The organism is Pseudomonas sp. B6002 (assembly GCF_013385985.1).
Lineage (GTDB): Bacteria > Pseudomonadota > Gammaproteobacteria > Pseudomonadales > Pseudomonadaceae > Aquipseudomonas.
The window spans coordinates 57,672-112,924 of sequence record NZ_JACAOY010000025.1 but is presented as its reverse complement, the minus strand read 5'-3'; the positions used below and the strand labels follow the sequence as shown (position 1 = coordinate 112,924).

General features: G+C 61.9%; 59 protein-coding genes (1 of these 59 only partly in view). 28 read left to right on the top strand and 31 right to left on the bottom strand.

Going from position 1 to position 55,253, the window contains the following annotated elements:
* The first annotated feature begins 282 nt into the window (after positions 1-282).
* Positions 283-726 carry a DUF6678 family protein gene (locus tag HX792_RS25590; RefSeq protein ID WP_176998698.1) on the top strand — a complete coding sequence of 148 codons (444 nt, stop codon included), beginning with the start codon at positions 283-285 and terminating at the stop codon, positions 724-726.
* A gap of 178 nt (positions 727-904) precedes the next feature.
* Here the strand turns inward: HX792_RS25590 and HX792_RS25585 are convergent, their stop codons facing one another.
* The 5 genes from HX792_RS25585 to HX792_RS25565 all read right to left on the bottom strand — a co-directional run bounded on the left by HX792_RS25585 (position 905) and on the right by HX792_RS25565 (position 4,837).
* Positions 905-1,843: an alpha/beta hydrolase fold domain-containing protein gene (locus HX792_RS25585; RefSeq protein ID WP_176998697.1), complete on the bottom strand. Its 939-nt coding sequence runs from the start codon at positions 1,841-1,843 to the stop codon at positions 905-907.
* Positions 1,843-2,283 (bottom strand): TspO/MBR family protein, encoded by a 441-nt coding sequence (locus HX792_RS25580; protein WP_176998696.1) that lies wholly within the window; start codon positions 2,281-2,283, stop codon positions 1,843-1,845. Before HX792_RS25580 ends, HX792_RS25585 begins: the two co-directional genes overlap by 1 nt.
* Positions 2,284-2,367: 84 nt before the next feature.
* Complete coding sequence (locus HX792_RS25575) at positions 2,368-2,937, bottom strand: nucleotidyltransferase family protein (RefSeq protein WP_176998695.1); 570 nt, start codon at positions 2,935-2,937, stop codon at positions 2,368-2,370.
* 85 nt (positions 2,938-3,022) lie between these two features.
* Positions 3,023-3,256 (bottom strand): hypothetical protein, encoded by a 234-nt coding sequence (locus tag HX792_RS25570; protein ID WP_176998694.1) that lies wholly within the window; start codon positions 3,254-3,256, stop codon positions 3,023-3,025.
* Between the two features lie 90 nt (positions 3,257-3,346).
* Positions 3,347-4,837 (bottom strand): PLP-dependent aminotransferase family protein, encoded by a 1,491-nt coding sequence (locus tag HX792_RS25565; protein ID WP_176998693.1) that lies wholly within the window; start codon positions 4,835-4,837, stop codon positions 3,347-3,349.
* A gap of 77 nt (positions 4,838-4,914) precedes the next feature.
* Between HX792_RS25565 and HX792_RS25560 the strand changes: the two genes are divergently transcribed.
* Both HX792_RS25560 and HX792_RS25555 read left to right on the top strand, forming a co-directional pair.
* Positions 4,915-6,615, top strand: a complete 1,701-nt coding sequence (locus HX792_RS25560; protein ID WP_176998692.1) for a M24 family metallopeptidase — start codon at positions 4,915-4,917, stop codon at positions 6,613-6,615.
* A gap of 116 nt (positions 6,616-6,731) precedes the next feature.
* Complete coding sequence (locus HX792_RS25555) at positions 6,732-7,991, top strand: serine hydrolase (protein WP_176998691.1); 1,260 nt, start codon at positions 6,732-6,734, stop codon at positions 7,989-7,991.
* A 45-nt stretch (positions 7,992-8,036) separates the two neighbouring features.
* Here the strand turns inward: HX792_RS25555 and HX792_RS25550 are convergent, their stop codons facing one another.
* The gene (locus HX792_RS25550) at positions 8,037-8,921 is read right to left on the bottom strand and encodes a LysR family transcriptional regulator (RefSeq protein ID WP_176998690.1); all 885 of its coding nucleotides are present in this window, start codon (positions 8,919-8,921) and stop codon (positions 8,037-8,039) included.
* Positions 8,922-9,024: 103 nt separating this feature from the next.
* On the opposite strand from HX792_RS25550, the gene HX792_RS25545 reads away from it, so the two are divergent.
* The 3 genes from HX792_RS25545 to HX792_RS25540 all read left to right on the top strand — a co-directional run bounded on the left by HX792_RS25545 (position 9,025) and on the right by HX792_RS25540 (position 12,273).
* Positions 9,025-10,014, top strand: coding sequence for a zinc-dependent alcohol dehydrogenase family protein (locus tag HX792_RS25545; RefSeq protein WP_176998689.1), 990 nt, complete (start codon positions 9,025-9,027; stop codon positions 10,012-10,014).
* Positions 10,015-10,354: 340 nt separating this feature from the next.
* The gene (locus tag HX792_RS30440; RefSeq protein WP_256349904.1) at positions 10,355-10,594 is read left to right on the top strand and encodes a DUF6124 family protein; all 240 of its coding nucleotides are present in this window, start codon (positions 10,355-10,357) and stop codon (positions 10,592-10,594) included.
* A 296-nt stretch (positions 10,595-10,890) separates the two neighbouring features.
* On the top strand, positions 10,891-12,273 hold the full coding sequence (locus HX792_RS25540; protein ID WP_176998688.1) for a hypothetical protein: 1,383 nt from the start codon (positions 10,891-10,893) through the stop codon (positions 12,271-12,273).
* Positions 12,274-12,366: 93 nt separating this feature from the next.
* Here HX792_RS25540 and HX792_RS25535 read toward each other — a convergent pair whose 3' ends face one another.
* On the bottom strand, positions 12,367-14,205 hold the full coding sequence (locus HX792_RS25535) for an ATP-binding protein (RefSeq protein WP_176998687.1): 1,839 nt from the start codon (positions 14,203-14,205) through the stop codon (positions 12,367-12,369).
* Positions 14,206-14,369: 164 nt separating this feature from the next.
* Here HX792_RS25535 and HX792_RS25530 point away from each other — a divergent pair, with 164 nt between their 5' ends.
* The 5 genes from HX792_RS25530 (at position 14,370) to HX792_RS25510 (ending at position 18,006) form a co-directional block, all read left to right on the top strand.
* A complete protein-coding gene (locus HX792_RS25530) occupies positions 14,370-14,612 on the top strand; it encodes a hypothetical protein (protein WP_176998686.1) in 243 nt (80 codons plus the stop codon).
* 37 nt (positions 14,613-14,649) lie between these two features.
* Positions 14,650-15,186, top strand: a complete 537-nt coding sequence (locus HX792_RS25525; protein WP_371319382.1) for a hypothetical protein — start codon at positions 14,650-14,652, stop codon at positions 15,184-15,186.
* A gap of 16 nt (positions 15,187-15,202) precedes the next feature.
* Entirely contained in the window at positions 15,203-15,898 is a 696-nt protein-coding gene (locus tag HX792_RS25520; protein ID WP_176998685.1) for a DUF1963 domain-containing protein, read from the top strand.
* A gap of 420 nt (positions 15,899-16,318) precedes the next feature.
* A complete protein-coding gene (locus HX792_RS25515) occupies positions 16,319-16,681 on the top strand; it encodes a hypothetical protein (protein ID WP_176998684.1) in 363 nt (120 codons plus the stop codon).
* Between the two features lie 68 nt (positions 16,682-16,749).
* Positions 16,750-18,006: a hypothetical protein gene (locus HX792_RS25510; RefSeq protein WP_176998683.1), complete on the top strand. Its 1,257-nt coding sequence runs from the start codon at positions 16,750-16,752 to the stop codon at positions 18,004-18,006.
* On the opposite strand, the gene HX792_RS25505 is transcribed toward HX792_RS25510, so the two are convergent.
* Positions 18,007-18,594, bottom strand: coding sequence for a TetR/AcrR family transcriptional regulator (locus HX792_RS25505; RefSeq protein WP_176998682.1), 588 nt, complete (start codon positions 18,592-18,594; stop codon positions 18,007-18,009). It lies immediately after the preceding gene.
* A 106-nt stretch (positions 18,595-18,700) separates the two neighbouring features.
* Between HX792_RS25505 and HX792_RS25500 the strand changes: the two genes are divergently transcribed.
* Both HX792_RS25500 and solA read left to right on the top strand, forming a co-directional pair.
* Positions 18,701-19,939: an epoxide hydrolase family protein gene (locus HX792_RS25500; protein ID WP_176998681.1), complete on the top strand. Its 1,239-nt coding sequence runs from the start codon at positions 18,701-18,703 to the stop codon at positions 19,937-19,939.
* A gap of 68 nt (positions 19,940-20,007) precedes the next feature.
* A complete protein-coding gene (solA, locus tag HX792_RS25495) occupies positions 20,008-21,177 on the top strand; it encodes an N-methyl-L-tryptophan oxidase (protein WP_176998680.1) in 1,170 nt (389 codons plus the stop codon).
* Between the two features lie 280 nt (positions 21,178-21,457).
* Here the strand turns inward: solA and HX792_RS25490 are convergent, their stop codons facing one another.
* Together HX792_RS25490 and HX792_RS25485 are read right to left on the bottom strand one after the other, a co-directional pair.
* A complete protein-coding gene (locus HX792_RS25490) occupies positions 21,458-22,183 on the bottom strand; it encodes a BPL-N domain-containing protein (RefSeq protein ID WP_176998679.1) in 726 nt (241 codons plus the stop codon).
* 87 nt (positions 22,184-22,270) lie between these two features.
* Positions 22,271-22,897, bottom strand: a complete 627-nt coding sequence (locus tag HX792_RS25485; RefSeq protein ID WP_176998678.1) for a glutathione S-transferase family protein — start codon at positions 22,895-22,897, stop codon at positions 22,271-22,273.
* Between the two features lie 127 nt (positions 22,898-23,024).
* Here HX792_RS25485 and HX792_RS25480 point away from each other — a divergent pair, with 127 nt between their 5' ends.
* Entirely contained in the window at positions 23,025-23,480 is a 456-nt protein-coding gene (locus HX792_RS25480) for a VOC family protein (protein ID WP_176998677.1), read from the top strand.
* On the opposite strand, the gene HX792_RS25475 is transcribed toward HX792_RS25480, so the two are convergent.
* Complete coding sequence (locus HX792_RS25475) at positions 23,461-24,084, bottom strand: TetR/AcrR family transcriptional regulator (RefSeq protein ID WP_176998676.1); 624 nt, start codon at positions 24,082-24,084, stop codon at positions 23,461-23,463. The two genes, HX792_RS25480 and HX792_RS25475, sit on opposite strands and share 20 nt — an antisense overlap.
* Positions 24,085-24,219: 135 nt before the next feature.
* On the opposite strand from HX792_RS25475, the gene HX792_RS25470 reads away from it, so the two are divergent.
* Positions 24,220-24,660, top strand: coding sequence for a hotdog fold domain-containing protein (locus HX792_RS25470; RefSeq protein ID WP_176998675.1), 441 nt, complete (start codon positions 24,220-24,222; stop codon positions 24,658-24,660).
* A gap of 38 nt (positions 24,661-24,698) precedes the next feature.
* On the opposite strand, the gene HX792_RS25465 is transcribed toward HX792_RS25470, so the two are convergent.
* The 5 genes from HX792_RS25465 to HX792_RS25445 form a co-directional block, all read right to left on the bottom strand.
* Positions 24,699-26,432: an OPT family oligopeptide transporter gene (locus HX792_RS25465; protein ID WP_176998674.1), complete on the bottom strand. Its 1,734-nt coding sequence runs from the start codon at positions 26,430-26,432 to the stop codon at positions 24,699-24,701.
* Positions 26,433-26,739: 307 nt separating this feature from the next.
* The gene (locus HX792_RS30705; RefSeq protein WP_371319384.1) at positions 26,740-27,432 is read right to left on the bottom strand and encodes a methyl-accepting chemotaxis protein; all 693 of its coding nucleotides are present in this window, start codon (positions 27,430-27,432) and stop codon (positions 26,740-26,742) included.
* Positions 27,433-29,107: 1,675 nt separating this feature from the next.
* Positions 29,108-29,401 (bottom strand): DUF3144 domain-containing protein, encoded by a 294-nt coding sequence (locus tag HX792_RS25455; RefSeq protein WP_176998672.1) that lies wholly within the window; start codon positions 29,399-29,401, stop codon positions 29,108-29,110.
* Between the two features lie 82 nt (positions 29,402-29,483).
* The gene (locus tag HX792_RS25450) at positions 29,484-30,179 is read right to left on the bottom strand and encodes a tRNA (adenine(22)-N(1))-methyltransferase TrmK (RefSeq protein ID WP_176998671.1); all 696 of its coding nucleotides are present in this window, start codon (positions 30,177-30,179) and stop codon (positions 29,484-29,486) included.
* Positions 30,180-30,185: 6 nt separating this feature from the next.
* Complete coding sequence (locus tag HX792_RS25445) at positions 30,186-30,896, bottom strand: FadR/GntR family transcriptional regulator (protein WP_176998670.1); 711 nt, start codon at positions 30,894-30,896, stop codon at positions 30,186-30,188.
* 339 nt (positions 30,897-31,235) lie between these two features.
* Here HX792_RS25445 and HX792_RS25440 point away from each other — a divergent pair, with 339 nt between their 5' ends.
* Together HX792_RS25440 and gudD are read left to right on the top strand one after the other, a co-directional pair.
* Entirely contained in the window at positions 31,236-32,597 is a 1,362-nt protein-coding gene (locus HX792_RS25440) for an MFS transporter (protein ID WP_176998669.1), read from the top strand.
* A gap of 19 nt (positions 32,598-32,616) precedes the next feature.
* On the top strand, positions 32,617-33,942 hold the full coding sequence (gene gudD / locus HX792_RS25435) for a glucarate dehydratase (RefSeq protein WP_176998668.1): 1,326 nt from the start codon (positions 32,617-32,619) through the stop codon (positions 33,940-33,942).
* Here gudD and HX792_RS25430 read toward each other — a convergent pair.
* The 10 genes from HX792_RS25430 to HX792_RS25385 form a co-directional block, all read right to left on the bottom strand.
* Complete coding sequence (locus HX792_RS25430) at positions 33,911-34,861, bottom strand: DHH family phosphoesterase (RefSeq protein WP_176998667.1); 951 nt, start codon at positions 34,859-34,861, stop codon at positions 33,911-33,913. The two genes, gudD and HX792_RS25430, sit on opposite strands and share 32 nt — an antisense overlap.
* Before the next feature lie 103 nt (positions 34,862-34,964).
* Positions 34,965-35,336 (bottom strand): addiction module antidote protein, encoded by a 372-nt coding sequence (locus HX792_RS25425; protein ID WP_176998666.1) that lies wholly within the window; start codon positions 35,334-35,336, stop codon positions 34,965-34,967.
* 1 nt (position 35,337) lies between these two features.
* Complete coding sequence (locus HX792_RS25420) at positions 35,338-35,640, bottom strand: type II toxin-antitoxin system RelE/ParE family toxin (protein ID WP_176998665.1); 303 nt, start codon at positions 35,638-35,640, stop codon at positions 35,338-35,340.
* Positions 35,641-35,886: 246 nt separating this feature from the next.
* Positions 35,887-37,044 carry an acetylornithine deacetylase gene (gene argE / locus HX792_RS25415; protein WP_176998664.1) on the bottom strand — a complete coding sequence of 386 codons (1,158 nt, stop codon included), beginning with the start codon at positions 37,042-37,044 and terminating at the stop codon, positions 35,887-35,889.
* Complete coding sequence (locus HX792_RS25410) at positions 37,041-37,715, bottom strand: DUF1028 domain-containing protein (RefSeq protein WP_176998663.1); 675 nt, start codon at positions 37,713-37,715, stop codon at positions 37,041-37,043. Before HX792_RS25410 ends, argE begins: the two co-directional genes overlap by 4 nt.
* An 11-nt stretch (positions 37,716-37,726) precedes the next feature.
* The gene (locus HX792_RS25405) at positions 37,727-38,458 is read right to left on the bottom strand and encodes a class II aldolase and adducin N-terminal domain-containing protein (RefSeq protein WP_176998662.1); all 732 of its coding nucleotides are present in this window, start codon (positions 38,456-38,458) and stop codon (positions 37,727-37,729) included.
* Positions 38,459-38,512: 54 nt separating this feature from the next.
* Entirely contained in the window at positions 38,513-39,343 is an 831-nt protein-coding gene (locus HX792_RS25400; protein WP_176998661.1) for an ABC transporter substrate-binding protein, read from the bottom strand.
* A 29-nt stretch (positions 39,344-39,372) separates the two neighbouring features.
* On the bottom strand, positions 39,373-40,245 hold the full coding sequence (locus HX792_RS25395) for a phytanoyl-CoA dioxygenase family protein (protein WP_176998660.1): 873 nt from the start codon (positions 40,243-40,245) through the stop codon (positions 39,373-39,375).
* 27 nt (positions 40,246-40,272) lie between these two features.
* Positions 40,273-41,790, bottom strand: a complete 1,518-nt coding sequence (locus HX792_RS25390) for an amino acid ABC transporter permease/ATP-binding protein (RefSeq protein WP_176998659.1) — start codon at positions 41,788-41,790, stop codon at positions 40,273-40,275.
* 304 nt (positions 41,791-42,094) lie between these two features.
* Positions 42,095-43,069 carry a LysR family transcriptional regulator gene (locus HX792_RS25385; protein WP_176998658.1) on the bottom strand — a complete coding sequence of 325 codons (975 nt, stop codon included), beginning with the start codon at positions 43,067-43,069 and terminating at the stop codon, positions 42,095-42,097.
* 186 nt (positions 43,070-43,255) lie between these two features.
* On the opposite strand from HX792_RS25385, the gene HX792_RS25380 reads away from it, so the two are divergent.
* The 3 genes from HX792_RS25380 to HX792_RS25370 all read left to right on the top strand — a co-directional run bounded on the left by HX792_RS25380 (position 43,256) and on the right by HX792_RS25370 (position 45,544).
* Entirely contained in the window at positions 43,256-43,678 is a 423-nt protein-coding gene (locus tag HX792_RS25380) for a RidA family protein (protein WP_176998657.1), read from the top strand.
* Positions 43,679-43,695: 17 nt separating this feature from the next.
* Positions 43,696-44,160, top strand: coding sequence for a type II 3-dehydroquinate dehydratase (locus HX792_RS25375; protein WP_176998656.1), 465 nt, complete (start codon positions 43,696-43,698; stop codon positions 44,158-44,160).
* A gap of 133 nt (positions 44,161-44,293) precedes the next feature.
* Positions 44,294-45,544 carry an NAD(P)/FAD-dependent oxidoreductase gene (locus HX792_RS25370; RefSeq protein ID WP_176998655.1) on the top strand — a complete coding sequence of 417 codons (1,251 nt, stop codon included), beginning with the start codon at positions 44,294-44,296 and terminating at the stop codon, positions 45,542-45,544.
* Between the two features lie 27 nt (positions 45,545-45,571).
* Here the strand turns inward: HX792_RS25370 and msrA are convergent, their stop codons facing one another.
* Both msrA and HX792_RS25360 read right to left on the bottom strand, forming a co-directional pair.
* Positions 45,572-46,078 (bottom strand): peptide-methionine (S)-S-oxide reductase MsrA, encoded by a 507-nt coding sequence (gene msrA, locus HX792_RS25365; RefSeq protein ID WP_176998654.1) that lies wholly within the window; start codon positions 46,076-46,078, stop codon positions 45,572-45,574.
* Between the two features lie 73 nt (positions 46,079-46,151).
* A complete protein-coding gene (locus HX792_RS25360; RefSeq protein ID WP_218172796.1) occupies positions 46,152-47,066 on the bottom strand; it encodes an AraC family transcriptional regulator in 915 nt (304 codons plus the stop codon).
* Between the two features lie 192 nt (positions 47,067-47,258).
* Here HX792_RS25360 and HX792_RS25355 point away from each other — a divergent pair, with 192 nt between their 5' ends.
* The 5 genes from HX792_RS25355 (at position 47,259) to HX792_RS25335 (ending at position 51,082) form a co-directional block, all read left to right on the top strand.
* Positions 47,259-47,642, top strand: a complete 384-nt coding sequence (locus HX792_RS25355; RefSeq protein ID WP_176998652.1) for a RidA family protein — start codon at positions 47,259-47,261, stop codon at positions 47,640-47,642.
* A gap of 101 nt (positions 47,643-47,743) precedes the next feature.
* A complete protein-coding gene (locus HX792_RS25350; protein ID WP_176998651.1) occupies positions 47,744-48,784 on the top strand; it encodes an alpha/beta fold hydrolase in 1,041 nt (346 codons plus the stop codon).
* 78 nt (positions 48,785-48,862) lie between these two features.
* The gene (locus HX792_RS25345) at positions 48,863-49,489 is read left to right on the top strand and encodes a LysE family translocator (protein WP_176998650.1); all 627 of its coding nucleotides are present in this window, start codon (positions 48,863-48,865) and stop codon (positions 49,487-49,489) included.
* 107 nt (positions 49,490-49,596) lie between these two features.
* On the top strand, positions 49,597-49,842 hold the full coding sequence (locus HX792_RS25340) for a helix-turn-helix domain-containing protein (protein ID WP_176998649.1): 246 nt from the start codon (positions 49,597-49,599) through the stop codon (positions 49,840-49,842).
* Positions 49,835-51,082, top strand: coding sequence for a type II toxin-antitoxin system HipA family toxin (locus tag HX792_RS25335; RefSeq protein ID WP_176998648.1), 1,248 nt, complete (start codon positions 49,835-49,837; stop codon positions 51,080-51,082). Before HX792_RS25340 ends, HX792_RS25335 begins: the two co-directional genes overlap by 8 nt.
* Before the next feature lie 46 nt (positions 51,083-51,128).
* Here HX792_RS25335 and cynS read toward each other — a convergent pair whose 3' ends face one another.
* Positions 51,129-51,599 carry a cyanase gene (cynS, locus tag HX792_RS25330; protein WP_176998647.1) on the bottom strand — a complete coding sequence of 157 codons (471 nt, stop codon included), beginning with the start codon at positions 51,597-51,599 and terminating at the stop codon, positions 51,129-51,131.
* Positions 51,600-51,634: 35 nt separating this feature from the next.
* Positions 51,635-52,276 carry a carbonic anhydrase gene (locus HX792_RS25325; protein ID WP_176998646.1) on the bottom strand — a complete coding sequence of 214 codons (642 nt, stop codon included), beginning with the start codon at positions 52,274-52,276 and terminating at the stop codon, positions 51,635-51,637.
* A 112-nt stretch (positions 52,277-52,388) separates the two neighbouring features.
* Between HX792_RS25325 and cynR the strand changes: the two genes are divergently transcribed.
* Complete coding sequence (cynR, locus tag HX792_RS25320; protein WP_176998645.1) at positions 52,389-53,276, top strand: transcriptional regulator CynR; 888 nt, start codon at positions 52,389-52,391, stop codon at positions 53,274-53,276.
* Positions 53,277-53,286: 10 nt separating this feature from the next.
* Here cynR and gcvA read toward each other — a convergent pair whose 3' ends face one another.
* Positions 53,287-54,210 (bottom strand): transcriptional regulator GcvA, encoded by a 924-nt coding sequence (gcvA, locus tag HX792_RS25315; RefSeq protein WP_176998644.1) that lies wholly within the window; start codon positions 54,208-54,210, stop codon positions 53,287-53,289.
* 156 nt (positions 54,211-54,366) lie between these two features.
* Between gcvA and HX792_RS25310 the strand changes: the two genes are divergently transcribed.
* Together HX792_RS25310 and HX792_RS25305 are read left to right on the top strand one after the other, a co-directional pair.
* The gene (locus HX792_RS25310; RefSeq protein ID WP_176998643.1) at positions 54,367-55,140 is read left to right on the top strand and encodes an SDR family NAD(P)-dependent oxidoreductase; all 774 of its coding nucleotides are present in this window, start codon (positions 54,367-54,369) and stop codon (positions 55,138-55,140) included.
* A 101-nt stretch (positions 55,141-55,241) separates the two neighbouring features.
* Positions 55,242-55,253, top strand: the beginning of a protein-coding gene (locus HX792_RS25305) for a PLP-dependent aminotransferase family protein (RefSeq protein WP_176998642.1). 1,383 nt of this gene lie beyond the right edge of the window; 12 of the gene's 1,395 nt are visible here — the first part of the coding sequence; the start codon lies at positions 55,242-55,244; its stop codon lies off the right edge, out of view.

Here is a 55,253-nt window from a genome sequence, read left to right as displayed (position 1 = left end):
CTGTAGGAGCCCGGCTTGCCGGCGATAGCGGTGGCCCGACTTGCACCGATGTTGCGCCCCCCTGTAGTGAGCGGGCTTGCCCCGCGCCGCGGTGTGTCAGGTGTATATAAAGGGCCTGACACGCCGCCGCGCGGGGCAAGCCCGCTCACTACAAAGCCGTTTATATCTCCCTCAGAAATCGTTCTGCTAGCATCGCCGACCTCTGTGCTCAACCCGCGTTCGCCGAGCACACCTTCGAATACGCCGACGTTAGCGTCATCAACGTAAACCAAGAGGGCTAAAATGACTGAACTCCCCATGGCCGACGCACGCCAAACGGATAAAAACCGCAAGATCATTCAGGCCGCTATCAAGACAAGAAACCTGGCAAGCGCCGCGAACAACACCAAGTGGAACGAACTGATCACACACATGCGCCAGCGCACGGAATGGTGTCCGTCCTATCGTTCAAAATCCATCACCGGCTATATCTCTGAATGGGATGTGGAATGGTTCTACCACCTGCCGTTTCCCTTTGCGTATGTCCAATGGTTCGACATTGGTTTGTGGCAAGAAGCCCCCTCGTTGGGCGTGTTACTGCCACGCACATACATTGACCACACCCAGGAAATCTCTCAGGTCGTCTCGCAAGTAGGCTTCGAATTTGAAGTGCAGGCCGACGTGCTGAGGATCTGGGGGTACCTGCCAAAATGCTACGAAGACTTTCCACCCGCACCCGAACTGTAGGAGCCCGGCTTGCCGGCGATCGCGGTAGCCCGACTTGCATCGGTGCCGGCTGACCGGCCGCCATCGCTGGCAAGCCAGCTCCTACAGGGGTTCGGTGGTGCTCAAACTGTAGGAGCCCGGCTTGCCGGCGATTGCGGTGGCCCGGCTTGCATCGGTGCTGGCTGATCGGCCTCAATCATTATCCCGCCGTCACCTCCACCCGGGCACTGATCCACTGGCGACTATAAGCAAGCACACTCCCCGCCATCGCGACCGGAAAATGGATAAACCCGTGCGCCGCCTCCGGCACTAAATGCGCCTGCGCTCCCGGCCAGCGTTCGGCGATCAACAGCGTGTCGTCCTTCAGCGGGTCCAGCGTCCCGACAAACATCAACGCCGGGGGCAGGCCGCTCAAGTCCCCGTACAGCGGTGACAACGGCGGCTGCCGGCGCGCCTCATCACTCAACCCCGGCATCAGCAGCGCCAGGGCCGTAACCATGCCCGGCCCGTCCAACAGCAAGGTGTCGGGACCCGCCGCGCGTACGCTGGGTGTGCCGCTCAGGTCGTACACGCCGTAATACAACACCGCCCCGCTCACCCGTTGCAGCAGCGCCGGCCATTGTTTCAACGCCAGCAACGTCGCCGCTGCCAAATGCCCACCGGCCGATTCGCCGACGACAATCACCGGCAGCCCGGCAAATTCATCGGCAGTCAGCAACCACCGTGCGGCCGTGAGGCAATCCTCCATTAAGCCTTCCACCGGCGTATCGACCGCCAGCCGATAATCCACCGACACCACCGCCACGTCGCAGGCGCTGACCATGCCCAGGTTCAAATCGTCATCCATCTGCGCATTGCCAATCACCCAGCCGCCTCCGTGGATATCCAGCACCACGCCCCTGGGCTGGCCGCTCGGCAGCAGGATGCGCACCGGCACGCGCTGGCCGTCCACGCCTACCAGCCGAGTGTGCGCCGGGTGTTGCCGCCTGACCTTTTGACTGACGCGCAACAACGCCTGAATCACACGCGGCGTCACGCGGTTGCGGATTTTAAAGCGCGGCATCCAGGCCAGCTTCTTGTTGAACGCGCGCATCTGCGCCAGTTCGGGCTCGCTGGCCGACCAAGGGGTATGAGCCATCAGCGATTACTGCGCAGGATCGAGAAATTCAACGCCACCGCCACACTCAACCACGCCAGGTAGGGGAACAGGATCAAGCCGGTGATCAAGTCCAGCCGCAACGCCATCACCACCAACGCCGCCACCACCAGCCACAGCAGCACAATCACCACCATGCCCGCGACAATGTGATGGGCGCCAAAAAACACCGGTGTCCACAGTGTGTTCAACGCAATCTGCGCCGCCCATAAACCCAGGGCCAGTTGGCTGCCGGGGATCATCGTGAGGCGGTAACCGGCCCAGGCCAGCAGCAAATAGATAACCGTCCAGGCCACGGGGAAAAGCCAATTGGGCGGGGTGAAGCTGGGTTTGACGAGGGATTCATACCATTGGCCCGGTTTGAAGATCAGGCCCGTACTGGCGGCGGCGCCGCAGGCGATAAGGAAAATCAGGAAGATCATGGCCTGTCCTTAGCTGGGGTCAGCTGTAGAGGGTGTGTTTCAGAATAGGACGCCTGAAGAATGGGTAAAAGTTCACCGCAGGCTTCAAGAATGTTCCGGCGTCACGATCTTCAACCAGGGCCAGCGCGCCTGATAACTGAGGGCTTTACGCTCAAACAACTCGCGCTCCGGGTGCAGCGGGTTAATGCGCAGCACACCCTGGGCCACATCTTTCAAGCCATACGGCGCATACAACTCGCCCGTTTCAATCTCCAGCCCGATGCACGTGCCCGCCACCAGGTAACGGTCCACGCCCTGCTTGGCCGTGTGCAATTGCGGATAAGGCCGGCCGAAGCGCTGGCCATACCAGAGATGAACCCGCGCCTGGTTCTTGACCTCGACGTTGACGCCCAGGTCCTGGAATAAGCGCTCGGCGGCGCGGATGACGTTGTCTTCCGCCTCGTAGGACAGGTCGGTGTCGAAGTAAAAAACGTCGTAGTCCTTCACCCCGTGATCGGCCGGCAAATTCGACTGATGATTCCACACCGCCTGGAACAGGCAGCCCGCCGTGAGCATGCACTGCTCAACACCGAGGGCTGGTAGGCGCGCAGTGATTTCGGCGTTGATGGGGTTGGCCATGGCCAGTTCGAGCAGGGTGTCGACGGTCAGTGTCATGTTCAGTCCTTTGATAGCGGGCGCATTCAAGCCCGCAACATTACACCACCCCGTGATGAGTTTCGTGACAGCGCAAAGGCTGTCGTTACCCCTTCAACTCACTGGCGCGGTGGCTCGCGGCGTCGTCGTAGGCCACATACAACGCTTCCGCGACTTGGCTTTTGATGGCCTTGGTGGACTCCAACCCCAACACAAACCCTTCCGCCTTGCCGCCTGCGCGATTGAGCGCTTCGTGGGTGGCGGCGCCGGTGATGGCGTCAAGAAGCTTGGTGGCATGGGGGCCTACGCCCTTGGGGAGGCTGATCTGGTCGATGGACATAGCGATACCTTCAAAGAGAGAAATCGGTAGCGCGTGTAACCACTGCCGGGGTGGCATGGTAGTCCTGTTTCGGCACAAAGGGGGGCCAGCTCAGCCGGCAATCGCCTCTGCCGCCATCGCCAGCCGCTGGATCGCGGTGCGGATTTCCTCCTGGTTGAGCGAAGCAAACCCCAGCCGCAAGGCATTTTCACGCTGGCCAAAGGGTGAAAACAGCCGACCGCTGCGCACCACCAAATCCAGCGCCAGCGCCTTTTCACACAGCCGGTCGACATTGATGGCGTCGGCAAACTTCACCCACAGCGCCAGCCCGCCTTCCGGCTCCTGCACGCTGATCTGCTCGCCAAACGCTTCCCGCAGGCCACTCAACAACACCTCCCGGCGCCGACGGTATTCCTTGGAAACCCGACGCAAGTGCTTCTTCAATTCCCCGTCGTTGATCAAGTCCGCCAGCATGCGCTGCATCACCGCATCCCCCTGCCCCAGGCTCACCGCCGCCGTGCGCTCCAGCACCTGGATCACATTCGACGGCGCCACGATATAGCTGCAGCGGAACGTGCTGCCGAGGGACTTGGACAGCGAACCAATGTAGATCACATGCCGCTGCGCGCTGTCGCTGGCCAGCGGCAAATAAGGCCGCCCGGCAAAGTGATATTCGTGGTCGTAGTCTTCCTCGACGATGCAGAAGTCATGCAGCCGCGCCAGTTCCAGCAACTGCTGGCGGCGCCCGGCGCGCAGGCTGACGGTGGTGGGGAATTGGTGATGGGGCGTGAGGTACATCATCCGCACGTCGTGCTGGCGGCACAGCGCATCGAGCTGATCGACCCGGCAGCCTTCGTCGTCCAAATCGACGGTGACCAACTGCGCGCCCAACTGGCGAAAAATCTCCCAGGCCGGTGGGTAGCTCAGGCGCTCCACCAGCACCACATCACCCGGCTTGAGCAACACGCTGGCCGTGAGGTACAGCGACATCTGCACGCCCTGGGTCAGGCAAATCTGCTCGGCGCCCACCGTGAGGCCACGGTTGTGCCGCAGCATTTCCGCCAGCGCCCGGCGCAGGTAGGCGCTGCTGCCCTCGCTGCCATGGCGCACGGTGTTGGTGGTGAAGCTGTGGCGCAGCGCATTGCGGTAATAACGGTGCAGCACCGCTTGCGGCAGCAACCGGTGGTCACTGGCGCCGTTATCGAAAAACAGCGCGCCCGGCCGGTGTTGCAGTGCGACGGCCTGTTCGCCCGGGGAGAAATAATCCGCCGCCGGCGAGTCGCGCAGCGCCAGGGCAAAGGGCTGGAGCGCGCTGGGCGCCGCCACCGCGCCGCTGGCCAGTTGCGTGCTCACAAAGGTGCCGCGCCGCTGGATGCTCACCAGCCAACCTTTGGTCACCGCCTCCTCGTAGGCCAGGATCACCGTCTTGCGGTTGACGTTGAGCAGTTGCGCCATCTCCCGCGTGCCGGGCAGCAACGTACCGGGGCGCAGGCGGCCTTCGGTGATCGCACTCACCAAGCCCTCGATGATCTTGCGGTACGACGCCTGGGGCTGCGCGCCATCGAGTTTGAGCAACGGGCGCCATTTGCGAAGCTGGACCATGTGAATTATCCAAAACTGGAGGTTCTTCTGGTCCTAGTCTACCGCAACAATCGAACCTCAATTGCCCCGAGGTGTTTATGCACAACCGCCATGTCGTTGAACTGTTGCCCTCGGGCAAATCCTTCGAAGCTGCCGACCACTTGCTGCTCGACGCCATGCTCGCCAGCGGCCTCGCCGTGCCCTTTTCCTGCCGTCGCGGCGCCTGCGGTTCGTGCAAGGTCAAGGTGGTGGCCGGCGAATACCGCGCCAAACAGCTCGCGCCCGACGCCCCCGCGCCCTCCTACCCCCTCGCGGCGGACGAGATGTTGCTGTGCCAGAGCCACGCCTGCAGCGACATGCGCCTGGAAATCCCCGGCTGGTCGCTGGACACGCCGACGCTGGAAACCACCGCACACGTCATCAGCAATCGCCCCTTGAGCGCCGATATCATCGAACTGGTATTACGCACCGACCAGCCTCTGGACGTGCGCCCCGGCCAGTACCTGCGGTTTCGCCTGGAGGATGGCGACAGCCGCTGTTTCTCCGTCGCCAACCTGCCCGCCCAGGACGAGGGCCAACTGGTGTTCCATATCCGCCAAGTGCGCGGCGGCCGATTCTCCGAAGGCATCCTGCCAAACCTGCACGCGGGCGCTAGGGTGAACCTCGAAGGCCCGGTGGGCGCCTGCACCTGGCAACACAAGGGTGAGCGCCCGGTGGTGCTGTTCGCCACCGGCACCGGGTATGCCGGCATCAAGCCATTGTTGCTGACCGCCCTGGAACGCGGGGCCGAGGTGACCTTGTACTGGGGCAACGCAGCGCCGGCGGATTTCTACGACGCTGAATTCCTCGACCGGGCCAGCCAGGCGCACCCACATTTTCGCTGGCATCGCGTGCTGTCCGTCGACGCCCGCGTGCAGCAGGTCGCCCTCACGCAGCCCCACGACTGGCCCGACAGCCAGATCTACGCCTGCGGCAACAGCGGCATGATCAGCCAGGTGCGCGAAACCTGCCTGGCGGCCGGCGCCCAGCCCCATCGGTTTGTCGCCGAAGCCTTCGTGCCCAGCGGCGCCTTGGCGCCCACCGCGTCACTCAACGCCCTGGACCCGGTGCTGGAAAAAGTCGGCCCGCGCTACTCGCTGGACGGCATGCTCGCCGCCCGCGAGCAAACCGTGCGGGCCCTGGCCGCCATCGCCGAGCAATTGAAGGTGGGCATGACCACCGCCCAAGCCCTCGACATGGCCAGCCACACCTTGCAGGCCATGGGCGCATCCCACACCTGGCACCCCACCTACATCCGTTTTGGCGACGACACCGTGCGCACACCCCGCCAAGGCATCGACCCGCAGCGCCAACTGCGCGCCACCGACATCGCCGTGGTCGACCTCGGCCCGGTGTGGGACGGCTACGAAGGCGACTACGGCGACACCTTCGTGTTCGGCGGGCACCCGTTGCATGAAGCCTGCGTCAAGGCCCTGCACCAAGTCTTCGATGAAACCCGCGACGCCTGGCACCAAGGGCTCACCGGCCGCCAGCTGTATGACTTCGCCGAAGACAGCGCCCGCGCCAAAGGCTGGCGCCTGGAGCGTAACCTGGCCGGCCACCGCATCGCCGACTTCCCCCACGCCCTGTTCAGTCAGGACAAACTCGCCGACGTCGAGATCGTGCCGAGCGACATGGTTTGGGTGCTGGAGATACAACTGTGCCACCCCACCCTGCCGATCGGCGCGTTCTTTGAAGACATCCTGATTGGCGAGCCCACCTACCAGCGCCCTAACGCCATGGCCCAATCCCACGCATAAACCGGCCCGATCCCGCGCGCCAACGTCCCGCCTTTCCGAGCATGCTGGCTCGCGACGCCTCAGCCCCGAGGCGTCGCAGCCCATTAAGACCGACCAAAAACAACAAAGAGGTTCTTATGCCCGTGCTCCCTCGCCCGTCCTCGCGCTTTGAGCGCCGCCCGCTGCGGGTACTGATGTGCGCATCCACCCTCGCGCTGTCGCTGGCCGCCAGCGCCACCCACGCCGACACCGCCAAACCCTACCCTCACGCACAAGAGCCAATTGGCGACGTGCAGGCCATCTACGACGGCCGCCTCAGCCCGGAACTGGCGATCACCACCTTCCGCAACACCGACCGCCTGTTCCCGGTGCGCACCATCAAGGCGGGCGGCCACCCGTTCCCGCTGCCGCGCAGCGCCAAACCCCTGGCCCCCGTGGCGTTCGAGTTCAAAGGCAAGCACTACAGCCTGGACGACTACGTGGCGACCAACCGCGTCACCGGCCTGCTGGTGCTCAAGGACGGCAAGATCGTCGACGAGCGCTACGCCCACGGCAACACCGCCGAGACCCGCTGGATGTCGATGTCGGTGGCCAAGTCCGTCACCTCCACCCTAGTGGGCGCTGCCCTGCAAGACGGCGCCATCAAAAGCCTGGACGACAAAGTCACCCATTACCTGCCCGCCCTGGCCGGCAGCGCCTACGACCAGGTCACCGTGCGGCAGATCCTGGCGATGCGCTCCGGGGTCAAGTGGAACGAAAAATACACCGACCCGTCCTCCGACGAACGCCACCTGATCCAGCTGCGCAGCGAACAAGTGCCCGGCTCCCTGCTCAAGTTTATGGCCACCCTCAGCACCGCCGCGCCACCCGGCACGCGCACCAACTACAGCACCGGCGAAACCCAAGTGCTGGGCCAACTGGTCAGCGCCGCCGTGGGCAAGCCGCTCACCCAATACCTCAGCGAAAAAATCTGGGGCCCCTACGGCATGCAGACCGACGCCAAATGGTGGCTCGACGGCGCCAACGGCAACGAAGTCGGCGGCAGCGGCATCAGCGCCACGCTTGAAGACTACGGCCGCTTCGGCCAATTCGTACTCAGCGGCGGCAAGGCTGGTGGCAAGCAAGTGTTGCCGGAAGGCTGGTTGAGCTTCGCCAGCGCGGTCACCGGTTCGGACGCTGCCTACGGCGACTTCGCCTCCATGTGGTGGCCCGGCTGGACCGACGCGTCCAAAGCCGACAAAGCCTTCACCGCCGCCGGCACCTTTGGCCAGTACGTCTACATCAACCCGACCAAAAACGTGGTGATCGTGGTGTGGCAGGCTCAGACCCAGCCGACTGGCGGCGAAGTGATCGATGACATGGTCGCGTTTGACGCCATCGCCAAGGTGCTGCCGTAACGAAAAAGGGGCGAGCCATGCTGACGCTGGCCCGCCCCCCCTCGATCACCGCCCCAACACCCCTTTTACAAAGTCCACAAAACTGCGCACCTTCGGCGTCACCTGCCGACCCGCCGTGAACAACAGGTTCATCGGCGACGCCGGCACCTGGTAGTCCGGCAACAGCGCCACCAGCGTGCCCTTGCGCAGCGCGTCGTTCACCAACTCCTGAGGCAACAACACCACGCCCAACCCGGCGACCGCCGCCGACAACAGCGGGTCGCCCTGATTAATCGTCAAACGGCTTGTAATCGGCACCTCCACCCGGCCTTCCGGCCCGTCGAACTGCAAGTGCGAGCGCCCATCCGAATAGGCAAACGCCAGGCACTCATGCTCCTGCAAATCCCACGGGCTGGTGATAGCGGGCCGTCGCGCCAAGTAAGCCGGCGCCGCACACAACAGCATCTGGTACGGTTTGAGGGGCAACGCGGTGAGGCCGCTGTCGCTCAACTCGCCGATGCGAAACACCACGTCGTAGCCGTCTTCCACCAGGTCGATCAACTCGTTGGACAAGGTCAGGTCCACCGACACCTGCGGATACTTGACCATGTACTCCAGCAAACGCGGGGCCAGGGTGCTCACGCCAAAGGTGACCGGCGCATTGATGCGCAGGCGACCGCTGGGCACGCCACGGGTGACGGCGGCCATTTCTTCGGCGGCGTCCATGTCCGCCAGAATCAGCTTGGCGCGCGGGTAAAACGTGCGGCCAAAGTCGGTCAGACTCTGCTTGCGCGTGGTGCGGTTGAGCAGCGACACACCCAAGTGTTGCTCCAGCAATTTGACCTGCTTGCCGATCAATTGCGGCGACAGGTTCAGCTCATCCGCCACCGCACTGAACGAGCCCAGCTCCACGGCTTTGACGAAGGTGGCCATCAAGGTAAGGCGGTCCATTGGAAACCCGTTGTTTCTAGTGTTGCGCCATCCTAGGCCTTTATCCCGTGCCGGCCCAAGCCTAAATTGAACGCCTTATTGCTCAACACCGAGGTTTACCCCCATGGCACGCATTGTCCGACTCCACGCCTACGGCGACGCCAGCGTCTTGAAACTCGAAGACATCGACGTCCCCGCCCCCGCTGCCGATGAAGTGCAAATCGACGTCAAAGCCTTCGGCCTCAACCGCGCCGAAGTGATGTTCCGCAACCACGCCTACCTGCAAGAAGCCGAATTCCCCAGCCGCCTGGGCTACGAAGCGGCGGGCGTGGTCGCCGCCGTCGGTGCCAATGTCACCGACCTTAAAGTGGGCGACGCCGTCAGCGTGATACCACCGCTCGACATCGCCCGCTGGGGCACCTACGGCGAAGTCGCCAACGTGCCCGCCCACCTCACCGTCAAACACCCGCACACCCTCAGCTTCGTCCAGGCCGCCGCCTCGTGGATGCAATACGTCACCGCCTGGGGCGCCCTGGTCGAACAAGCCAAACTCACCACCGGCGACGTCGTACTGGTGACCGCCGCCTCCAGCAGCGTCGGCCTCGCCGCCTTCCAGATCGCCCGCAGCGTCGGCGCCACCGCCATCGCCGTCACCCGCACCCGCGCCAAACAACAAGCCCTGCTCGACGCCGGCGCCCACCACGTCATCGTCAGCGACGAAGAAGACCTGGTGCAACGCGTGATGCAACTCACCGACGGCAAAGGCGCCCGCGTGGTGTTCGACCCCATCGGCGGGCCGGGCTTCGAAGCCCTCACCCAAAGCATGGCCCTGGGCGGGATCTTGCTGGAGTACGGCGCGTTGAGTGCCGAGCCGACGCCGTTTCCGTTGTTTACCGTGTTGGGGAAATGTTTGACGCTCAAGGGGTATTTGTACGCCGAGATCGTCGGTGACCCGGCTGCGTTGGAACGCGCTAAAGCGTTCATCTTGGATGGGCTGGCGTCGGGCGCGTTGGCGCCGGTGATTGCGAAGACGTTTGGGTTGGATGAGGTGCAGGACGCACATCGGTATTTGGAGGCGAACCAGCAGGTGGGCAAGGTGGTGGTGACGGTGTGAGGGCGATGTCCTAGGACATTTCCCAAAGCTGGGGAGTGGGTTGCCCGATTGCCTACGCCTGCGTCAGAATCCGCCGGCTTGTGCGCTGGGGTGGTGGAATCTATGGTTGCGCGGTCGCTGAATTTCTCGGTGATCGGGTTTAGTAGCCTGATGGTTCAATTACGTTGAGTGCACAAGCTTCATCAATCTGACATTCCCGTCGGTGCTTGATGGTGGCTGTGCGTAGGGCGCCTTCGGGCGCGCCGGCTTTGCGTAATTCCCCGGTCTACTAACCTGCGTACAGCTGCCACCCTTTCGTTTAGTAGCGCAGAGGTGTCGGCCTGACTTAGGAATTACGAATATGATAAAAGTCCCATCAAACTCATCCTCCCTCTTCACCGTCGTTGCCGACGCTAACAACGAAACTCTCCTTACCAACAGTTACGAAACCTTTACCTCTGTCAGCTCTCTGCTGCTTAACCTATCCGAAGATTTGACCGGCAAACACCGTGATATTGCACTCGCCATTCATCAACTGAGTGAGTTAGGCGTGCTGCTTACAGCCAAGCTTCTCGACCGAGCAGCGCCTTGTACTAGCTGATTACACGCCATCCAGATCGCGAAGTCGTCTGGTCGTGATTCGTAGCACGGAAAAAGTAGACGGACTGACTTAATCTCAATCCGTCCCTTTTTCTCTTTTTGCTCCAAAAAGAGGCGATGCGAAGCACAGAATTCAATTCCTTCTGGTGCAGAGAAACTGTACAATCCAGAAGAGGCCATTTGCCATTACAAGACTCGTTTGATTGATTGAATTTTGTTGAGCAGACGACATACTAGAAACCTTGCAATGACCCCCCCCAAAAAAAGTAATAATTCAAGTTATACATGGAGGTTTTTTTGGCGCACCTAACGGACATGGAGGAGCTAGTATCCTCTATTAAAAATGAAAATATTCGAGATTACATGAGGGAATCGCTCGCCTGCTACATGGCTGGCGCTTACCGAGCATCAGTAGTCCTGACATTTATTGCATTGTTCGACGATATCATTGAAAAACTTGGAGAGCTGGGAAAGGTAAACAAAAAGGCAAAAGTTATATTTGAAGCAGCCTCACAAAAACGCATAGACCAAGATGTTTTTGAAACATACTTAATTGATCAACTAAAATCAAACATGCTCTTCTCGACACTAGATGCCGAGTTCCTTGAAATACTTCGCAAACTTAGAAACAAAGCTGCCCACCCTTCAGGTCACCATGCATCGGCGGAGGAAGCACGTTTCGTCTACCACCAAGCCGTATCTAGATTTTTGTCCAGACCTATTTTGTCTACCACCCAGCTCGCCGATGAAATTCTGGCATCTCTTAGCAATGCCAACTTATTCCCCTCCATCAACATTGATATAATTACAAAAGTGGTAAAAAAAGAGCTCGAAAATATTCACTACGAAACGTACCCATATCTCATTCTTAAAATATTAGATAAAACCCAAGAGACCGATAACGGCACAGCAAGAAATTCTAGATTTTTTCTCGCGGGCATGGCCAGAGCGGGGGATCTTGAGGCTGCCTCAGCCCTAAAAAAATATGTAATTGAAAAAAAAATATCTAACACTGCATATAAAATGGCAATTTTTTCGCTGCTTTGCTCGAACGGAAAATTATTCTCTGATCTTGACGAGGTCACTTATCACAGATTCTCTGTTTTAGTTACAGAGCAGATTAAGAATGTAGAGCCTACAATCGAGCACACCAGCCATTTTCATCCTGCCGCTCTATTCGTTTCTCTCCTCGAGCAAAACCCTTTTGACTTCGTCATTGAGAAACTAGGCACACAATTTGATGCATTCCTTGAAAGATTTGCTTATAGCGCTTATTTTTGCTCCCACATATCAGAATCCGGCCCTGTAAAGCCTTTACTATTGAAAAAATATTATGAGCGAGCAGGCTCCAACGATTATCAAACAGCAAACAGCTTTATGAAAAACATTTCCGATATTGAGAAAACTTTGGCGGAAGTATTTTCCCCCGAAGAAGCGTTCAAATTAATCATGAATATAACTCATGCAGCTAATCGCGGCGCATTCTCTGCAATTGACATACGTAACGCTTCATTTGGCACAATCCAAAAATTCAAAAAACTTGCCACTCAATACTTAGACGAAAATACCGACAAAGCCAAGATTATTGCTTCCGATCTTCTATACGTAAGTGCAGAACATCTGGATCAATACCTAATTCACTTGCAGGAAGACAATCCACAACCAATTACCCCTCCCTAAAACACATATCAACACCGCAAAAGACTACGCCAGCACTAAGCGTAGTCTTCTCCAAAACTCCACGCCAACAATCGCCCTCCCGAACGACAAGTCCTACCTCCCCAACAACTCCCTAACCCTCCCCCCCAACACCTCCACCGCAAACGGCTTAGTCAACACCCCCATCCCCGCCCCCAGTTGCCCATACCCCATCACCGCATTCTCCGCGTACCCCGTAATAAACAACGTCTTCAACCCCGGCCGCAGCTCCATGCCCGCTTCCGCCATCTGCCGCCCATTCATCCCACCCGGCAACCCCACATCCGTCACCAGCAAATCAATATGCACATCCGACCTCAACAGTTTCAGCCCCGCCGCGCTGTCAGCCGCTTCGATCACGGTGTAGCCCAGTTCGCCCAGGACGTCGGCGAGCAGCATGCGTACGGTGGATTCGTCGTCGACCAGCAGCACGGTTTCGCCGTGCCGGGCGACTTCGAGGGCGGTTTGGCCGGGTTGCAGGTCGTCGCCCGGGGCGGCGCCATGGTGGCGTGGAAGGTAGAGGGACACGCAGGTGCCTTCGCCTTCGGTGGAGTGCAGGTGCACTTGGCCGCCGGATTGTTGGGCGAAGCCGTAGATCATGGACAGGCCCAGGCCGGTGCCTTGGCCGATGGGTTTGGTGGTGAAGAAGGGTTCGAACACGTGGGCCATCACGTCGGGGGACATGCCGGTGCCGGTGTCGGTGACGCTCAGGCGCAGGTACGGGCCGTCGGTGAGGTCGAGGGCGCGGGCGGCGTTGGCGTCGAGCCAGTGGTTGCCTGTTTCAAGCAGGATGCGGCCGCCTTCGGGCATGGCGTCGCGGGCGTTGATGCACAGGTTGAGCAGCGCGTTTTCCAGTTGGCTGACGTCGACGAAGGCGGTCCAGGCATCAGGGGCGCCGAGGGTTTCGATCTGGGTGCCGGGGCCGACGGTGCGTTGGATGAGTTCGGCCATGCCGTACATCAGGGTGTTGACGTTGGTGGCGCGCGGTTCCAGGGTTTGCCGGCGCGAGAAGGCCAGCAGGCGTTGGGTGAGCACGGCGGCGCGTTTGGTCGAGCCTTGGGCGGCGACCATGTATTTGTCCACATCGGCCAGGCGGCCCTGGGCGATGCGGCGGTTCATCAGTTCCAGCGCGCCGGAGATGCCGGCGAGCAGGTTGTTGAAGTCATGCGCCAGGCCGCCGGTGAGTTGGCCGACGGCTTCCATCTTTTGCGATTGGCGCAGTTTCTCTTCGGCCTGCATGAGCAGGGCGGTGCGTTCGGCCACGCGCTGTTCCAGGGTTTCGTTGAGGGCGCGCAGTTCGGCCTGGGCGTCGCGCAGGGCTTCGTCGGCGATGGTGCGTTCCAGCAGGTCGGCGGCTTGGCGGGCGAGGATGTCGAGCAGACGCAAGTCGCGGTCGGATGGCTGGTGCGGCGTGCTCCAGTGGGTGGAGATCATGCCGAGCAGGCGGCCATCGCGGGAGCGCAACGGCGTGGTCTGGGCCGAGCGGATGCCCGCACGGCGGAAGGCGGCCAGGTCTTCAGTGCCGGCGATCTCGGACCATTCTTCGAAGTCGGGGATGATGGCGCGCTGGCCCAACTGCAGGGCCATGGTGCAACTGCTGTAGGCCATGGGGCTCACCCATTGCCAGAACCCGACCGCTTCCGGTGGCAAGCCGCGCGAACACAAGAGCTGCAACTGGCCGCCATGGCCAGACGGGTGCCCCTCGGGGCACAGCAGCTGCATGGTGCCGAACTGCGAGCCGGTGATGGACACGGCGGCGTCGACGATCTTGCCGTAGAGGGCTTCGAGGTCTTGCTCGCCGATCAGGTCGAGGCTGATGCGGTGCAGGAATTCGATGTCCGACAGGGCGGTTTCCGAGTCGCGGGAGGCGGCGCTGGGAAAGGCGGCCGGGAAGGCGGTGCGTAGGGTTTTCATGGGGCTACCAAGGGAATGGCATTGAGCTATTAGCAGCGTATCAGCAAAGCTGTGACCACGCGCTATGGGCAGACGTTCGGTGGTGATCGCGGCAGAACGCGTGTGCAGGGCGACGTGCGCGTTTAGACTGACGCTTTTGCGCCAATCACTCAGGGAAGAAGCCGATGTCTACCGATCCGTTATGCCTGGTTTTCGTGCCTGCCCTTGTGGCCGTACTTGTGGCGGCCGAGGCAAAAAAGGGCGCGCCGCTGAACGAAACCGAGGTGTGTGAGGTCCGAGACGCAGCCACCTGTATTGCGCTGCCGTTCAGCGCCGCGCTGGCGATGGAAACCGAACGGGGTTATCCGGATATCGTCCCGGAAGACTGCTGGAACGAGTGGCAACGCGTGCGCCCTTCGCTTTCGTAACCCCGTTTTTTGCCCGCTACGAATGGAATCGACCCTTGTGTTCACATCGCTACGCCCGTTAAAAACCTTCGCCGGCCTTACGCTGCTGGCCACCCTCACCGCCTGCGGCGCTATCACCGATGTGCGCTCGTTCTCCACGCCCTACACCTCCCCCACCAGCGGCGAGACCGCGCGCCTGCGGGTCATGAGCGACGGCATGGTGCGGGGCGTGCCCAAGTCCGGCTGCATTGACTTCCGCCTGCCCGGCGCGGGTGTGATGGTGGCCAACCGCGACGGCTACGCCGACCGCAACGGCGAAACCCTGGGCATGGCGCCCGTCGCGCGCTACTCAAGTAACACGGTGATGACCGAACTGTTGGTACCGGCTGGGCAGCCCATCGCGTTTCATTACATCGGCGACCGTTGCTACAACATGTTCAGCTTCGTGCCGGAAGCGGGGATGGACTACGAACTGGACGCCGCCAACCGCTACAAATGCGGGGTGACGCTCAAGCGCATGTTGGTCGGCGAGATCAAAGGCTCCCTGGTGCCTTTGGGTGAAAGCAAGTTGTGCAATTGGGCTGATAATTTCTAAGGAAGGCTCACACGCCATGGATATCCACGAGATCCAGCAACGCCTGGCGCGCCCGGCCCTCAAGCTGATCGCGGGCGGCTTTCGCCCGGCGGGCACCGACGAAGAAAGCTGGCTGGGCAATGTCTTTCTGTTCCGCCCCGATGAAGGCATCCCCACCAACGGGGCGGGGGAGCCGTTGCTGCCCTATGCGCAGTTCTACTTGCCCGCCCTGCCCTTCAACAGCCCGGCGCTGGAAGGCGTACGGGTACTGACGCTGTTTATGTCAGACCCGTTTCCCGAGCATTTCGAGCCCATGGGCGATAACTGGGTGCTACGCGAATACGGGCCGGGCGAGGTACTGGTGCGCAAGACGCTGACGGCCGAGGGCACGTTTCTCAAGCCTTTCCCGTTAAAGGCCGAGGCGGTGCCGCAGGACTTTCCCCTGTGGGATGGCGGCGGCGTTCCCTCGGCGCTTGAGGACGAAATACTCAAGCTGGAACGCGCGGGGGTGATCCAGAGCTATTACGACCTGGTGACCCACACCTACGAACACAAGCTCGGCGGTTACCCGTCGTTCTGCCAGTCGGGAGTCGATCCCGGAGAGGGCTTTGAATTCGTGTTCCAGATCTCGTCAGACGCCAAGATCCAACTCAATGTGGTGGACAACGGCAGCCTGATGTTCTGGAAGCACACCGTGACCGGGGAATGGGCGTTTTACTACGATTTCTACTAACCCCCCTCCCCCTGTGGGAGCCGTCGAGCCCCAGCGAGGCCGCGAAGGCGGCGGCACAGCCAATAGAGAAGTCGCCTGCCCCACCGCCTTCGCAGCCTCGCTAAAGCTCGACAGCTCCCACAGGGGGCTGCGTAACGACGAAGATCCACTGTAGGCGCTGGCTTGCCAGCGATGGCGGTGGGTCAGCTACAACTTTGTTCACTGATGGATCGCTATCGCCGGCAAGCCGGCTCCTACAGTGAGTGCAGGTCAGCGGGTGTACTCGGTCAACTGTGGGAGCTGGCTTGCCTGCGAAAGCGGCGGCACAGTCAACAGTGATATCGCCTGAACCTGCGCCTTCGCAGCCTCGCTAAAGCTCGACAGCTCCTACACCAGACACTCTGTTACCCTGCTGCGCCTGCCCCTTTGCCAGAGCTTCCCATGGCCCTCTCAAAACGCGACATCACGCGCCTCGAACGCGAACTGGTCACAGCCCTCACCGACGCCTGCGACACCGCCAAAACCGAAATCCCCGGGTTTGAATGGCTGACCCACACCGTCAACCACGCCGACTTCCCCGCCAGCCTGCGCATCACCTGGGTCTTCGACACCCGCGCCAGCAAGGACCACGCCGTGGCCACAGGCCTGGACGCGCGCATCCACGAATTGACCGCCGCCGCCCTGCACAAAGCCCAGCTCCCACCCATGCCGCTGCAACGCTGCATCCAGCTGGACAGCGAAGAAGCCTGCCAAACCCAACACGGCGGCAATTGGCGTTTGCGCCTCACCCGCTCAGCCAACTAGAGCCCGGCGCCCAACTGCTGGATAATGCCCGCCCTGCTCCCTGCTCGTCGAAAAGGAAGTTCCGCCCCATGAAGTTGCCGTTTTCCGCCGCCCTGCTCGCTGCTGCCTTGCTGGTGCCAGCCGTGTCCCACGCCGACGATGCCGCGCTCACCGACACGCTCAAGGCGTTCACCCGTTGCGACGAGAGTTTCTTCAGCAGCCTGAACAGCCACCGCGATGCGTGGCAGGCCTATGCGCCGCTCAAGCAGGACAAGACCTTCAGCTGGATCGCGGTGCGGGATCGCACTAACCCCAAGGCCAATACAGTGCCGGTGAGTGCGCCGGCCATCGCGGGGTTGAAGCTGCTGTCGTACAACGATGAAGTCGCCGATCTCGGCCCGCTGGGCCTCTACTACTATTGGGGCTTCGTGGTGGACGGCGGTCTCGACGAGGTCGCCCAGCGCCTCGCGCCGCTGATGGAACAACGCGGCGCGCTGATTAAAACCGAGGGGCAATACAGCCGCAGCGAGCTGAAGGTGGGCAACGGCTGGCAGTCGATCAAACCCATGCCAGGCAAGGCGCCGGGGTTGCGCCATGTAGAGCGTGTGCTGATCGTAGAGCCAGAGAACACGCAAGGCACGCAAACGCGGGTGAGCTGTTCGGTACAGGGCGGCGTCAACGCCGGGATCCTGGCCGTGGTGCGCCCGGACATCGCGCCGGTGGACTACCCGCGCACCGTCGTCGAAACCTCCATCGGCGACGTGCCGGTGCCCGCCAACGTGCGCCAGCAACTGGACGTGCCGCTGTTGCAGCCCAGGTTCAAGACGTTGAGCTACAGCTACGTGTCGAAGGACGGCAGTGGCAAGGACAACCCGGTCAGGGTCACCTTCAATGCCGAGGGCGGCTTGCTGCGCAAGAACGAAGCCTACGGCGAGGCGTTCAATGTGGACCGCCTGATGCTCGCCGATCTGGTCCAGCTGAAATCAAAAATGAACGGCTTGGGCGCAGACCAGGTCATGCAAACCCAGTCGGCTGAATTGAAGGTGCCGAGCCGTTGGGCCCCCGGCCAAACACTGAGCGCTTACATGAAAATGGCCTATGTGCCCGTCAAGCCCACCGACAAACCGACCGACACGACCTTGACCTGCCAGGTAGGCGAGCGCTTCCCGGCAAGCCAAGTGTTTGCGTCGTTGACGGGCGATGCAATCCGGCTCACCTGCGAGCAGGGCGACTATAAGTCCACTCGTGCGTTCATCGAGGACCTGGGTGTCGCCCTGACGCTGGAGTCGGTGTCGAGCAAGGCGCGTATTGTGAATGAATTCACCGCATTCGACGTGGTGCGCTGACTAAAGCCCCAGCCCCTGCAACACCGTGTCGACCTGGCGCTCGAAGCCAGGTCGTTCGAACTTCACCAAGGCCATGCGCCACAGGCCTTGCAGATAGGTGAGGATCACCGTGGCGGTCACTTGCGAGTCCAACGAGGCCGGCAACAAGCCCTGGGCCTGATCCTCGCCCAGGCGCTCGGCCATGATGCCGCGCACCGCTTCCAGCCCTTGCTCGGCGCGCTCGCGCAGCTCCGGGTCTGACAACACCACGTCCGTCACCATCGCCGCCACCATGCACAGGGGCGATGGCATCTGTGCGCCTTCCAGGTCATCGAGGATCACGCGGAAAAATGCGCGGATGCCCTCGGCCGCCGTGGGCGCCGCCACCAGGGCTTCCAGGCGCCGCGCCACCACGTCGTCTTCGTAGCGCTGCACGCAGGCCAGGTAGAGCTGCTTCTTGCTCTTGAGCGAGTTGTAGAAGGAGCTTTCGCCGATGTCCATCACCTTGAGCAAGTCGCGCAGGCCGGTAGCCACGTAGCCACGCTGCCAGAACAGCACCTTGGCCTTCTCTACGGCTTGGTCGTAATCAAACGCTATTTTTCTTGCCATGGGGCACCTGCTGATTCTGTATCGGCCGATACAATATCATTGACGCGGGATTTCTGCTCGGGCTATTTTGTAGCGGTCGTTACAACCAATTCCCCTGGAGACAGAAATGCCCGCAACATACGATTTTTCCGCCCATCGCCCCCTGGTCTTGCCGCCTGCCACCGAGGCCGTCACGCCGTTTGAAGTGCACGTGCCCCAGGCCGCTCTCGAAGATTTACAGCTGCGCTTGCGCCTGGTGCGTTGGCCCGATCAGGAATTGGTGGAGGACTGGTCCCAAGGTGTGCCGCTGGAGGCGGCGAAGTCGCTGGTGGACTACTGGCTCAACGGTTATGACTGGCGCCGGTTTGAAGCGCGCTTGAACAGCTTCCCTCAGTTCCGTACGCGGATCGACGGCGTGGGCATCTACTTCATCCACGCCCGCTCGCCGCATCCGAATGCCACGCCGATCCTGCTGACCCACGGCTGGCCGGGCTCGGTGCTGGAGTTTCTGGAGGTGATCGAGCGCCTCACCGATCCGGTGGCCTTCGGCGGCACGGCCGAAGACGCGTTTGATGTGGTGGTGCCGGCGATTCCCGGCTACGGCTTTTCCGACAAACCCACCGAGCAGGGCTGGAACCCGGCGCGTATCGCCCGGGCCTGGGCGGTGCTGATGCGCGAGCGGTTGGGCTACCCACACTGGGTGGCCCAGGGCGGCGACTGGGGTGCGGCCATCACCACTGCGCTGGCCGGCCAGGCCCCCGAAGGCTTGAAGGCAGCGCACGTGAATTTGCCGATGGTGGTGCCGGCGCAGTTGCCCGCCCACCCCACCGAGGAAGAACGCCAGGCCCTGGAAGACATCGAGCGTTACGTCAGCGACAAGGCTGGCTACGCCAACCAGATGAACACGCGTCCGCAAACCATCGGCTATGCCCTGAACGATTCGCCGGTGGCCCTGGCCACGTGGATGTATGAAAAATTCTGGGAATGGACCGACAACAAGGGCCGCCCCGAAGACGCCCTCACCCGTGACCAGATGCTCGATGACATCTCGCTGTACTGGTTTACCGGCACGGGCACCTCAAGTGCTCGCCTGTACTGGGAAGGCGTGGGCGCGACCATTCGTGGCGCGGACTTTTTCTCGTCGGCCCGGGGTGGTGTGGAGCGCATCCAGGTGCCGATGGGTGCGAGCCTGTTCCCCGCCGAAACCTTCAAGCCGCCACGCGCCTGGGCAGAGGCGGCGTGGGCCAACCTGTTCTATTGGAATGCCGTGGACAAGGGCGGGCACTTTGCGGCCTTCGAACAACCGCAGGTGTTTGCCGAGGAACTGTGGAAGGCGTTCCGACCGTTTCGCGCCAGCGCCGGGTAATCGCGGCCATTGTGTTTTAGCCGTGGTTGCACTCAACTAAGCGCCCTCCCCTCTAGCGAGTATCGACAGTGGAACGTTATGAATCGCTGGTCATCGGTTTGGGCGCCATGGGTGCCGCCACGGTGTACCAATTGGCCAAGGCCGGCGTGAAGGTCGCCGGCATCGACCGTCATCACCCGCCGCACACGCTGGGTTCCAGCCACGGCGACACGCGGATCACGCGGTTGTCGGTGGGCGAAGGCGCGCCGTACGTGCCCATCGTGCGTAACTCGCACCGTATCTGGCGGGAGCTGGAGGCGGTGTCGGGGGAGGCGTTGTTCGAGCAGACGGGGTTGTTGGTGCTCACGTCCAGCGAGGATTTCGACCCCAGCGACACTACCGATTTCACCCTGCGCACCATCGCTTTGGCGCAAACCTACGGCATCGAACACGAGGTGCTGAATGCCACACAGATTCGCCAGCGCTTCCCGCAATTTGCCACGGTGGCCGACGATGCCATCGGCTACTACGAGCCCGGTGGCGGGTTTGTGCGGCCGGAGCGTTGCATCGATGTGCAGCTCAAATTGGCCGAGCAGCACGGCGCCACGCTGTACAAGGGCGAGACCGTGACCCACATCCGCTCGGATGAACACGGTGTGACGGTGACCACCGACAGGCGCACGTTACAGGCGGACAAGCTGGTGGTGAGTGCGGGCAACTGGGCAGGTGGGTTGTTGGGCGCGCCGTTTGATCAATTGCTCAAGGTGTACCGGCAGCAGCTGTTCTGGTTCGAACTGGAACCGGGCGCCGACCTGGTGGGGAAATCGCCCACCTACATCCTCACCCACGGCCGGGGCGACAGTCAGAACCACTACGGCTTCCCCGCGCTGCCCGGCGAAGGCAGCCTGAAGGTGGCCACGGCGCAGTATCACACCCACGCCACGCCGGAAACGCTGGACCGCACGGTATCCCCGGCGCAGGAACGGGAAATGTTTGAGAGCCAAGTGCAGGGCCGTATTGCCGGGCTGACGGGCAAGGTGGTGAAGTCGGCCGTGTGCGCCTACACGGTGACGCCGGATCATCACTTCATCATCGACCAACACCCGACGTTGCAGCACACCTTGGTGGTGTCGCCTTGTTCGGGGCATGGGTTCAAACATTCGGCGGCGCTGGGTGAAGCGTTTGCCCAGTGGTGCATGCACGGCAAGAGCGAGCTGGATTTGTCCTCGTTCTCCCTGGCCCGCTTCAACGCTCCCTGACCCACGCAGGAATTGGCGTAAAACCAACCTCGTAGGAGCCGGCTTGCCGGCGATGGCGGCGGGTCATTTAATGATGGGCCAGCTGATGTACCGCTATCGCTGGCAAGCCAGCTCCTACACAAGAACTTGCGTCAAACCAACCTTGTAGGAGCCGGCTTGCCGGCGATGGCGGCGGGTCATTTAATGATGGGCCAGCTGATGTACCGCTATCGCTGGCAAGCCAGCTCCTACACGGAAATCTGCGCAAAACCCACCTTGCCGGCGATGGCGATCATTGCAATTAAAAGCTGTGGATCAGGGTGCTGAAGAGGTCGTTCCTGGGCATTTTGCTTAGCGGGATCTCGGCGTTTTCGAACCATTCCTGGCTGGCCTCGGGGTGCGGGCCGCTGAGCACCACCACGCCCTTTTCAAAGGTATACCGCGCCGCCGCGACGTCGCCGTTGCGGTAGGTCGCGAGGGTCGTATAGCGCCCGGCCTTGGGCATGTAAGGGCCGTCCTGAAAAAACACCTGATCCGCCTTGCCGCCCCACGTGACCTGCACGGCGGCGTCGACAATACCGGGCACTTCGAAACCGGGACGCCCGGCTTCGCCGTCGAGGTCTTGGGGGATCAGCCCGAGGTTGGTGTCATCCGCCAGGTAGGCGCCCATGCACAACCCCAGGTAGCGACCGCCGTTGGCGACGTAATCACGGATGGCCTCGCTGCGCGCTTCCCCCAGGCTGCGCAGGGCGCCGGGGATGTCCTGGCCGCCGCCCGGCTGCACATAGAGGTCGTAACGCACCAGGGTTTGCGGCGTGATATCGACGGGCTCATCCGCCCCCACAAAATCGATGTGGACGTCAGGATTGACCCGTCGCAGAGCCTTCGCCACGTTCTCGGAACAGTCGTCACACCCCGCCGCTCCCCGATAGATGGCGACACGGGTGATGGACGCCGCGGCCTCGGCCGGTGACGGCAGCAACAGGGCAAATGCAAACAACGGCGCGACGATGGCTCGCAGGTTCATGGCAATAGGCTCCAGGGCGGACAGCCCAAAGCCTATAGCGATTGCGTCGTCTAATCCGTTAACAGTTGTAAGCAACCCCGCCCAGCGTCACCGGGCGAACGCGTATTCACCGCCCTGCTCTACCGCCTTGCGATACGCCGGCCGCGCCTGGAAGCGTTGCACCCACGCCGCCAGGTTCGGGTACATCGGCAACTTGCCCTGGGCCTTGGCGACTTCGCCGATAAAACTCATCTGGATATCCGCCCCACTTAACTCATCGCCCAGCAGGTACGGGGTTTTTCCGAGCGCTTCGTTCAGATAGCCCAGGTAATTTGCCACTTCCGATTCAATACGCGGGTGCAGCGGCGCGCCCGCTTCGCCCAGCCGGCCGACATAGAGGTTGAGCATCAGCGGCAACATCGCCGAGCCTTCGGCGAAGTGCAGCCATTGCACGTACTGGTCATAGGCGGCGGTAGCCGGGTCCGGCTGCAGGCGGCCCTGGCCGTGGCGGCGGATCAGGTAGTCGATGATCGCGGCGGACTCGATCAGCTTCAGGTCGCCGTCTTCGATCACCGGAGATTTACCCAGGGCATTGATGGCCTTGAGTTCCGGGGGTGCGAGGTTGGTTTTCGGGTCGCGCTGGTAGCGCTTGATCTCATAGGGCAGGCCGAGTTCTTCGAGCAGCCACAGGATGCGCTGCGAGCGCGAGTTGTTGAGGTGGTGAACAATGATCATGACGTGCTCCGAAGGGCCAGTGGGGTCTTGGCAAGAGACTACGCCAGCAGCCGAGAGTGCCGGCAAATAAATTTCTAGGCGATACGCGCCATGGTTAGGATAGGCATCGATCTACAAGGAGCCCGCCATGGACCTGAAATTCAGCCACGTCGACATACTCGTCGAACACCTCGAAGACGCCTGCGCCTATTACGCGCGCATCCTCAAAGCGCGTATTTCCAAGACCTTCGTCTGGGAACGCGGCGGTTTGCACGTGCGCTATGCCGTGGTGCTGATGGGCCAGGAGCGCTTCATGCTGGTCCAGCCGATTGCCGGCAACTTGCGCGAGCTGTTGGACGCCCACGGCGAAGGGATGATTTACCGCCACTGCTACACCACGCCGGACGTCGAAGTCGCCTACGACGAACTGGTCGCCGCCGGTGTGCAGCCCGAAAATGAAAACGGCGTGCCCCTGGCCCGCGAGAACCTGCAGTCGCCCTCCGGTGGCCGCATCATCTGGCTGCCCAAACGCTTCGGGCATTTCTCCATGGAGATCCTCGAAGAAGCCACGCTGGAAGCCTTCATCAAGGACGCGTTTGACTGATGGACGCCCATGCCGCCTGCGCCAGCAACGGCGCATGGTCAATCGGGCTGTTCTTGACCCGCCCGGACAACCACGCCCGGGCGTAACTCTCCGCCGCACCGATGATCAGCGACAACAACAGCTCGGGCGGAATATGGCTGAACGCTTCACGGCGCTCAGCCTCGCTCATCCACTCGGTCAACTGCCGGTTGCGCTGTTTGTTGCGAGTGAGCAGTTCGTCCTTGTGCGGGCCGTTGGCCACGGCGAATCGGCTCTGGAACACAAAGCGCGCCCATTCGGGTTGCGCGTCGACCCATTCCACATAACTGCGCACCAGCGCTTCCACACCCGCCTGGGCGGTTTGCGCCTGCTCTAGATGGTGAGCGCGCAAGGCCGCTTGATCTTCCAGCGCGGCAAAAAACAGAGCGGCGACGATGCCTTCCTTGTTGCCGAAATGATGGTAGATCGCGCCCACGCTGGTCTCGCAGCGGGCGCGAATGGTATCGATGGTCGTCGCTTCAATACCCACGTCGTTAAAGCAGGCCAGGGCCTCGCGCAGGATGCTGCGTTTGAGGTCGCTGCGCCGGCCCGGAAAGGTGCGCTCGAACAGATCAGGTGCGTGCATGAAGTGGCCCGGCAAATGTACGGAGTCTAAAGCGACAGTGGCCCAGAGAGAAGGCATGGCCTTGACACCTCTGGAATTTACAGAATATTGTTCCGTCACAGAATATTATTCTTTAAATCACCCAGAGGAAAACCCATGAGCCAGTTTCTCACTATGTTCAACAGCGCAGGCCCTGCCGCGTTCAGCCAGATGGCCTGCCAGGTGGCGCCCTACTTCAGCACCATCAACCCGCACATCGCCGAACTGCGCCCGGGGCACGCGGTGGTCAACGTGCCGTTTCGCAAGGAAATCACCAATCACCTGGCGTCCGTGCATGCCATTGCCTTGTGCAACGCGGCGGAACTGGCGGGCGGCACCATGACCGACGTGTCGATCCCTCAAGGGGCCAAATGGATTCCCAAAGGCATGACCGTGGAATACCTGGCCAAGGCCAAGTCGAACATCCGCGCGGTGGCCGATGGCAGTGGCATTGACTGGACGACAGCCGGGGACAAGATCGTGCCGGTGGCTATTTTCGACGAGGGCGAGGTGAAGGTGTTCACCGCCAACATCACCATGAATGTGAAGCTCGCCTGAGGCCCGGGCGGCAGGCTCGGCCTGGGCCGAGCCTCGCTTCACCCAACCGCCACCATCGACCACAACGAAGCCCCCACGCCGGTGATGCTCTCCCCCGCAATCAACCCCGCAGCCGCGGTGATCGCAAAGCGTTCGGTGAGGCTCGGCCAGCGGCAGCTCACCAGCCAGGTGAGGATCGCGCCCAGGGCCATCATCAGCGAGACCGAGGCCGGCAGCACAAAGGCCAGGCCCAGCGCGGCGGCGCTCGGGAGATAACGGGCACGATGGGCGGGCAAGGTGCTGTCCAGAATGCCCAGCAACACGCCGACCAGACCGCCAAGGGCGATGGCCCAGCGGATACTCGTCGACAACGAATCCAACCCATGGGTGAGGGTTTGCGCCACGGCCTTCCAGGTGGCGACGGCCGGTGCCGGCCACTCCTCGGTGAGCAACATGGAGGACGGGTCAGGGATCAGCGCCAGGTAGGCGAACACACCGACGATGCTGCCGATGAAAATCCCCAGGATCTGCGCGATCACCTGTTTGTGCGGCGTGGCGCCAATGGCCTTGCCCACCTTGAAATCATTCATCAAATCGGTGCACTGCCCGGCTGAACCGCCAGCCGTATTGGCGCTCATCAGGTTGATCGGCACCTGCCCCGGCGCGGCGATGCCAAAGCTCAGTTGCGACAGTTGCCCGATCGCCCCAATCGGCGGAATGCCGGTGGCGCCCACCACGCGCGCGGCGACGGCGGCGAGGCAGATCGCCAAGGGGATGGTGAGCAAGGCCATGCCCAGGTGGATGCCGAACAGCAACGCCTGCAGGCACACCACCAACACGATCGACAGCGCCAAGCCGGCGGCCGGCCCTGGCTTGGGCAGCGTCCAGGTGGCCGCGCCGCTGGCGCGCGTCGAGCGATGCAACGCCCACAAGCGAATCGTCAACGAAGCCAGGGTGGAACACACCATCAGGCTCACCCCCGGCCACAGCAACCACTCCACCAACGCGGCGAATTGCGGGCCGCTGCTGTCTGCGGGCAGGGTCACCAGGTGCTGCGCCAGCAGCCAGGGGCCCAAGCCACCCCAGGCGAGCAAGGCGCCAAGCAGCAGGGTCAGGCCCACGCGAATGCCGATGATGCCGCCGAAGCCCACCAGCAACAGTGACGGGTCAGCGGTAAAGGTCAGGCGCTCCAACGCGGCGCTGGGCGACCAACGTGGGAAGGCCCACACAAAGGTGTCCACCCACTTGACCAGCCCCGACAGCAACGCGGCACTGAGCAGCACTTTCAAACGCGTCGCGGCTTCACGGCCGTGGTTGTAGATGTGCAGCAGGGTTTCCAGGGTGGCCATGCCTTCGGGAAATTTCAGCGCCTTGTCGTTGAGTAACGACGGGCGCAGGTACCAGGCGATCCAGATGCCCAGGAAACTCACCGAGAAGACCCAGGCAATCATCGGCAGCGCGTCCAGCTGGTTGCCGGTCAACAAGGTGTAGGCCGGGATCGGCGCCACCAGCCCGCCGGAGATGATCGACGCGGCGGCCGACGCCACGGTCTGGTTGATGTTGCTTTCGTGCAACGTCCACGGCAGCTGCTCGCCGGAGCGCTTGGCCAAACCCTGGAAAATCGCGTAGCCGATCAGCAAGGCAATGATCGACATGTTGAACGACCAGCCGATCTTCAGTCCGGCGTAGACGTTGGAAGGGGTGAGCAGAATGCCGAGCACGCTGCCAGTGATGACGGCACGCAGGCTCAGTTCGCGGGTGACGGGGCCGTGCGGCAGGGTCGTTGCAGGCATGCGGATTCCTTTCGGCAAGGGAACGGGCTACCTGATAAGTGAGCCCTGCCTGCGCCGAAGGTTCAGGTGGAAGACCTGACCGGCCCCTGAAAACACCTGAGAACAAAATGTGGGAGATTCTGTGTTGTAGGGCAAGCCTGCCCCCTCAACATTTGAATCTGCGCCAGACTCGGAGAATAGGCATAGCGCCAATCCCCTGTGGGAGCGGGCTTGCCCGCGAAAGCGGTGTGTCAGTGGCAGCTGCAATAACTGATACACCGCCTTCGCAGGCAAGCCAGCTCCCACAGGGGGGATGAGTTGTGTCAGCTCAACCCAGGCGGAACCGCGCCGTGTTATCACTCAACGCCTGGCTGCCCTTGCTCAAGGTATCCGCCGCACGGTTCACCGCCCGCGCACCGTCCAACAAACGCCCGGCCGCCTGGTCCACCTGCTGGATATTGCCGCTCACTTCATCCGCCGTCGCCGCCTGCTCCTCCACGGCCGTGGCGATCTGCGCCAGGGTGTCGGTGACGTGCTGCACCGCCCCGGCGATTTCACCCAGGCGGGTGCCCAGGCCGGTGACGGATTCGGCATCCGTCAGCGCTTGTTCACACGCGGCGCCCATCAACGCGACGGCCTGGCTCACGGTGGCGCGCAGGCTGTCCACCGTGCCGGCGATCTGCGCGGTGGAGGCCTGGGTGCGTTGCGACAGGCTGCGCACTTCATCGGCCACCACGGCAAACCCACGCCCCTGCTCACCGGCGCGGGCGGCTTCGATGGCGGCGTTGAGCGCCAGCAGGTTGGTCTGTTCGGCGATGCCGCGAATGGTATCGACCACCGACTGAATCTGTTGGCCTTGCTGGCTGACCTGCTCCAGCGCGTTGGCGGTGTCGCCCAGGCGTTTGTTCAGTTGCTGGATGCTCGCCGTGGTGCGCTGGCTGTCGCGGCTGCTGTCTTCGGCAATCTGCCGGGTCTGCTGCGCGCTGCCCGAGGCCTGCTCGCAGCTCTTGGCGACGCCCATGGAGGTGGCGGCCAGTTGCGTGGCCGCTGCGGCGATCTGGCTGATTTGTTGTTGCTGGTCCTCGACCTCGGTGAGGGTGCTGCCGGACTGCGTGTTGAGGGTGAGCACGGTGGAGCCCAACTGCTGCGTCTCGTGGTTGACCCCCAGCAAGCTGGTGCGCAACTGCACCACGGCGACGTTGAGCGCCGTGCTGATCGCCGCCAATTCGTCGCGGCCTTCCACCGCCACTTCTACGCACAGGTTGCCGTCACGCAAGGACTCGGCCAGGGTGGTGATGCCGCTGGCGCTGCGGCGGATGGACGCTTGCAGGCACATGAACAGGTACAGCGCCGCCAGGGCCAGCAGACTGAAGGTTGCCACTACCGGGATGAAGTGTTTGAGCGAGCGGTCGCGGTAGTAACCCAGGCGTTCGTCCAGCGAATTGAGCGACTGGCTGCGCAATGCGCCCAATGCACCGAGCATGCTGTCGACACTGGCGTCGAACGTCGCCATGTCGAGCTTGATGGTGCCGCCGAACACGCCTTCATCCAGGGCTTTGAGTTGGGTATCGAGCAGTTGCAGGCTGCTGTCGTACTGCACTGTCCATGGCTCGAGACCTGGGTATTGCTTGGCCTTGAGCGAGGCGGCGGCCTTGACCAGCTGGTCCCGCGCATCACCGATGCGCCCGCGCAGGTCACGCATCTGCAGGCGGCTTTGCAGGGTGAATTGCCCGGAGGCAATGGACGACTCACCGACACTCGCCGTGCGGCCGATGCGCTCGATCAGGTCGGGGGTGTGCTGGGTGGAGATCTGCATCAGCAGGTAGGTTTCCAGCCACGGGTCGAGGATCAAGCCGGCGTCGAGGGTGATCTGTTCACGCAGGGCTTGCAGGGCGGTCAGCGCGGCGGTGAAACGGTCATAGCCGTCCGGCCACCAGCCCACGGTGCGCAGGGACTGGGTGTCCATGCCCTTGACCGTGGCCTGCAACGCTTCGAAGCGCGCCAGGGTGTCAGCGCTGGCGTTCTGGGCTTTGAGGGCCTCGCCAAGGGCTTGCAGACTCTGCTGGATAACGGGGCTGCCGGCGTCCACCTTGTCCATCGCCGCCTGGGCTGCGGGGGTGGGGGCGTGCAGTATGTCGACCGCTTTCCAGCGTGCAGCCAGGTTGCGCTGGGCGGTGAGCTGGGCGTCCAGCGCGTCCAGAGCCAGCAGTTGGCGCACGCCGGATTGTTCGCTGGAAATCACCGCGAGTTTGTCGCGGTAGTCCTGGCCGATCATCCACAGACTTCCCGCCAGGGGCAGCATGAACAGGAAGAACAGCACCTGGAACTTACGCGCAAAACCCAAGCGCCCGAGCAGGCGGATACCGGGGGACAAAAGACTGTGCATGGCCGACCACTCCCTAAAACAACCCACACGGTGCACCGAGGGGCGAAGTCTTGAAATGACTAGCAGCAAAATGCCATGTCATTGATTAGCTTGGCTCTAGCAAGATACGGGCCGTTGGTTGAGACGCAGGAGATCAGCGGGGTTGCACACTACAGGTGCACAGCAAACGCCCTGAAATGGGGCAAAAGCACTCAGCCTTGGGGGCAGACCTGTAACGGATAAACACCCCGATCAACGGTAGGAGCCGGCGTCAAACCCCATTTGTAGGAGCCGGCTTGCCGGCGATGGCGGCGGGTCAGTTATCCAGGTTTCAGCGGGTGACGCCCATGTACCGCTCGAAATTGTTGATGTGATCATCCAGGTTGTCTTCCAGCATCATCCGGTACTGATCGCAGAAATACTTGAGCATCGCCTCCCGCGCATCGGCCATTTCTGCGCCGGACTTGAAGTTGCGCGCGCTGGCCCAGGCGCTGAAGCGGGTGGCGCCGAATGTCATTGAGGCGCTGACCTCGCCGAGGTTTTCGCAGGTCTTGAGCTGCTCGTTCGACAGCTCGATATGTGCATCAGCACGGTCGTAGAAAGCTTGATCAGTGGCATCTGCCATGGAGGGGCTCCTGGGTGAACGAAGAATGGCGGGCATTGGAACATATCCGCCAGGCGCCCCCAAGCGGGAGACGTCCAGTCACTCAACCCAGCAACGCCGCAATCCACTGCGCCTGCCGGGCGACTTCCTGCCGCTTCTCGTCCGGCACCGCCTGACGTGCGCGCTCAAAGCTGGCCAGGGTTTTCTGTTTCTGGCGCAGCAAGTGTTGCCATTTGGCCAGGAACACCGGGCTGCGCGCCTGCATCTGCAGCGGGCCGAAGTACAGTTCTTCGCCGGTGTAGGTCACAGGCTCGGCGCGCTCGGCCACGATGATTTCGTAGTAGAAGCGGTTTTCCCGCAGCAGCTCTTCACGGAGGATGCGGTAGCCATGTTCCATCAGCCACTGGCGCAACGGCTGCTCGCCGCCATTGGGTTGCAGGATCAGGCGCTCCCGACCACTGAGGTGCGCCTTGCCGGCGTCGAGGATGTCGCGGATGGTTTCGCCGCCCATGCCGCACAGGCTGATCGCAGTGATGCCGTCCTGGGGCTCGATGGCCGCCAGCCCGTCGGCCAGGCGCACCGTCACGTTCGCCTCCAGGCCGTTGTCGCGCACGGTTCGTTGGGCCGCGTGGAACGGCGTCGCCGCCACCTCCCCCGCCACCGCCGCCGTGATCGCGCCACGACGCATCAGCGCCACCGGCAGGTAAGCGTGGTCCGAGCCGATGTCAGCCAGGCGTGCGCCCGCCGGCACGTTGGCAGCCACGCGCTCCAGGCGCTGGGATAAGGTGAGTTCGTTCAACGCGTTTTACTCTCCAGAAAATCGATCGCGACTGTTGGTCAGGTGCAACACCATGGCCGCCCGCGCGGCATCCGGGTCCTGGCGCTTGATCGCATTGAAGATCGCTTCATGCTCCAGGTTCGCCAGTTGCCCCAGCTTGGCGAAGTCGGCGCCACCGCGCTCGGCGCCCTTGACCTGGGTGCGCGGGATCATCGCGTTGCCCAGGTGCAGCATGATCTCGGTAAAAAAGGTATTGCCGGTGGCCTCGGCGATCAGTTGGTGAAAGCGCTTGTCTTCCTCCACGCAACTGTCGTTGTTGGCCAGCGAGGCTTGGTAGTCATCCAGCGCCTGGCGCATGTGGGTGAGCTGTTCATCACTGCGGCGCTGCGCGGCCAGGGCCACGGCCTGCACCTCCAGCCCCAGTCGCAGCTCCAGCATGTTGCGCACGCTGGCGACGGTGTCCACGTGCAAGCGCAATCCCTGCTGGGCACTTGGCGCCAGCACGAAGGTGCCAATGCCGTGACGCGTCTCTACCAGACCCGAGGCCTGCAACTTGGAAATCGCCTCGCGCACCACCGTGCGGCTCACGCCGTGCTCACCCACGATGGTGGATTCCGACGGCAGTTTTTCACCGGGCTTGAGCTGCCCGAGCAGGATGCGCTGGGTCAGTGCATCGACCACGCCTTGGGCGAGGTTGTTGGAGCGTTTACGAACAAGGGTTCCGCTTTCAATGGGCATCGCGACGGTCCACGGGGCTGAGCTGGTGGGAGCTTAACACCCCGTCCGGAGCCCAAGCTGGCTCGATGCAAAAAACACTCAACTTGTATGACAACTAATATTCATGCCGCGACCCTCTCAGTCTCTGCCAGAAGGCCAGACACCTCGCTCTCCACGTACATATTCCGTCAAAAACCCCAATAAACACGGGATAAATAACCAAATATCCCGGTTCACCTACCGCCTTATAAGAACAAAATCACGCCACCCTGCATTGCGAACCCAAGAAAACCACTTGTATGATGTCTATCAACAAAACACGCAAACCCGCATAAAAATAATCAGGGGGAGTTTTGAATTGTGAACAATTCAAACCATGCAGCTGCCACGCCAGATACAGAGTCCGTGCTCGCGCGCACCGTCAGCAAAGTGAAGAGCCACGTGCTCCCACTGTTCGTGATCATGTTCATCCTCAACTACATCGACCGGGTCAACATCGGCTTCGTGCGTACGCACATGGAGCATGACCTAGGCATCGGCGCGGCGGCCTACGGCCTCGGTGCTGGACTGTTCTTCATCGGTTACGCGCTGTTTGAAGTGCCCTCCAACATGCTGCTGCAAAAGGTCGGCGCCAGAATCTGGCTGACCCGCATCATGTTCACCTGGGGCATCGTCGCCACGCTGATGGCGTTCATCCAGAACGAAACCCAGTTCTACATCCTGCGCTTCCTGCTGGGCGTGGCCGAAGCAGGCTTCTTTCCCGGCGTGATCTACTACTTCACCCGCTGGCTGCCCGGCGTGGAGCGCGGCAAAGCCATTGCGATCTTCCTCAGCGGCTCGGCCGTTGCTTCGCTGATCTCCGGCCCGCTGTCAGGCGCGTTATTGCAGATCGAGGGTTTTGGCTTCCACGGCTGGCAGTGGATGTTCGCCATCGAAGGCCTGGCCTCCGTGGCGCTCGGCTTCTTCGTATGGTTCTGGCTCGATTCCAAACCCCACGACGCCAAATGGCTGACCCGTGAAGAACAGGACGCCCTGGTGGGCGCCATCGATCAGGAACAGCGCGAGCGCGAAGCCCTGACCACCGTCAAACCCACCCTCGGCAAACTGCTCAAAGACCGTCAGATCCTGCTGTTCTGCGTCTTGTACTTCTGCATCCAGCTGACGATCTACGCCGCCACGTTCTGGCTGCCGAGCATCATCAAGAAGATGGGCGACCTCAGCGACGTGCAGGTGGGCTTCTTCAACTCGATCCCGTGGCTGATTTCGATCATCGCCATGTACGCCTTCGCGTCGCTGTCGGGCAAGTTCAAGTTCCAGCAGGCCTGGGTTGCCGCCGCGCTGTTGATTGCCGCGGCGGGCATGTTCATGTCCACCACGGGCGGGCCGATCTTTGCCTTTGTGGCGATCTGTTTTGCGGCCATCGGCTTCAAGTCGGCATCGTCGCTGTTCTGGCCGATCCCCCAGGGCTACCTGGACGTGCGCATCGCCGCGGCCGTGATCGCGCTCATCAACTCCATCGGCAACCTTGGCGGCTTTGTTGCGCCGACCACGTTCGGCTTTCTTGAACAGACCACCGGTTCGATCCAGGGCGGCCTCTACGGGCTGGCCGGCACTTCGATTCTCGCCGCGATCCTGGTGTTCTTTGCCAAGACTTCGCCCTCTGCCGTGTTGACGTCGCCAGGCGCCGTACCCACCGGCGCTGCCCTCAGCAAACCCCTTTGAGCTTATTTAGGAACGTGCCATGACCACTCCTGTTATCACTCACTTTCAGGTCATCCCGGTGGCCGGCCACGACAGCATGCTGCTCAACCTGAGCGGTGCCCACGGCCCTTACTTCACGCGCAATATCGTGATTCTCAAGGACAGCAGCGGCAACACCGGCGTCGGCGAAGTACCCGGTGGCGAACGCATCCGCGAAACCCTGGAAGACGCTCGCAGCCTGGTAGTCGGCCAACCCATCGGCCAGTACCAGCGCATCCTCAACCAGATGCGCAGCACCTTTGCCTCCCGGGACGCGGCCGGTCGCGGTCTGCAAACCTTTGACCTGCGCATCACCATCCATGCCGTCACCGCCATGGAAGCCGCGCTGCTCGACCTGCTCGGCCAGTTCCTCGAAGTGCCGGTGGCGGCGTTGCTCGGCGAAGGCCAGCAGCGCGACGCGGTGAAAATGCTCGGCTACCTGTTCTACGTCGGCGACCGTAACGCAACAGACCTGGCCTACCGCAACGAGGCCGACGCCGAGGACGACTGGTTCCGCCTGCGCCACGAAAAAGCCCTGACTGCCGAGGCCGTGGTGCGCCTGGCCGAAGCGGCCAAAGCCAGATACGGTTTCAACGACTTCAAGCTCAAGGGTGGCGTGCTCAGCGGCGACGAAGAAATCGAAGCCGTCACCGCCCTGGCCGAACGTTTCCCGGATGCGCGCATCACGCTTGATCCGAACGGCGCGTGGTCACTCAAGGAAGCCATCCGCCTGTGCCGTGACCAGCACAAGGTACTCGCCTATGCCGAAGACCCGTGCGGCGCCGAAAACGGCTATTCGGGCCGCGAAGTCATGGCCGAGTTCCGCCGTGCCACCGGCTTGAAAACCGCCACCAACATGATCGCCACCGACTGGCGCGAAATGGGCCACGCGATCCAGCTGCAATCGGTGGACATCCCCTTGGCCGACCCGCACTTCTGGACGATGCAAGGCTCGGTGCGCGTGGCGCAGATGTGCAACGAATGGGGCCTGACCTGGGGTTCGCACTCTAACAACCACTTTGATATTTCCCTGGCGATGTTCACCCAGGTGGCGGCCGCCGCACCGGGCGACATCACCGCGATCGACACCCACTGGATCTGGCAGGACGGCCAGCGCCTGACCCACGAGCCGCTGAAGATCGAAGGCGGCTACGTGAAGGTGCCGAGCAAGCCGGGCCTGGGAGTGGACATCGACATGGACGCCGTGGCCAAGGCCCACGAGCTGTACAAGGGCATGGGCCTGGGTGCCCGGGATGACAGTGTGGCGATGCAGTTCCTGATTCCGGGTTGGGCATTCAACAACAAGCGGCCTTGTCTGGTGCGTTGACGGGTTCGACGGGTGCAGCCAGGGCCAGTTTCAACAGTTCCTTGCGCTGCATCCCGTGCGGCAGCACCGCCAACGACCCTTGCCATTCAACATCGACCAGCCGGCTCAGCTTGTGCCGGCTGAGTGATGACCCCGCCAGCCAATAGCTTTTGCACTCGCGAAGGCTGATGGCGTTCAACAGCCAGTCCTCTCCTTGCGCCGCCAGCCATTGATCGATGGCGGCGTGGTGCTGATGGATCAACTCGCCTGCGTCCCATACCGTCATCTGCGCGATGCGTTGCGGCAGGTTGGGCGTGGCCGTCATTCGCTTCATGTCAGCCGACAAGGCACCCGTCAGGTCAGCCTCGATGGCGGCCTGGCATTCGCCGAAATAGCACTGTGGCCACTCCGCTGAAAGGTTGGCGCGCCGTGCGAGCACGTCATAGGCGCGAGTATCTTGCGGCGTGGTCATTTGGCCGGTGAAGTTGAGGGTATTGTCCAGGATCGCGGTGGCCAGCAAGGCTGCGCTGTGCGGGCTGATATGAGTCAACGCTTCGGCGGCCTCCCAGCGCAGGAATACCAGGGTAGCGGCCGCGCCGATTGGCTGAATATCGGCGGCGGTGCCAAGTCTCTGTGCCCAATAATGTTCAAAACCAGGGTGGTGGTCGATCACTTCCCGTACGTTTGCAAGTTGCACGAACGGGTCGAAGTGATCGGGGTCGCTGACGTCCATCAGCACATACTCGTCGCCGGCCACCGGTCGATAATCGTCGAGGCGGGCGTCCCAGCCCAGCACGCTGTTGGAGATACTGGTGTTGAGGGGTGCACTGCTCACCGCGCGCGCCGCAATGCCCTGCTGGTTCAACAATTCGGCGTAGGCGATACAGCAGGCGTAGGCGTCGATGTCCAGATACGCCGAGCCAGAGGTCACGACTCGCATGATGGGTTCTCCTTGAAGTGCCGCTTCCCGGGTTGGAGCGTGAGGCCGAAGGACGTTCCCATGGGCGTATGACAAACGCATGACAAGCGCGGGTGCGGCACAGTCACTCCTGTTGAGATTTCAACCGGCGTCGCTGCCCGGCGGGTATGGGCTGCACGGTCAGCTCTACCCCCAACGCCAGCATCAGCTTCTGGATGGTTTCATAACGGGTTTTCGAGCCGCCCTTCAGGGTTTTGTACAGACTCTCTCGATTGACCCCCGCCGCCTCGGCCACCTTGTTCACGCCTTGGGCCTTGGCCACTTCGGAGAGCGCCTTCATCAGCACCTGCGGGTCCTGGGACTTCATGCTTTGCGCCAGGTACTCACTGATCACTTCCGGGCTGTCGAGAAAGCGCGAAGCCTCATGGACGCTGGTGCCGGATGTATCCAGGTCGAGGATCGGCATGTCCTCGGGGTTGAATGTCGACTTGCTCATTTCATTGACCTCTCAGGGCATCGAGAATCTCTTTTGCCCGCTTGATTCCTCTGTGCTGGTCGGTTTTATCACTGCCCCATAACACCAGGTAGGCGCTGATGCCCGTGCGCACAAAGTAGATTCTGTAGCCGGGCCCGACAAACACACGCATTTCACTCAAACCGCCACCAACGGGCTCGCAATCACCAAAGTTGTTGTCTTCGGCGCGGTCCAGTCGGATCAGAATCGCCGCTTTCCCGCAAATGTCCTTCATACCGTCGAGCCATGTATCAAACTCCGGCGTCCTGCCGATCATGTTGGTCACAGATTCACATGTAGCCTACTGGCTACTCCTTGCCGATGCCAGTGAATTTTCATCTCGAATGAGACCCAGACAAAAAACCCTAGCCGAGCCCCCGAACACACAGGGGATCGATCTATTAGCGCTTGTGTCTTTAAAACCTGCCCCCCCTAAACGCCCCGAAATCGGCCTGGCATTCACATTCAAATGTGGGAGCTGGTATACCTGCTGGCACAGCGTTAACTGACCCACCGCCATCGCCGGCAAGGTCTAGGGGTGGCCGTTGCTCACAAATTCCACCACCCGCGCCAACATCCGGTCACATGCCGCCAGTTGCTCCACGCTGATGAACTCATCTGGCTTGTGCCCCTGCTCCATGCTGCCGGGGCCGCACACCACGGTGGGAATACCGGCCCGGTCAAACAACCCGCCTTCTGTACCAAAAGCCACGGTGCCGAATGCACGCGAACCACAGAATTGCGCCACCCATTCAGCGGCCTGGCTTTCCAGGGAGGTGGCCAACCCCGGGTAGCTGGACAACTCGCTGAAACTGATCGCCGACTGCGCGCTCACCGCCTGCATCGCCGGCAGCAAGATCTGTTCGGCATACCGCTGCAACTGCTGCGCAACCTGCCAGGGATCCTGGGCCGGCAACGAGCGCACTTCAAAATCAAAGGTGCAATTCTGCGGGACGATATTCAGCGCCTTGCCGCCACTGATCACCCCGGTCTGCACCGTGGAAAACGGCGGGTCAAAACGCTCATCCAGCTGCGACGGCGCCTTGAGCCCTTCGCCGAGCCGCACCAGCTCGCTGATCAAGCACGCCGCGTATTCAATGGCGTTGACCCCGGACGGCGCATACGCCGAATGGCACGCCGCGCCCTGCACCTCGCAACGCAGCGCCAATTTGCCTTTGTGGCCCAGCACCGGCTTAAGCTCGGTGGGTTCGCCGATCACGCACAGCAGCGGCTTGACCGTCTGCCCATGAAACCGCTCGATCAGCGAGCGCACGCCCAGGCAGCCCACCTCTTCGTCATAGGACAAGGCGATGTGCACCGGCATACGCAACGGCGCCTGCAACAACGCCGGCACGCTCGCCAACACACAGGCGATATAGCCCTTCATGTCGGCCGTGCCGCGCCCATACAACTTGCCGTCTTTCTCCGTAAGTTCGAACGGCGCCACGCTCCAGCGCTGGCCGTCCACCGGCACCACGTCGGTGTGCCCAGACAGCACGATGCCCGGCACATCCACCGGGCCGATGGTCGCCAGCAGGTTGGCCTTGCTCTTGTGTTCGTTGTAAACCAGCTCACAGGCCACGCCGAGGTCCTGCAGGTAGGTGCGCACAAAGTCGATCAAGGCCAGGTTGGACTCGCGGCTGGTGGTGTCAAAACGCACCAGCTGGGCCAGCAGGTCGCGGCTGTTCATCGGTCATCCCCCGGCACGGCATAGCCCGGGGCGATGTGCGGGTTGAGGGCGCGGTCGATGTAAGCCTGCGATTGCCCGCGATAGGCCTGCCAGAGTTGGTCGAGGGCACCGATCGGGTCCTCCTCGACCCAGTCCACCCGCAGGTTGACGATGGGCCAGAGCAAGTCGTCGACCACCACCAGCGCCGCCGAATGCACCGGCCCCGCTTCACCGCCTCGCGCCTGCCCGGTGTGCAGGGCGGCCAGCAGGCGATCCGCGAGGGGGCCGGCAGCGTTTTCGAACGCACGCACCATGGCGTCAATCACCCCCGAGCCCGCCAGCATGTTGCCCGCCGCCACACACTGCTCGCCGCTGACCGCGCCATGAATGCCAAGGGTCTGGGCGCCACTGAAATGCGCGGTGCGGCCCTGGCTGTCGATCACCGTCACCTGACGGTATTCGCTGTGCGCCTGCCCGGCCAACGCTGCCAGCGCATCGCTTGGCGCCACGCCCTGCTCCAGCAAGTCCAGCACCTGCGGCCCGAGGCTGGGCAAGGTGATGTTCTGTGACGCCACCGCGCCCACGCCGGGCCGCAGCCACGGGCAACGGGCGCCCACGGCAATGCTCGACGAGCTGATGGCAATGCCCAACTGGCCCGTTTCGGTGCAGCGAGCGACAACGGAAAACGTCATGGAAAGGCTCCTCAGTCGAGCACGGAAGGGTCAGCGTCGATCATCAACTGCTTCATTTCTTCAAAGTGCTGGCGCGAAAAATCCGCAATGCCTTCCCAGCCCCGTGCGGTTTTTTCTGCGACGTCATCCGACAGCACCCGCAGCGGTTGCCCGGTGGACCACGCCGTCACGAGGATCTGGCAGGCACGCTCCAGGGTCCAGATATCGTCGAAGGCTTCGCCGATGGACGTCGCGGTCACCATCACGCCGTGGTTGCCCATCAGCAGGCGGCGCTTGCCGTCGAGCAGCCCGGCCAGGCGTGCGCCTTCGGCTTCGGTATCGGCCATGCCGCCGTACAGCTCGTCCACGGCCACGCGGTTGAAGTAACGCGCGGTGTTCTGGTCGATCGGCGGTACGTGGGGCTTGGCCAGGCACGCCACCGCCGTGGTGTAGACCGGGTGCAGGTGCAGCACCGCGCGGGTGTGCGGCAACAGGCGGTGGATCTGCCCATGGATCGACCAGGCGGTGGCGTCCACGTTCGGGTTTTCGGCACAGGCCGGGTCATCGGCGTTGAGCAACAACAGGTCGCTGGCACGGATGCGCGAGAAGTGCTTCCACTTGGGGTTGAGCAAAAACTGTTTGCCATCGGCCGACACGGCGGCGCTGAAGTGGTTGGCCACCGCTTCGTGCATGCCCAGGTGCGCGATGATGCGAAAGGTCGCGGCCAGGTCGATGCGCGTCTGTTCTTCGAGGGATAACGCCATGAATCGGACTCCGCAGGGCGCGGCCGCACACGAATGCGGCACGCGCAGGTAGGTTTACTGCGGCATCAGCGCCGCGATGTCGGCCTCGGTGGGTGCCTGGAAGTTGTACTTCTTCAGCAAGGCCGCGTATTCAGGCGTGGCGCGGTATTTTTCCAGGCCGTCGAGCAGGGCCTTTTTCACCGTGTCATTGCCCTTCTTCACGCCGAAGCCGTTGAGCACCGGGTAGATCAGGGCGTCGGAAGAAATCACCACGCGGTTGCCCAGCTTGTCGATCACGCCACGGGCCACGGCCGCGTCGGTGATCTGGGCTTCAACTGCGTGAGCCAGCAAGGCCTGGGTGGTTTGCGGGTCGGTGCTGTATTCGCTGATCTGGATCGGCTTCAAGCCCTTGGCCACGCAATATTCCGCCGACAGTTTGTTCATCTGCGCCAGCCACGAGGTGGCGCCCATGGAGCCGATCTTGTGGCCGCAGAATTCTTCCGGGGTCTTGGGCTGGAAAGCGCTGTCCTTGAGGGTGAGGATCGACTCGCCGCTCTTGAGGTAAGGGATCATGTCGATGACCTTGACCCGCTCGGCCGTGATGTACATCGACGAGTTGGTCAAGTCGAAACGCCCGGCCTGCAGGCCGGTGATCAGGTTGGGAAAACGCGTGTCGAGGGTCTCGACCTTGCGCCCCATGACCTTGCCCAGGCCGTCCATGAACTCGATGTCAAAACCTGCCGGCTTGTTGTTATCCATGTATTCATAGGGAAAGAACGTCACATCGGAACCGGCGATGATCTTGCCGTCCTGCTGGAACGCCGAAGCCGCCAACGAAGTCATCGCAACCGCGGCGCCCAACAGGCATGCGGCAAGGGGACGAACACTCATACGAAACGCTGTCATGGTTTTTACCTGCAAGGGTTTGAGTTGGGTTAGGCAGTGGCTGAATCTTGTCCGGCCTGTTGCACGAAGAACGAGGCGCCACGGGGTTTCTGCGGCAAGCGCATGTGGTTGTCCGTGGAACGCACCAAGCCGCTCTCTTCACCGGCTACCAGCAGGCCGGCGTGTGCACTGGGCAACGGGTTTTCGCCGAATGGCAACGCGTCTTCAGCGGCGTAGACGCTGATGAACAGAGTGCGCGGGAGTTCGGTCTCGTTAGGGCTGGAAGCATGCAAAAGCCGGGTGTGCATGAAGCACACGGAGCCGGCCGGGCCGTAGCAGGCCACCGGCTGCTGGCAGTGTTCCTCGACCACCGCGTCGTCCACCGAGCCGGTGAAACGCTGGTGCTGCCAGTGTGACCACAGCGGGCCTTTATGGCTGCCGGGGATTACATTCAGCGGGCCGTTTTGCGGGGTCACTTCGCTGACCATCAGCAAGGCGGTGACGATGTCATCGTTGCTGTGGGGCGTGAACAGAAAGTCCTGGTGCCACTTCACCTGGGTCGCGGTATGAGGCAGTTTGGAGTTGATCTTGCTGTGGTGAAAACGCGTGCCCTGGGCGCCGATCAGTTGCGCGGAAATCGCCGCCATACGCGAGTGCAACGCCACACGCTCATACGCCGGGGAAATCTCGGTGGGCGAGCTGACCCGGCGCAACGACGGGTGATCGGCGCGGTGATCGCCTTCCAGGTCAAAGCGTTCGCGGCCATCGACGGTCGCGCCCCAACCTTTCTGGTGGCTTCGGCTTTCTTCTACCCATTGGTCGAAGTCCTGCTGCAGTGCGGCCACTTCGTCCTGCGACAACACGTCTTCGACCACCAGGAAACCGTCACGCTGGAACTGTTCGATTTGCGCTTGCTCGATCATTGTATTTTTTCCTGAACGTTGAGGGGGTCACGCCAGCGAGACGTCCTTGAGGAACGCCTCCACGCGTGGGTTGTGGCCGCTGCGCAGGGCGCCCGGCGTGTCGTCGCAGACCACGCGGCCCTTCTCCATGAACACGATGCGGTCGGACACCTTGAAGGCGAAGTTCATCTCGTGGGTGACGATCACCATGGTGATGCCCTCCTCGGCCAAGGCCTCGATGACCTGCAGCACTTCGTTGACTTTTTCCGGGTCGAGCGCCGAGGTGGGCTCGTCGAACAGCATGATCTGCGGGCGCATCATCAAGGCGCGGGCGATGGCTACCCGTTGTTGCTGGCCGCCTGACAGCTGGTGCGGGAACTTCCAGGCGTGGTCGAGCATGCCCACCTTGTGCAACAGCGCGTAAGCCTGTTGCTTGAGGTCGGCCAGGCGCCCCAGGCGGTGGTATTTGGGCGCCATCAGCAAGTTGTCGAGCACGCTCAAATGCGGGAACAGGTTGAAGCTCTGGAACACCATGCCGATGTTCAGGCGGTGCTCGGCGTGTTCGACAAATTGCGGCTTCTGCGCGCCGACCTTGTTGAGGTGAATGAAGGGCTGGCCGTTAATCCGGATCTCGCCGTTGTCCAGTTGCTCCAGGCCGTTGAGCAAACGAATCAGGGTGGTTTTGCCGGAGCCGGACGGGCCGATCACCGACACCACTTCACCGGGCTGAATCTGCAAGTTCACCGAGCCGAGCACTTCAACGTTGTTGTAGGCCTTGTGCAGCCGCGCCGCCTGCAATGCCGGTTCGCCGTTGCTGGCCGGGCGCACCAACGCCGTGCGCTGCTGAGTGGCCAGCGCCAGCACTTCAGCGTCCGGCACACGGGACACGTTGCGTTGGTTGACGTCGAGAAAGCGCTCCAGGCGTTTAAGCAGAAAGTCGAACACGGTGACGATGAACACGTAGAAAAACGCCACCGCCGCCATGGTTTCGATCACCAGGAAGTTCTGCGAATACAGGCGCTGGCCGACCATCAGGATCTCCGTGAGGGAGATCACCGACACCAGGGAAGTGAGCTTGACGATGGAGATGTATTCGTTGGCCAGCGAGGGCAGCGCCACCCGCAAGGCTTGGGGGATCACTACGCGCCACTGGGTACCCAGGAACCGCAGGCCCAACGCCCGTGCTGCTTCGCCCTGCCCCTTATGAATCGAGAGCAAGCCGCCGCGATGGATCTCGGCAACGTAGGCGCTTTCACAGATCACCAGGGCCAGCAGGCCGGACCAGAACGGGTCCGCCAAAATCGCCGAGGTGCCGGGCAATGCCTGGGGCAGGTTGTAGATAAAGATCAGCAGTACCAGCAGCGGCAGACTGCGGAACAACCAGATATAACCACGGGCCGGCACGCTGAGCAGGCCGTGCCTGGATTGCTTGGCCAGCGCCAGCACGAACCCGAAGACGATGCTCAACAACCAGGTCAGGGTGCTGAGCTTGATCACCGTCCACGTCGCACGCCAGAACTCGGCGTCGCCGAGCAAACCAAACATGTAGTGCCAGTCGAATGTCATCGTCGTGGTGCCCTGAATAAGTTGATCTACATCGATGGGTTGAGAGTCGTGGCGGGAGGTGGTCAGGGTCAATTCGTAAAAGCCGGGGCACTGGGTAGGCAGAACCTATGCAGCCATTTGAGAGCACTGATAACTCATGTGGGAGCTGGCTTGCCTGCGATGGCGGTGGCTCAGTTGGCCCCTCATTTCCAGATAGACCGCTATCGCTGGCAAGCCAGCGCCTACAGGGGAGCTGTGTTGCGCCTGGCCAGAATGGTGCACGGGCAAAACCGCATGCCCGCCCACGCCACCTATTGGTGCAAAATCAGCTCACGCCACTCATCACCCGCACCGCATGCGGGTCAAAAAAGCTCGGCGGTGCCATGCCGGGGATGTATTGGTCGGACACAAACATGCGGCAACGCTCGGCAAACGCCGACACCACCCGCGACAACTGGGTGTTGCTGGCCGTGGCGTAGCCCAGGCGCATCGGGCGATGGGAGCCGGCCAGGCGCAGGCGGATCACGCGCTTGCCGTCCTGGGACACATTGGATTTGGGCCGTGCATTCGCGAAGGAATAGCCGATGCCGTTGCCGACCATGGCACGCACCGTTTCGAGGTTGGTGGAACGCATGATGATGTTTGGCGTGGTGCCCGCCTGGATGAACAAGCTGAGAAAATAGTCGCGGCTCCAGGGCGTGTCGAGCAGCACCACCGGGTAGGCTTCGAGGTCTTGCATGCTCACCGCCGGCAGGTTTGCCAACGGGTGGTATTCGCCGACCATCACATAGGGCGGCAGTTGGGCCAGGGGCTGGAAGTCGATGTCCGGACTGGTCACCAGGTCGTAGGTCAGGGCGATGTCCAGCTCGCCGCTGCGCAGTTTCTCCAGCAGTTCCTCATGGTTGCCTTCGGCCTGGGTCAGCCGCACGCCGGGGAACGCACGACCAAAACCAAACACCAGTTCCGGCGTGATCATTGGTGCCAGCGATTCCAGGCAGCCCACCCGCAACGGTCCGCGCACGGTGTTCAACGACTCCGAGGCGATGGTGTAGAGGTTGGTCATCTGCTCCAGGATCAGCTTGGCCTCCTGCATCACCTGGCGCCCGACGGCCGTGAGGGAAATGCCCTGGGCGTGGTGCCGCACAAACAGCTGGATGCCCAGCTCTGCTTCCATATGGGTAATCGCCGCCGAGATCGACGGCGACGACACATGGATGCGTTCAGCCGCAGCACTGATGCTGCCCGCCTCGCCGGACGCGACAAAATATTCCAGTTGGCGCTGAGTAATTCGACTGAGCATCACGCCTCCACAACAACAATGGGTGTACGTGATCGATAGTGCAGGGTTCGTGCCGGGTCACCGCGCCAGCCGATGAGGGGCACGGGCTTCGGTTTTTCCTAAGCACTACCGCGCACAAATGCTGGTTTCGCCGGAACCTTGGCGATGTGAAGCTGCGGTCATCCCGTTTCCAACGAGCTAACCGCGATGCCCACCCACACTCGAATTCGTATGTTCAACACCCGGGAAACCTACCCCAACCAAAGCCTGGACAACGACCTGTCCCAGGCCGTGCGCGCCGGCAACACCATTTATGTGCGCGGCCAGATCGGCACCGATTTCGAGGGCAACCTGGTGGGCCTCGGCGACCCGCGTGCCCAGGCCGAACAGGCGATGAAAAACGTCAAGCAACTGCTGGAAGAGGCGGGCTCCGACCTGTCGCACATCGTCAAGACCACCACGTACCTGATCGACCCGCGCTACCGCGAGCCGGTGTACCAGGAGGTGGGCAAATGGCTCAAGGGGGTGTTCCCGATTTCCACCGGGCTGGTGATCTCAGGCCTCGGCCAGCCGGAATGGTTGATGGAAATCGATGTGATCGCCGTGGTGCCGGATGACTGGCAGCCCTGAATAACCTGGAGTACGCCATGAGCCACCGTGTGATGTTCCTCAACGGGCCGAACGCCAACCTGTATGGGCTGGATAAACGCGGCACCTACGGCAGCGAGAGCTTTGCCAGCATCGAAGCGCGCTGCCAACGCCACGCCGCTGAATTGGGCCTGACCCTGGACTTTCGCCAGAGCAACCACGAGGGCGTGCTGGTGGACTGGGTTCAGGAAGCGCGGCTGAACAGCGACGCCATCGTGATCAACGCGGCCGGGCTGACCTACAGCTCGGTGCCGATCCTCGATGCGCTGCTGGCGTTCGACGGCCCCATCATCGAAGCGCACATGAGCAACATCTGGAAGCGTGAGAGCTTCCGGCACCACTCCTATATATCCAAGGCCGCCACCGGCGTGATCGCCGGGTTGGGGGCGCTGGGTTACGAACTGGCCCTCAGCGCCGTGGCCCAGCTGCTCCACGAACGCCAAACCACCACCGAGCACCTGTAGGAGCCGGCTTGCCGGCGATGGCGTTGGGTCAGCCAGCCCATCTGTCATCTGGGGCACCGCTATCGCCGGCAAGCCGGCTCCTACAGTGACAACGGGTGTTGCAGACAAACCTTTTACCTTTCGGGAAACGCCTATGTCCGTCGAAACAATCAACACCCTGGTGGTCGGCGCAGGCCAGGCCGGGGTTGCCATGAGTGAGCACCTGTCCCTGATGGGCGTGCCGCACATCGTGCTGGAACGCCACCGCATCGCCGAACGCTGGCGCTCGGAGCGCTGGGATTCGCTGGTCGCCAACGGCCCGGCCTGGCACGACCGCTTTCCCGGGTTGACATTCGAGGGCATTTCCCCCGAAGCCTTTCCCCCCAAAGAGCGCATGGCCGACTACTTCGAAGCCTACGTCGACAAACTGCAGGCGCCGGTGCGCACCGGTGTCGAGGTGCAGCAAGTGGAGCGTCATGTGGGTCGCCCTGGCTTCAAGGTCACGACCTCGGCCGGTGTCATCGAAGCCACCAACGTAGTCGCGGCCACCGGTCCGTTTCAGCGCCCGTCTATCCCCGCCCTCGTCCCGGCGTCGGCACCGCTGTATCAATTGCACTCCTCTTCCTACAAGAACCCTGGCCAATTGCCCGAGGGCGCGGTGCTTGTGGTGGGGGCCGGCGCCTCCGGCTCACAGATCGCCGAAGAACTGCAAAAAGCCGGCAAGACCGTGTACCTCTCGGTGGGCGAACATTACCGCCCTCCCCGCGCCTACCGTGGCCGCGACTACTGCTGGTGGCTGGGTGCGCTGGGCTTGTGGGATGAGGTAAAGATCCAACCGAAAAAGAAGCACGTAGCCTTTGCCGTCAGTGGCTATGAAGGTGGCAAGACCGTGGACTTCCGTCGGCTGGCCCATCAGGGCATCCATCTGGTGGGCGTCACCCAGGGCTGGGACGCAGGCGTCATGACCTTCGCACCGGGCCTGGCCGACAACGTGGCCGAAGGGGACCGTGCGTATTTCGAGGTGTTGCGCGATGCCGATGCGTACATCGAAGCCAACGGCTTGCCCTTCCCCCTGGAGCCCGAGGCCTGGGAACTGTTGCCCGACCCACCGTGCCTGCTCACCCCCACCCTGAGCCTGGATTTGGCCGAGGCCGGCGTGACCACGATCCTGTGGGCCACCGGCTTCACGTTCGATTTCGGCTGGTTGAAGGTCGATGCGTTCGATGAGAAAGGCGAGCCCTTCCACAAACGCGGTATCTCGGCCCAGAGCGGGATTTATTTCCTGGGCCTGCCGAACCTGGTGAACCGTGCCTCGTCGTTTATCTATGGGGTGTGGCACGACGCGAAGTACGTGGCCGACCATATCGTCTTGCAGAATGAATACAGGGCATACCGCCAGTCCTGAACGGGACTGGCGGTCTACCGCACCGACTCAAGCACGCTTGGGCAGTTTCCAGTTTGGGCGTATGAAGTGACAGGTATAGCCGTTGGGGATGCGCTCCAAGTAATCCTGGTGCTCTGGTTCTGCTTCCCAGAATGGCCCGGCCGGTTCGATTTCAGTGACCACGCGGCCTGGCCACAGTTTGGAGGCATCGACGTCAGCCGCAGTGTCTTCAGCGATATCCCGTTGCTGTTCGCTGAGGTAATAAATCGCGGAGCGGTAGCTGGGCCCCAGGTCATTGCCCTGGCGGTTCGGCGTGCTGGGGTCGTGTATCTGGAAGAAGAATTCCAGGATCTGCCGGTAGGTAATAACGGCCGGGTCAAACACGATCTCGATCGCTTCCGCATGGTTGCCATGGTTGCGGTAGGTGGCATTTGCCACCTCGCCGCCGGTGTAGCCGACGCGTGTGTGCAGCACGCCGGGGTAGCGCCGCAACAGGTCCTGCATGCCCCAGAAGCAGCCGCCGGCAAGAATGGCGGTTTCGGTTGTGTTGGTCATGGTCTGTCACCTCGATGGATACACGCGTAGTTATGGGGCTGTGTGGGCCAAACCCAAGTCCCGGGCGTCGGTTTCACGCTGACCGGCCGGCCTTGATAGCCACCACATTCTGTCGAGGCGGTGCGCCGAACAGCCGTTTGTATTCGCGGCCAAACTGGTTGGCACTTTCATAACCGACCGTTAAAGCGGCCTGGATCACATCATAGTGTTCCACCAGCATCAGGCGCTGGGCTTCATCCAGGCGTAGACGTTTTTGATATTGCAGCGGGCTGAGGGTCGTGACTTCTTTGAAATGCTTATAAAGCGTTGAAGGCGCCATATTCAACCGCGCGGCCAACTGATCCACCTGCAGTGTTTCCCGATAATGTTCACGCAGCCAGATAACCGCCTGATCAATCTTATTGCTTTGAGAACCCAGCGTATTAAGAAGGCGAAGTTGATGACCAAAGGGGGTCATCAGCAGTCGGTAGTGAATTTCTCGATGGATCAATTCGCCCAGCGCCTTCGCCTGATCGGGTTTATCCAGCAATTCAAGCAACCGCAAAAAAGCATCGAGCAACTCCGGGTTGAGCCCTTGCACCGCTGCGCCGACAGTGCTGTCGGCGCCGTACTCAAGGGGCGGTGGAAGTTTGGCCGCCAACTCGGCCATCAAGCCTCGATCAAGCGCCAGCGACATCGACAGGTAGGGTTGCTGCGGGGTCGCCTCCACCAGGCAACTGGTGACGGGCATGTTCACCCCGGCGATAAAGCAGGTGTGCTCACCGAATGAAAGGTCCTGGATGCCGATACGCACCCACTTCTTCCCTTGTACCGCGACGATGAGGATCGGGTCGTAGAAATGCGGCGTGGCCGTATCGGAGTGGTCATAGCGGTGGAGGGTAAATCCGTCTATCGACGTCGGGAAACGGCCGGCCTCCGGGAGCAGTTCAAGCAGTGTTTCCCTGAGCGCCCAGCAACCCTCTTCAAATGCATAACGAGCGTACTTCACCAACCATGACCTCCCGCGCGGAATGCGTGGATCATGCGCCGTCGTTATACGGCACTCAATGCTTTTATGGTGTGTAGAGAATCAGGCAGCAACCCTGGAGAAACGTGACTATTGCAACGCTCCAGCTCATGGAAACATAGGCAATTGCAACGACACTCCCTACTCAAGCCCTCCCCCACTCCGGTAATTATCATGCCAAGCAATGTCATTGAACGTAAAACCTACGCCGCCCTTCCGCCCGCTGTCGGGCCTTATTCCCACGCAGTGAAACATGGCAACACGCTCTACCTGTCCGGCTTCACCGCCTTCGGCACCGAAGCCCAAGGCCAGAGCCTGGAAAAACAGGCCAACGCCATCCTGGAACAGATCAAGGCGGTGGCCGCCGACGAAGGCACCGACATGTCCTCACTGCTGAAGGTCACCCTGTTCATCACCGACTTCAGCCAGGTGGGCGACCTGCGCAAGGTGCTGGCGCATCACTACGCCGGGAACCTGCCGGCCAGTTCCTTGGTTGAGGTCTCCAAGCTGTTTTCCCCAGAGTTGAACATCGAGATCGAGGCCATTTTCGGGGTGTAAGGGCCACGAGGCTCGCGTGCCAAACTCACGCGGGCCCTCTACCCAAGCAGATCGGTTCCCTGCATGATGCGCCCACAAAAAATCAAGGATGATTAACAACAATGAAAAACACCCTTATCGCCCTGCTTCTGCTGAGCGTGACCGCCCCCGCACTCGCGCAGGAAAGCCCCATCGGTTTTCGCACCGCCACCCTCCCCGACGCGCAACACAACCGCCCCGTCGACATGGTGGTCTGGTACCCCGCCGCGACCCAAAGCCAGCCCGAGCCGATCGCCGACGATGCGGTCTTCGTCGGTGCCCTTGCCGTACCCGACGCACCGCCGGCCAGCGGTGAACATCCCTTGGTAATCATCTCTCACGGTTACGGCGGCAATTGGCGCAACCAACTGTGGTTGGCCAGCGCGCTGGCGCATCAGGGTTATATCGTGGCAGCGGTCAACCACCCCGGCACCACCAGCAAAGACCGCAGCCCTGCTGCCGCCGCGCAGTTGTGGCAGCGGCCTGCCGACCTGAGCCGCGCCATCGACGCGGTGCTGGCCCAACCCAAGCAATTTGGCGAGGTCAAAAAACAGCAGATTGCCGTGGTAGGCCATTCCCTCGGCGGCTGGACGGCATTGGAAATTGCCGGCGCCCGCTTCGACCCGGACCAGTTCACTCGCGATTGCGGCGTCCACACGAAACTAAGCCCTTGCAAGGTCTACACACAGATGAACCCTGGCGGCACGCCGGAGGGCAAGGCCAAACTGGCGGCAGACTTGAGCGACAAGCGTGTGACCGCCATTGTGTCCCTGGACCTGGGCCTGTCCCGTGGCATGACCAACGCAAGCCTGGCGGCGCTGCACGTGCCGGTATTGGTGCTGGCCGCAGGCGTGCCATCAGACGAACTTCCCGCCCAGTTGGAATCGGCCAACCTGGCCAAACGCCTGCCCAAGGCCTCGACCGGGTACGTCGAAATCAGTGATGCCACCCACTTCAGCTTCATGGCGATATGCAAGCCGACGGCCGTGGCGTTGATCGAGGAAAGCTCGCCCGGCGACGGCATCATTTGCGGCGATGGCGAAGGCGCTCGCCCACGGGCAGTGATCCAGCAACAGGTCATTACCCTGATCAGCGGGTTTCTCGCGCAGTCTTTTCGCCAATAACCGTCCGTTCAAGCGTGTTGCTTTAAGCCTCGGCGTAGGGATTACTGTAGGTCGACTCTACTGCCGAGGTGACATGCGATGTTCGAACTGGCCCCCATCCTCACGTATATAGCCGTAGTCATCGGCCTGTTCCTGATCCCGGGCCCTGCGGTGCTGCTGGTCATCACCCGCACGCTGCAGGGCGGGCGCAAGGCCGGTATCGCCACCGGGCTTGGGATTGCGACCGGCGACCTGATCCATACGCTGTGTGCTGCCCTGGGCCTCTCGGCGATCCTGATGACCTCGGCCACGGCGTTCAACGTGATCAAAACGGTGGGCGCCTGCTACCTGATTTACCTGGGCGTGCGGGCGTTCCTCGCCCGGCCCGGCGCAACCTCACAGAAGCACCTGCCCAGCGTGACCTCTGGCCAGGCGTTCTTGCAGGCCGTGGGCGCAGAAGTCCTGAACCCGAAAACCGCCCTCTTCTTCCTGGCCTTCCTGCCGCAGTTCGTTCACCCGGAATCAGGCTCCTCCCTGACGCAGTTCGCCGTGCTGGGCCTGATTTTTTCGGCGCTCAGCGCGGTGTACACCAGCCTGATTTCCATCGCCATCCGCCCACTGAGCCAATGCTTTGCCAGCCTGTCCAAACTGCGTCGGTGGGAAGGCAAGATCATCGGTACGCTGTTCATGGGGCTGGGGTTGAAGATTGCTTTTCAGCAACGCTAGACCTATGGCTTCCACCCCAAAGAAACGCCTATGCAAAGAGAAACGCATCACATACGATGCATTTAGAGATATTCTCATTAAATGCATTGCATAGGATGCATATTTAAATGGATGACTTAGGTCCCTTGATCAAACGCCTGCGCCAAGACGCCGGGCTCACGCAAAGCCAACTCGCGGAGCGGCACGGTATGAGCCGCGCGACCATTTCCGGGATCGAGAACAATACGGTCCCTGAAATCGGGATTCGCAAGGTCGCCGCCATCCTGGAAGGCTTGGGGTACGAATTGACCGCTGTGCCAAATCGTCGACGCAAAACGCTCGATGAACTCAAGGCAGGAAACGTGCATGAGTAAGCCACGTGATCGGCTGTACATCGGCGCAGGGGACGCGGCGGCCGGGATATTGGGGCGCAGTGCGCAAAACAGCCGCGACGCTGTGTTCTCGTATAACCCGGGCGTTGCCGAAAAAGACGCGGTGTCCCTGACCATGCCGGTGCGCCTGGAGAGCTACAACTGGGAATACGGCATCCATCCGCTGTTTGAAATGCACATCCCCGAGGGGCATCTCAAAGAAGCGCTCGTGCGACGGTTCAGCAAGTCTGTACGCGGTTTTGACGACTTTGCGCTACTGGGGATTGTCGGGCCGCACCAGTTAGGCCGCATCAGCGTGACCCACGCCAGTGGCGACGAATCACTGCCCCAAATCGTGCTCTCCGACTTGCTGGTCCATGACGGCGCGAAAGATCTGTTCGACGAGCTGGTAAACACGTATGCCGCCTACTCAGGGGTTTCCGGCGTTCAACCGAAGGTCCTTGTACGCAGCGCTGAAGAGCTGGGCAACGATGTTGAGCGATTCACCCACCGGGGCGCCACGCACCTGGTGAAAGCGTTCAACGAAACCGACTTTCCGCAGTTGGCGGCCAATGAGTTCTTCTGCATGCGCGCCGCCTTTCACACCGGCCTTGAAGTGCCGGAGTGCCAACTAAGCCAGCACGGTAAATTGCTGGTGGTGAAACGCTTCGACATTGGCGAAAACGCTTACCTCGGGTTTGAGGACATGTGCGTGCTTTCCGGTTGGGGCACCGTCAAGAAGTACGACGGCACCTACCAAGGGTGCGCGAAGCTGATCAAGTCTTACGTCTCCCCCCACCGCGTCACTCAGGCACTGGAAGATTTCTTCATGATGGTGGCGCTGTCGGCCGGCATCCAGAACGGTGACGGCCACCTGAAGAATTTCGGCCTGCTCTACGAGGATTGTGCCGAAGAGGCCGACATCTGGCTCGCACCCGCTTACGACCTGGTGACCACCACTGTGTATCAGACCAACGACATCATGGGCCTGCTGCTGGGCGGGTCAAAAGCCTGGCCGAAACGCAAGATGCTGGTCCAGTTCGGGCGCAGTTCGTGCAACCTGACCGAAGCGCGCTGCAACGCATTGCTGGGCAGGGTGAGCCACGGCATGCATCGCGCGCTGGCTGAGCTTTCCGAGTATCGAATCTCTCATCCTGAATTCGATGACGTAGGGGAAAAGATGACCGCTGCCTGGACGGCAGGGCTGGAGAAAAGTATTGAGCCCCCTGATGTTCAAGGGTAGCGGGAAGACCCGGCCACCTCTCGGCGCCGGGTCTTCCCACTGACGATCAGAACGGCTTGGTCGGCAGGTACTTGCCATCCAGGGTGATCACCGCACGGGAACCGCCTTCCGGGTCATCGACTTTCTTGATGTCGAGCTTGAAGTTGATCGCGCTGATGATGCCGTCGCCAAACTTCTCGTGCACCAGGGCCTTCAGTGTGGTGCCGTAGACCTGCAGCATTTCGTAGAAGCGGTAGAGGGTCGGGTCGGTCGGCACACCGTTGCCGAGGCTGCCGCGCAATGGGATGGTTTGCAACAGGGCCACCGCGTCGGCGTCCAGGCCCAGGATGTCGGCGACGGCCTGAGCAGCATCGGCCGGCAGCGGGTGCTGGCCCAGCAAGGCGGCGGTGACGAAGGCTTCGGACAGGCCGGTGCCCTCGGCGATCTGGGCGAACGACAGGTCTTTGCGGGCCTTGGCCAACAGGATCACGTCGGTCAGGGCGAGGCGGCTGTTCTGGCTGATTTGTGACTGGATCATGGTGTTATCTCCGTGGGTAAAAAGGCGTGTCGGGGTTAATGCGAAACGGCGCGTATATCCGGGTTTTCGGCCAGGGACACAAACGTGCCGGTGCTGCCGTCAAAGGCCTGGATGCAGCCACTTTCGATGTCGTAGACCCAGCCGTGCAGCGCCACACGCTTCTCTTCAAGGGCAAGGCGCACCGAAGGGTGGGTCTGGAGATTGGCCAGCTGCGCGATCACGTTCTCACGCACCATTGAAGCCACTTTGGCCTGCGGGTCTTGATGCTTGCGCGCTTCGTTCACCACCCGGCCTGAGTCGGCATAGCGTAGCCAACTGGCCACGGCGGGCATGTGATCCAGGCACGTGCAGCTGGCGATGGCGGTCATGGCGCCGCAATCGGAATGCCCGCAGATCACAATGTCGCGCACTTGCAGGGCCGCCACGGCGTACTCCACCGAGGCCGACACACCGCCTGGCTCCGGGCCGTAGGACGGCACGATATTGCCGGCATTGCGGATGACAAACAGGTCGCCTGGCTCGCGTTGCGTGACCAGTTCCGGCACCAATCGGCTGTCGGAGCAGGAGATGAACAGCGCACGCGGGCTCTGTTGCGTGGCCAGCTCCTTGAACAGCGTGGCGCGCTCGGGGAACGCGTCACGCTGGAACCTGAGAAAACCGTCGATGATGTCTTTCATGGGGTAACTCCCTTGGATCGCAATGCGATGAAGCAGAGGTTACGTAGCCCATGAAATAAGGTAAAAGTCTGATATATGATCAACCGCATCAGATAATCTTATGAGTAATGGCATGCTGGCTCGACACATTCACTACTTCCTCGCCGTGGCCCAGCACGAAGGTTTCACCAAAGCGGCGGCGGCCCTGCATGTGTCGCAGCCTGCACTGTCGCAGCAGGTCCGGCAGCTGGAAGAAAGCCTGGGCGCGCAGTTGTTCGACCGTTCAGGGCGCAAGACACGCCTGACCGACGCCGGCGAGGTTTACATGCGCTATGCGCTGCGGGCCGCGCAGGAACTGCAGGGGGGCCAGCGCGCAATCCATGACGTGGGCGACCTCAGCCGAGGGGCGCTGCGGGTGGCGGTCACGCCCACCTTCACCAGCTACCTGGTGGGGCCGCTGGTGGAAGCGTTTCACCGGCGCTATCCGAACATCACGCTGAACGTGCGTGAAGTGGCCCAGGACGCCATGGAACACCAACTGCTGGCCGACGAACTGGACGTGGGCATCGCCTTCGACGAAGCACACGCCCCGGATATCGACGCCGCGCCCCTGCTGGTGGAAACCCTCGCCCTGGTGGTCGGCCGCCAACACCCCCTGGCCACCGAGCGCGCCATCGGGCTGGACGCGCTGAATGCCGAATCACTGATCCTGCTCAGCGCCGAGTTCGCCACACGCGAACAGATCGACCGCTATTGTCGCCAGCACGGCATTCGCCCGCGCGTGGTGATGGAGGCCAATGTCATTGGCGCGCTGATCGAGGTGGTGCGCAGGACCACGTTGTCGACCGTACTGCCGGCCACGATTGCGCGGGCGCACCCGGACCTGGTCGCGATAGAGCTGGGGCCGCAGCAACTGCAGCGCACGGCGGTGCTGATGCAGCGCAGAGGGGGGTATCAGTCGGCGGCAGCGCGGGCGTTTATCGCAGTCGCGAATGACGTGGCGACGGGGCTGGAAGCCTAAACCGTACCTGTCAGGGCTGGCGATCGCTTGCAGCCTGGGCCAGCAGCCACTCCCGAAACGCCTTCACCTTGGCAAGGTCAGCCACTTCGGGCCGGTGCACAATGTAGTAAGCGAACGCCAGCGGCCGGCTGGCCTCACCAAAAGGCCGGACCAACCGCCCCGCTCGCAGGTCATCGCGCAGCATCACGCTGCGCCCCAGCGCCAGCCCCTGGCCGTCAATCGCCGCTTGAAGCACCGCCGCCGAGTTGTTGATGCGCAGGCCGTGCTCGGCATTGACCCCGGGGAACCCCGAGGCGTCGAGCCAGGTGCGCCACGTCGGGTATTGGGGGTCGCCTGCCATCGACAGGTCGTGGATCAACGTTGCCTCGGCGAGTCTTTCCAGTGGTAAACGGCCCTGCTCCAGCAGCGGATAGGTGGGCGCACACACCGGGTACAGGTCCTCGTCCATCAATGGGGTGGCGACCAGCCCAGGCCAGTGGCCGGCTCCATAACGCACGCCGATGTCCATGCCTTCGGCGATGAAATCCACCGGCCGCAGGTTGGTGTCCAGCAGCACATCGGTCTGCGGGTGGGCACGCTGGAAATGTTCGATACGCGGCAACAACCACTTGGCCGCGAACGCCGGGCTGACCGTTACCGTAAGCCCTGTGCCGAGAGCGCCCTCCTTCAACCGCGCCACGCCCAGGCGCAAGCGATCAAACCCCTCGCGGATATCCGGCAATGCCTGGCGCGCCACCTCGGTGAGCACCAGGCGCGCAGTGCCGCTGGACGCACGCGTGAACAACGGCACGCCAAGCCAGGATTCCAGGGTTCGTACCTGCTGCCCCACCGCCGCAGAGGTCACGTGCAATTCTGCTGCGGCCGCAGAAAAGCTCAGGTGCCGGGCGGCCGCTTCAAAGGCTCTGAGTGCATTGAGGTAGGCAGGCGTATTCATCGTTAAAGTTTTTCTTTAGTAGGCGGCAATGAATTCTGGTTTGTGAGGCAGTGTCACGCGGGCAAAGAATAGCAGCCAAGGACGTAGTAGATCAGCCTCGATAGCGATCAACCGTTCAAGCACGTTTTCTTTCACACCCCACAGGACACTCTCAACATGAAAAGATTTTCTTCCAAGGTTGCCATCATCACCGGCGGTGGTTCGGGTATCGGCAAAGAAGTCGCACAACGCCTGGTCGCCGAAGGCGCCAGTGTCGTGATCAGCGGTCGCGATGCAGCAAAACTTGAAAAAGCCGCCGCGCAGATCGACCCCAGCGGCCAGCACGTTCGTACCCTGGCGGCGGATATCGCCAAACCCGCGACCGCCAAAGCGCTGGTGGAACTGGCCACCAGTGCGTTCGGTGGCGTGGACATCCTGATCAACAACGCCGGCGTCTTTAGCCCAAAACCCTTCCTGGAACTGGACGAACACGAGTACGACGGTTTCGTCGATATCATCCTCAAGGGCAAATTCTTCATGGCCCAGGCGGCGGCCAACGCCATGCTGAAACGGGGCGGTGGCGCCATCGTGCAAACCGGCTCGCTCTGGGCGTTGCAAGCCATTGGCGCCACACCGTCGGCGGCCTATTCAGCAGCCAACGCGGGTGTGCACGCCCTGACCCGTAACCTGGCGATTGAACTTTCGTCCTCGAACATTCGCATCAACACCGTGGCGCCGGCTGTGGTGGAAACACCGGTGTACAACACGTTCATGGACAGTGAGCAGGTCAAGGCCGTGCTGCCAACGTTCAATGCCTTCCACCCGTTGGGGCGCAATGGCCAGCCAGCCGACGTTGCCGAAGCCATCCTGTTTTTGGCCTCGGAACAAGCGGCGTGGATCACCGGCACCGTGCTGCCAGTGGACGGCGGCGTCACAGCGGGCCGCATCTGATCATCGTTCCCCTGGGAACATCCACCACCGCCAAACAGGTGCGTTTGGCGGTGGCTTGCGCGATACTCGCCCGCCCCCACACCGAGGCGGCGCGAGTGATCATGGACAGGCCC

Bases quoted from the DNA above. Each gene is read 5' to 3' on its own strand.
- HX792_RS30440 (WP_256349904.1), top strand. From the start codon at position 10,355: ATGATAAAAGTCCCATCAAACTCATCCTCCCTCTTCACCGTCGTTGCC.
- HX792_RS25340 (WP_176998649.1), top strand. From the start codon at position 49,597: ATGGATGACTTAGGTCCCTTGATCAAACGCCTGCGCCAAGACGCCGGG.
- HX792_RS25555 (WP_176998691.1), top strand. From the start codon at position 6,732: ATGCCCGTGCTCCCTCGCCCGTCCTCGCGCTTTGAGCGCCGCCCGCTG.
- HX792_RS25410 (WP_176998663.1), bottom strand. From the start codon at position 37,715: ATGACGTTTTCCGTTGTCGCTCGCTGCACCGAAACGGGCCAGTTGGGC.
- HX792_RS25445 (WP_176998670.1), bottom strand. From the start codon at position 30,896: ATGCCCATTGAAAGCGGAACCCTTGTTCGTAAACGCTCCAACAACCTC.
- HX792_RS25405 (WP_176998662.1), bottom strand. From the start codon at position 38,458: ATGGCGTTATCCCTCGAAGAACAGACGCGCATCGACCTGGCCGCGACC.
- HX792_RS25565 (WP_176998693.1), bottom strand. From the start codon at position 4,837: ATGGTCCAGCTTCGCAAATGGCGCCCGTTGCTCAAACTCGATGGCGCG.
- HX792_RS25325 (WP_176998646.1), bottom strand. From the start codon at position 52,276: ATGAAAGACATCATCGACGGTTTTCTCAGGTTCCAGCGTGACGCGTTC.
- HX792_RS25505 (WP_176998682.1), bottom strand. From the start codon at position 18,594: ATGGCAAGAAAAATAGCGTTTGATTACGACCAAGCCGTAGAGAAGGCC.
- HX792_RS25550 (WP_176998690.1), bottom strand. From the start codon at position 8,921: ATGGACCGCCTTACCTTGATGGCCACCTTCGTCAAAGCCGTGGAGCTG.
- HX792_RS25500 (WP_176998681.1), top strand. From the start codon at position 18,701: ATGCCCGCAACATACGATTTTTCCGCCCATCGCCCCCTGGTCTTGCCG.
- cynS (WP_176998647.1), bottom strand. From the start codon at position 51,599: ATGATCCAGTCACAAATCAGCCAGAACAGCCGCCTCGCCCTGACCGAC.
- HX792_RS25430 (WP_176998667.1), bottom strand. From the start codon at position 34,861: ATGCGAGTCGTGACCTCTGGCTCGGCGTATCTGGACATCGACGCCTAC.
- HX792_RS25470 (WP_176998675.1), top strand. From the start codon at position 24,220: ATGAGCCAGTTTCTCACTATGTTCAACAGCGCAGGCCCTGCCGCGTTC.
- HX792_RS25575 (WP_176998695.1), bottom strand. From the start codon at position 2,937: ATGACACTGACCGTCGACACCCTGCTCGAACTGGCCATGGCCAACCCC.
- HX792_RS25570 (WP_176998694.1), bottom strand. From the start codon at position 3,256: ATGTCCATCGACCAGATCAGCCTCCCCAAGGGCGTAGGCCCCCATGCC.
- HX792_RS25475 (WP_176998676.1), bottom strand. From the start codon at position 24,084: ATGCACGCACCTGATCTGTTCGAGCGCACCTTTCCGGGCCGGCGCAGC.
- HX792_RS25385 (WP_176998658.1), bottom strand. From the start codon at position 43,069: ATGCTCAGTCGAATTACTCAGCGCCAACTGGAATATTTTGTCGCGTCC.
- msrA (WP_176998654.1), bottom strand. From the start codon at position 46,078: ATGACCAACACAACCGAAACCGCCATTCTTGCCGGCGGCTGCTTCTGG.
- HX792_RS25370 (WP_176998655.1), top strand. From the start codon at position 44,294: ATGTCCGTCGAAACAATCAACACCCTGGTGGTCGGCGCAGGCCAGGCC.
- HX792_RS25545 (WP_176998689.1), top strand. From the start codon at position 9,025: ATGGCACGCATTGTCCGACTCCACGCCTACGGCGACGCCAGCGTCTTG.
- HX792_RS30705 (WP_371319384.1), bottom strand. From the start codon at position 27,432: ATGGGCGTCGCCAAGAGCTGCGAGCAGGCCTCGGGCAGCGCGCAGCAG.
- cynR (WP_176998645.1), top strand. From the start codon at position 52,389: ATGCTGGCTCGACACATTCACTACTTCCTCGCCGTGGCCCAGCACGAA.
- HX792_RS25395 (WP_176998660.1), bottom strand. From the start codon at position 40,245: ATGATCGAGCAAGCGCAAATCGAACAGTTCCAGCGTGACGGTTTCCTG.
- HX792_RS25485 (WP_176998678.1), bottom strand. From the start codon at position 22,897: ATGATCATTGTTCACCACCTCAACAACTCGCGCTCGCAGCGCATCCTG.
- HX792_RS25560 (WP_176998692.1), top strand. From the start codon at position 4,915: ATGCACAACCGCCATGTCGTTGAACTGTTGCCCTCGGGCAAATCCTTC.
- HX792_RS25480 (WP_176998677.1), top strand. From the start codon at position 23,025: ATGGACCTGAAATTCAGCCACGTCGACATACTCGTCGAACACCTCGAA.
- HX792_RS25455 (WP_176998672.1), bottom strand. From the start codon at position 29,401: ATGGCAGATGCCACTGATCAAGCTTTCTACGACCGTGCTGATGCACAT.
- gudD (WP_176998668.1), top strand. From the start codon at position 32,617: ATGACCACTCCTGTTATCACTCACTTTCAGGTCATCCCGGTGGCCGGC.
- HX792_RS25515 (WP_176998684.1), top strand. From the start codon at position 16,319: ATGGCCCTCTCAAAACGCGACATCACGCGCCTCGAACGCGAACTGGTC.
- HX792_RS25375 (WP_176998656.1), top strand. From the start codon at position 43,696: ATGAGCCACCGTGTGATGTTCCTCAACGGGCCGAACGCCAACCTGTAT.
- HX792_RS25535 (WP_176998687.1), bottom strand. From the start codon at position 14,205: ATGAAAACCCTACGCACCGCCTTCCCGGCCGCCTTTCCCAGCGCCGCC.
- HX792_RS25345 (WP_176998650.1), top strand. From the start codon at position 48,863: ATGTTCGAACTGGCCCCCATCCTCACGTATATAGCCGTAGTCATCGGC.
- HX792_RS25400 (WP_176998661.1), bottom strand. From the start codon at position 39,343: ATGACAGCGTTTCGTATGAGTGTTCGTCCCCTTGCCGCATGCCTGTTG.
- HX792_RS25465 (WP_176998674.1), bottom strand. From the start codon at position 26,432: ATGCCTGCAACGACCCTGCCGCACGGCCCCGTCACCCGCGAACTGAGC.
- HX792_RS25580 (WP_176998696.1), bottom strand. From the start codon at position 2,283: ATGATCTTCCTGATTTTCCTTATCGCCTGCGGCGCCGCCGCCAGTACG.
- argE (WP_176998664.1), bottom strand. From the start codon at position 37,044: ATGAACAGCCGCGACCTGCTGGCCCAGCTGGTGCGTTTTGACACCACC.
- HX792_RS25355 (WP_176998652.1), top strand. From the start codon at position 47,259: ATGCCAAGCAATGTCATTGAACGTAAAACCTACGCCGCCCTTCCGCCC.
- HX792_RS25510 (WP_176998683.1), top strand. From the start codon at position 16,750: ATGAAGTTGCCGTTTTCCGCCGCCCTGCTCGCTGCTGCCTTGCTGGTG.
- HX792_RS25380 (WP_176998657.1), top strand. From the start codon at position 43,256: ATGCCCACCCACACTCGAATTCGTATGTTCAACACCCGGGAAACCTAC.
- HX792_RS25350 (WP_176998651.1), top strand. From the start codon at position 47,744: ATGAAAAACACCCTTATCGCCCTGCTTCTGCTGAGCGTGACCGCCCCC.
- gcvA (WP_176998644.1), bottom strand. From the start codon at position 54,210: ATGAATACGCCTGCCTACCTCAATGCACTCAGAGCCTTTGAAGCGGCC.
- HX792_RS25585 (WP_176998697.1), bottom strand. From the start codon at position 1,843: ATGGCTCATACCCCTTGGTCGGCCAGCGAGCCCGAACTGGCGCAGATG.
- HX792_RS25390 (WP_176998659.1), bottom strand. From the start codon at position 41,790: ATGACATTCGACTGGCACTACATGTTTGGTTTGCTCGGCGACGCCGAG.
- HX792_RS25490 (WP_176998679.1), bottom strand. From the start codon at position 22,183: ATGAACCTGCGAGCCATCGTCGCGCCGTTGTTTGCATTTGCCCTGTTG.
- HX792_RS25335 (WP_176998648.1), top strand. From the start codon at position 49,835: ATGAGTAAGCCACGTGATCGGCTGTACATCGGCGCAGGGGACGCGGCG.
- HX792_RS25310 (WP_176998643.1), top strand. From the start codon at position 54,367: ATGAAAAGATTTTCTTCCAAGGTTGCCATCATCACCGGCGGTGGTTCG.
- HX792_RS25425 (WP_176998666.1), bottom strand. From the start codon at position 35,336: ATGAGCAAGTCGACATTCAACCCCGAGGACATGCCGATCCTCGACCTG.
- HX792_RS25520 (WP_176998685.1), top strand. From the start codon at position 15,203: ATGGATATCCACGAGATCCAGCAACGCCTGGCGCGCCCGGCCCTCAAG.
- HX792_RS25530 (WP_176998686.1), top strand. From the start codon at position 14,370: ATGTCTACCGATCCGTTATGCCTGGTTTTCGTGCCTGCCCTTGTGGCC.
- HX792_RS25590 (WP_176998698.1), top strand. From the start codon at position 283: ATGACTGAACTCCCCATGGCCGACGCACGCCAAACGGATAAAAACCGC.